Source organism: Janthinobacterium sp. GW460-12-1-14-LB5, assembly GCF_059423585.1.
The window spans coordinates 282,558-340,228 of sequence record NZ_JBWKYD010000001.1 but is presented as its reverse complement, the minus strand read 5'-3'; the positions used below and the strand labels follow the sequence as shown (position 1 = coordinate 340,228).

Here is a 57,671-nt window from a genome sequence, read left to right as displayed (position 1 = left end):
CGATTCAAGCGACAGTATGGGCTGGAGGCAATTGGCCGCCAGCCCATACCGCAAGCCTGCCATGATATCGCGCCTCGGCCGCGACGGGGTGGCGCACCCTCAAGATTTCGGCAATCTTTCCTCCGATGCACTGCCGGCGCGCCGCAGGCACGTTGCCATCCTGATTAGCCAGTCCTATAATTATGTCCACAAAGCAATATTTATCCAACCTGACGCCACCGCCCTCCACCATGTCTTTTCGAAAAATTTCCTGGACCTGCCTCCTGCTGGCCGCCTGCACCATATTAAGCGGCTGCATGAAAAACGCGCCTTCCCAATCCACGTACGAGGAATACTTCCGTACGTCCATCCAGAGCTATGACCTGTACAAGGACTACTTCGACATCGCGAAGCTGGAAAAGCTGAATGGCTGGAAAGAAAACGAACAGTACGAAATCAAGGGCTCGGCCGTCCTGCGCGCCAAGGTCGGCTACCTGGAATTGCTGGCCGACGTGGCCGACAAGCTCGAGGCACAGGCGAAGACGGACAGCTCCGTGGGCATGAGCATGGGCCTGGGCCTGATGGCGCGCGGCATGGGCGGCGAAAACAAGGTTTTTCGCGATTTCTGGGTACAGCAGCAGGAAAAGAAGGCGATCCCCGCGCCGCTGCTGGCCCGCCAGGCGGCGATGACGGCCGAGCGTTTCGAAAACCTGCTGCAATGGTCGGACCAGATCGTGCAAGACAATTACGGCGCCATCATCAGCCGCCAGCTCAAGAAAGGCGATGAGCTGACCCGCATCTACACGCTGAGCTTCCGCCAGACGGAGAAGGGCTGGATGGGTTTTAACGCCCGCTAAGGCCATCTCCCCATCAAAAAACCTCCGCACCATTGCTGGCACGGAGGTTTTTTGAATGGTTTCCTGATTTACTTCACGTTCAAGCTCTTTTTCGCCTGCTCCAGCAAGTCCGTCTTGACCCAGTCCTTGGCCACGGGCGGCTTCGTCATGCGGCCCACGCCCGTTTTCACCATCACATCGGTGGTCACCTGGATGTGCTCGGGCGAGATGTCAAACGAATACGGCGAATTGCTGATCGCGTCGTCGAAGTCATCCTTCGTGATCTGGCCGCGGAACACGACTTCGCGCACATACTTTTCCGCCGTCCCCTTGTTGTCGATAAAGGTTTTCGTCGCTTCGACGAAGCAGCGCATGAATTTTTCCGCCACGGGACGGCGTTCCTTGTAGAACTTTTCCGTCATCACCATGGTCCGCACGGGCTCGCCGATCGGCGTATCGTACGGTTTGATGACTTCGGTGCCGAAGCCCTTGTTGATCGCCTGCGACGATTGCGGCTCCGACTGCATCATGGCATCGATATTCTTGCCCATCAGCGCCTGGTTCAAGTCGGCGTAGGCGAGGAACACCAACTGCACATCCTTGCCCTTGGTTTCGGAATACGTCAGGCCCGCCTGCGACAGTTCGGCCAGCAACAGCACTTCCTGGATGCCGCCGCGCGTCACGCCCACGCGCTTGCCCTTGAGTTCCTTGACGCTGGCGATCTTTTGCCCGGCGCCCGCCACCAGGCGCGCGCCGCCCTTGGCAAAGCCGGCCACCACGTAGATGGGCGCACCGCCGGCGCGGCCGGAAATGGCTGCTTCGGAAGCCGTCGCGCCCACGTCCAGCTCACCCGCGATAATCGCCTGCATCACGTCGAGGCCCTTGGCGAAGACATGCTCCTCGACCTTGATGCCGCACTTGGGCGCGATTTCCTTGATGTACGACACGGCGCCGTAATGGGCGAATTTCAAGTTACCCAGGCGCACGACTTCCTGCGCCTGGGCAGCGCCCATGCCGAAGGCCAGCACGAGGGCGGCGGCGATACCGGTCTTCAAGGTTGATTTTTGCTGCATCGGGTTCTCCTGTGGTGGTTGGTATGTGCCCGCAAGGGCATAAAACACGAAACACTGCTCTTATTATGGGGAGATAGTACCGTGTGTTGAGTCAGGAGCAATCTTTTTTATGGAAAGCCTGCCTTGGCGCTGTTGCAGCAGCGCAAAGACAGGCGAATCCGGGAGCAGCAAGCCCGGCTGCGTGAAGTGTTACTGTCCCGCCAGCGCCACCACCGGATCGAGTCCCGACGCCTTGCGCGCCGGCATGAAGCCAAACACCAGCCCCGTCACCACGGCGCAGGCAAACGCACCGGCGATGGCGCTCAGGGAAAAGATCACCGGCACGTCCCATACCAGCAGCAGGCCGGCCACCGTCACGCCGACCACGATGCCGGCCACGCCGCCCACTACCGACACCAGCACGGCTTCGGTGAGGAACTGGCGCAGGATGTCGCGCCGGCGCGCGCCCGTCGCCATGCGGATGCCGATTTCGCGCGTGCGCTCGCGCACCGTCATCAGCATCACGTTCATGACGCCGATGCCGCCCACCACCAGCGAGACGGCGGCGATCAGGCTGAGCATCATGGTCATGTTGTCCTGCGTCTTGGCTTCGGCGGCGATCGACGCGGCCGCATTGCTGATGCCGTAGTCGCGGATGCGGTGGCGCTCGAACATGGTGGCGTCGACCGCCGCCTCCACCTCGGTCACGCGCTTGACGTCGTCCACCGCCATTACCGTGTACGTCGGCTCGCGCTGGCCAAAGACGCGGATGCCGGCCGTGGAAAACGGCAGCAGCAGCACGTCGTCTTCATCCTTCTCGCCCGTCAGCGCGCCCTTCGCGCTCATCACGCCGATCACCTGGAACGGCACGTTGCCGATCAGGATGCTCTGCCCCACGGGGTTGGCCACGTCGGGCATCAGCTTTTCGGCCAGGTGCGCGCCCAGCACGGCCACGGTGGCCATTTCGCGCTCGTCTTCCTCGGTAAAGAAACCGCCCTTGGCCACGGGCCAGGTCTGGATCTGCGGCAGGGCCGGCCCCGTGCCGCGCACATAGGTCTGCACGTCGAGGTTGCCGTGGCGTATCACCTTGTTGCCCGTGACATTCGGCAGCACGTGGGAAATGCCCGGCACGTCCTTGAGCGCGTCGAGGTCGGCCAGGGTGATGCTGCGCCCGGGGATGCGCGAGCTTTCGCCGCGCGACGCCATGTACAGCAGATTCGAGCCGAACGCGCCTAATTGGGCCATCACTTGCTGGCGCGTGCCCAGGCCGATGGCCAGCATGACGATCACGGAAGCAACGCCGATGACGATGCCCAGCAGGGTCAAGCCCGTGCGGAAGCGGTTGATCCACAGCACGCGCCAGGCGGCGCGCGCCGCGTCGAGCAATTCCGTGCCCAGCGACGCGCCGGTATCGTGGGCGGCGCGCGACATGTCCAGCGGCGGCAGGGACGCCGACGTGGCAGGAATGGCGATGGCGCCCGAGTCTGCGACGATCTCGCCATCGCTGATCTCGATCACGCGGCGCGCCTGGGCCGCCACCTTGCGGTCATGCGTGATGAGGATGATGGTGTGGCCCACGTCGGCCAGTTCGCCCAAGAGGGCCATGACTTCGGCGCCGCTGCTGCTATCTAACGCCCCCGTCGGTTCATCGGCGAGGATGATGCGCCCGCCATTCATCAGGGCGCGCGCGATCGACACGCGCTGCTGCTGCCCGCCGGACAACTGGTTCGGCCGGTGGTCGAGCCGCTCGCCCAGGCCCAGGCGCTTGAGCAGCGCTTCCGAGCGGGCGTGGCGGGCCGCGGCCGGCATGCCCGCGTACAGGGCCGGCACTTCCACGTTTTCGCGCGCCGATTCCGTGGCGATCAGGTGATAGCCCTGGAAGACGAAGCCGAACGCTTCGCGCCGCAGCCACGCCAGTTCATCGGGATTCAGGCTGGCCACGTCCTGCCCGGCGAAGCGGTAGCTGCCGTCGCTGGGCCGGTCAAGACAACCCAGCAGATGCATCAGGGTCGACTTGCCGGAACCGGAGGCGCCCACGATGGCGACGAATTCTCCGGCGCCGATGGACAAGGTCAAACCGCGCAGCACTTCCACGGCCGGCGCGCCGTCATGGCCGCCGTAGCGCTTGCGGATGCCGGCAAGCTCGATCAGGGGCGCCGGCTGGCCGCCTTCTCCGGCTTGTCCCAGAGAAGCGGCCTCGCTCATGGCGCTCACAGCTGGAACCTGCTGCTGCCGCTGCCGGCCGGCTGTTCGCCCGTGACCAGCAATTCGCCTTCGCGCAAGCCTTGCAGCACTTCCGCGCTGAGGCGGTTGCGCACGCCGACGGTGACGGCGCGCGTATCGACCTTGCCGTCCGCATCCATCACGCGGGCCGTGAACTGCCCCGGCTTGGCGCCTTCTTCCATCGAGGGCTTCAACGCCGGCAAGGGCACGGCCAGCACATTGTTCGCCGCCGCCGTGACAAACACCACTTGCGCCGTCATCTGCGGCATCAGTTCGCCATCGGCGTTATCCACGTCGAACAGCACGGTATATAAAATCACCTTGCTGGTCGACGGCGCCAGGGCCGTGCCGGCGGCGGAACCACCGGGCACTGGCGGCGCCGGCAGCACTTGCCGCACCTTGCCGCTCCAGCGCCGCTGGTCGCCGCCCAGGGTGGTGAAGTACACGGGCATGTCCGGGCGCACACGGCGCACGTCCGCTTCCGACACTTCCGTCCATACCGTCATGGCCGACAGGTCGGCGATACGCAGGATGTTCGGCGTCTGGTACGTGGCGTTCAGGGTTTGCCCTTCCTTGGCATCCAGGCCCACCACCTTGCCGGCCATGGGCGCGTAGATGCGCGTATAGCCGAGGCGCGCCTCGTCCGCCTTCAGGCTGGCCTGGGTCTGGTCGATCTGCGCCTTCAGGTGGTCGATCTTGGCGCCGGCCGAGGCCAAGGTGGCTTCGGCCGTCTCCAGGTCGGCCAAGGGAGTCGAGTCAAACTTGGCCATCTGCTTCTGGCGCACGTGCTGCTGGCCCGCCAGGCGGTGCTGCGCCTGCTGGTCGGCCAGCTGCGCGCGCAAGCCCGCCAGCGCGGCACGGCCCGCGTCGACCGTGGCTTGCTGCACGCTGGGGTCGATCTCGGCCAGCAGCTGGCCTTTTTCCACGGCGCTGCCCGGCTGCACGTGCAGGCGCGTGATCTGGCCCGACACCTGCGCACCCACGTCGACATAGGTTTGCGGCTGCAGGGTGCCGATGGCCGTGACGCTGGCCTCGATATTGCCGCGCTTGACGGGGGCCGTATCGAACACGGTCGTCGGGCCGCGCGTAGCCCACAGTGCGCCGGCGCCAAACAGCGCCAGCAAGACCACGCCGCCGAGGATGCGGGCGCGGCGCGAAGGCAGGCGGGCCGCCATCAGGAAACCGCCTTGCGGTTACAGGTACAGTAAAACGGTGTCGCCAAACGTGAAAAATACATCGGTCTATCCTTGAAAATAGCGGTGGACATCACCGCAGGAACGTCACAAGACCTGCCAGCGCGGCGACGGCTGCCAGCAGGGAACTACGCAACAGCAATCGGGGGGCATACGGCAGCAGCAGGGCCACCAGCAGCGCGCCGGCCGATATGAAACCCAGCCAGGCGACCACGCCGACGGTGGCGCTCCAGCCGGCCACGCAGGGCCAGATGGCCAGCGCCAGCAGGATGGCGCCCGCCAGTTGCAGCGCGCGCCGCACGTTCGGCGCCGCGTCCCTGCCCCAGACCTGGCCATGGTGGCGGTCCATCGCCAGCGAGAGGCTGGCCATGCCCGCATACGACAGGCCCAGCGCACACAGGATGGTATTGATCATGACTGTCCCTCCGCATTGACTTGCAGGCTGGCCGAGGGCGCAGCGCTTTCCTTGGCAGCAGCCTTTTTCACCGGCTTTTCCTTGCGCTTGTGGACCTTCCACGCGCCCCAGGCGGCCAGCAGGCCGAAGGCCATGCTGCCCAGTTCCACGCCGGCGCTTTCCCAGTCGCCGCGCGCGACCTGCGCCGCCAGGTTGTCGCCCGTGCTCAGGACATTCAGGATGGGCAGCAGCAGGCACAGGGCCGCCAGCAAGCCCAGTTGCTCGATCCACGCGCGCTTTTCCGCGCGCAGGCAGGCGTGCACCAGCATCAGGAACCACACGCCGAAGAAGGCGCGCACTTCCCAGCCGGCACGGTGCTCGATGCCGACGGGGATCAAACGGTTGGCCCACAGGAAGCCCGCGCAGGCGATGGACAGGCCGGCAATCGCCGCCACGTTCAGGCAGGCGATGACGCGGTACACGCGCTGCGTATAGGCGCCGAACTCGCCGCCGGACTTCTGGCGCCGCTTGACCATGAACAGGATGGCGCCCGTGCCCATCATGGCCGTGCCGGCCAGGCCGCAGAAGAAGTACAGCCAGCGCATGGGCGTGCCGCCGAAACCCACCATGTGCAGGTTCGACATGACGGAGCGCGTCAGGCCCGCGCCGCCCGTGTCGGACGCGCCGGGCAGGCGCAATGCGGTCTGCTCGCCCGTGGCCAGCGCATAGCAAGCCCTGCCCGTATTGGCGCTGAGGCGTTCCATTGTGTCCGTCTCTTCATTCCAGCCGTACATGCAGACACGCATGGAGGCGTCGTTCGGATTGTCCAGCACCACGGCGCGGATTTCCTGGCCGATGGCCTGCTCGGCGCGCAGCGCGAACGATTCCAGCGCGGGAATGGCCAGCGGCTGGCCCGTTTTCACGGGTTTGCCCGCATCGTTCCAGTCGGCCAGGAAGGCCTTCTTGGGATTATCCATGCCGTATTGCGCCGCCACGGGGGCCGGCACATAGTCATCGCTGAAGAATGCCAGGCCCGTGTAGGCGATCATGAACTGGAACGGCAAGGTGAGCACGGCCACCGCGTTGTGCGCGTCAAGCCACGAACGCTGGCCCTTGGCCGGGCGGAAGGTGAAAAAATCCTTGAAGATGCGCTTGTGCGTGATGACGCCGCTCACCAGCGCCACCAGCATGATCATGGTGGTGATGGCGACGATCCATACGCCGATGCGTCCCGCGTGCAGCTCGTAGTGAAAATCGACGAAATGGTGGCCGCCGATGGTTTCGCGCTCCGTTGCCTCGCGCGCATGCTCGATGACGGCGCCCGTCAGCGGATCGAGATCCGCCGAGCCATAGCCGCCGCTGGGCTGGAACCAGTAGGCGGACAGGCCGTGGCCGGGACGCTGCACGGGCCAGATTTCCCACATGTCCGCCTTCGGATGCTCCTTGGCCATGAAGTCGAGCGCCAGTTCCAGGCGGTGGCCACGGTCCGTGACCTTGGGCAGCGGCGGATCGTTCGCATGCGCCGCCTCTTCCAAGGCGTGTTCGGGCGTCATCCAGTGGCCGATCGGATCGTCGAAGACGGCCAGGGTGCCGGTCAGGAAGATGGCGAACAGCAGCCAGGAAATCCACAGGCCGCTCCACGTATGCAGCCAGGCCATGGCCTGGCGCAAGCCGCCCTGCTGCGGCGTCTTGACCACTTTGTCTACCTTGACGGCGTTCATGCCACACCTCGCGACAGCAGCAGGCCGATACCGCCGCAGGCGATGGCCGGCAGCAGCATGCCGAGCCAGGCGCGGCGCAGGTCCTGCACGGCAAAGACCCAGATCACGGCACAAGTGTAGGTGACAAAGGCGCTCAGGGTGGCCGTCAGCACGGCTTCGGGACGCGACAGCGGCAGCACGGCCGCCAGCAGCACGGCCACGCCGGACGTCAGCGCATAGCCGCCAAAAACAGCGGCAAGCACGCGCGAAAACAACATCATGTGGGCCGATTTCATCATCGCGGCGCTCCCTGCAACACCAGCGTGGTCACGCCATCGCGGGCCAGGTTCAACTGCACATCCATAAGCCATACATCCTTCATCAAGATAGATCATTCAAAGTTATTAAGTTATAGCTTGTAGTTCAAGGTCAGCATCAGGTTGCGCGGCGTGCCCACCAGGTTGCCGAGGACATCGGAGTAGATGCTCTGGTAATAGCGTTTGTCGAGCGCATTGTTGACATTCAGGCGCAGCTCGGCGCGGCTGTCGATTTGCCACGCCGCGTTCAAGCCGAGGATCGCGTAGCGGCCCTGGCGCAGGTGGGCATCACCGTCCGTTGATTCCGTCGCGCCCTGCCCGTACACCGAGGCGCCGACGCGCCAGCCCTGCGCCGCGCCGGACAGGCGGTAGCTGGTGGCCAGCTTGAGCTGCTGGCGCGGATAGCGGCTATTGAAATCCTTGCCGATATTGGCCGGATCGCTGTCGCGCGTAAATTGCGCCTTCACATACGTAAAACCGGCCGACAGCTGCCAGTCGGGCGTCAGCGCGCCCGCCACGTCCAGCTCCACGCCTTCGCTGCGCACTTCGCCCGACGCGCGCTGGCAATAGCCCCACGTGCTGCCGGGGCAGGGATCCGGGCCGGTCAGGTCGTCCACGCCGCGGTTTTGCTGGCGGATCTGGAACACGGCCGCGCTGGCATTGAGGGCGCCGCCGAAGTATTCGCCCTTCACGCCCGCTTCATAGTTGGTGCCGCTGACCGGCTTCAAGGGCTGCCCCTTGGCGTCGGTGGACGCTTGCGGCTGGAAGATCTCGGTCCAGCTGGCGTACACGGAATGCTGCTTGTCGAGGTCATACACGACACCGGCGTACGGCGTGAATTCGCGCGCCAGCGAGTAGCCGGCATCGTCCTTGTACCAGCTCACGCGCCCGCCCAGCACCAGCGACAGCGGGTCGGCCAGGCGCAGGCGCGTGCCTGCATACACGCCGCTTTGTTCGGTGATGCTGGCCGTGCCCCACTGCGCGTAGTTGATGACGGGGCGCGCCACGCTGCCCGCATCCCAGTGGAACGGGTCGATCACCGGCGCGCTATCTTGCCGGGTGTACGATGCCCAGCCCCCATAGCTGTTTTTCGACGAACGGCGGTGGCTGGCGCCGACCGTCAGCTCGTGCTCGCGGCCGAACAGGCTGTAGCTGCCGCTGGCATACGCGTCATAGCTGGTGTTGGCCAGTTCGGCGCGGTAGCTTTGCGAATTGAAGCGCAGGGTGCCGCCGCGGCGGTTGATGCCGGAAAACGTCGTGTCGATCTCGGGCGTCTTGCGCGTGGCCGCCAGCCTGGCTTTCCAGCCATTGCCGAAGCGGTGTTCCAGTTCGGCGAAAATGGTTTTATCCGTCTGGCGCCAGCCGTCGAAGTCGGTGCCCAGGTAGGTGGAGCGAGGCAAGTTCAAAAAGGTCCCGTCGGCGGCCGTCACCACGCCCGTCGCGACGCCGTCGTTATCGGTCTTGCGGTAGTGCGCGCCCACGGTCAACGTGGTGTCAGGGCGCAGGTCGGCCTCGATGATGCCGTACAGCTGGTGATTGCGGCCATGCAGCACGTCGACAAAATCCTTCTTGTCCTGCACCGTGACGACCATGCGCCCGCGCAGGGTCTTCGCTTCGTTGAGCGCGTTGGCCGCATCCGCTTCCAGGCGGTAGTTGCTCCAGCTGCCGATGCTGGCCGAGAATGACGCCTGCGGCGTGGCCGTCGGGCGCTTGCGCACCATGTTGATGGCCGCGCTGGGCGTGCCGCTGCCCGTCATCAAGCCCGTGGCGCCGCGCACCACTTCGATGCGGTCATAGATGGCCAGGTCGTCATTGTCGCCATTGAAAGTGCCGTTCGCGCCCAGGCTGGTAGGCAAACCGTCGAACAGGATGTTTTCGATTGGAAAGCCCCGCGCGCTGAAACTGCCCGAATCGCCCGTAAAGTTGCCTTTTTGCATGACCAGCCCCGTGATCGACTGCACGGCGTCGTCCAGGGTGGTGATGCCCAGGTCGTCGATCTGCTGGCGCGTCAGCACGCTGACCGACTGCGGCGTCTCGCGCAGCGACAGGTTCAGCTTGGTTGCCGTATTGCTCACGCCCGTCGTATAGGAACCGCTGCCTTCGGTCGTCGCATCGCGCCCCGCCGTGACGGACACGCCAAGCATGGTTTGCTCGGCCGCGGGACTGGCTGGCGCCTGCTGCGCCAGCGCCGGCAGGCTGGCGGCCAGGCACAGGGCCGCGGCCGCTTGCGCCAGCGGACGCAGTGAAGAGTGAGATGATGGCAAACTGACAAAAGGCAAAGCGTGCGACATGAAAGTTCCTGATGGTGGTGTCATGAGACGGTGAAAAACAGGCGTCCTACCTTGTAGGTGCCGCAAGACTGCAAAACGGGCAGCCGGATGGAAAAATATTTTTATCGAACGCTACGGCGCCGGTTCGACGCTGACCCAGTACCGCGTGCGGCTGCGTACCTGCACCGGCAGCGAGTTGGGCAGCATGTTCAAAATGCGCTGCGTGTCGGCCAGCGGGAACACGCCCGACAGGCGCAGCTGGGCCACTGCCGGCGCACAGTCGATCACGCCGGGGCGGTAGCGGGCCAGGTCGGCCAGGAAATCGCCCAGGGTCACGTCGTCGACGATCAGCTGCCCGCGCGACCAGGCGTGCGCATACGCATCGATGACGTGCGGCGCGTCCGCCGCATGGCGGGAAAAGGCTACGCCGCGCCCGGCCGCCAGCAGCATTGGCGCGCCAGCACCGTCGCGGGGGCGGATTTCAACGGCGCTTTCCAACACGTCCACGGTGCTATAGTCATCTTGCTGGCGCACGGCAAAGCGCGTGCCCAGCGCGCGCACCAGGCCTTCGCGCGTGGCCACCACCAAAGGCACGGCGCTGCCGGCACCGTGGCCGCTGGCCACGAGGATCTCGCCGGCCAGCAGTTCGATCAGGCGGCGGCTGGCGTCGAAACGCACGTTCACGGCCGATCCCGTATTCAGGCTGAGCACGCTGCCATCGTCCAGCACCACGTCGCGCCGCTCGCCTGTGGCCGTGCGGTAGTCGGCACGCAGGGCGCGCATGCCATCCCAGGCATCCGTCTGCGCGGCCAGCATGCCGCCGCCGGCCGCCACGCCCAGCCACGCCAGCAACTGGCGCCGCTTGCCGTTGACGGCTTGTTGCTGCGTGCCGGCCAGCGCCTGCGCGGCCGCACCGCGATGCAAGCCGTTGAAGCGCCGCGACACCGCGTCGATATGCTGCCAGGCCCGTTCATGTTCCGGGTCGGCTGCGCGCCAGCGCTGCCAGGCGGCGCGTTCCGCTTCGCTGGCCTCGCTCGACATCAGCACGGTCAGCCACTCGGCAGCCTGCTGCTGCACGTCCTCGCGGATGGCTGGCGGTGCCGCCGGCTCTGCCAGCTTGCTCATGCCGGCAGGGAGAAAAACACCTGGCGGTTGGCGCGCGTCAGGTATTGCTTGACCGAGCTGGCCGATACGTTCAGGCGCGCGGCGATCTCGGCATAGCTGAGACCTTCGAGCTGCGCCAGCAAGAACGCCGTGCGCACGGGAACCGGCAAGCCGTCGAGGGCCTGGTCGATTTCCCGCAGGGCTTCCAGCGCCAGCAGCCGTTCCTCGGGCGCGGGCGCCGTCTCGGGCGGCAGGCAAGCGAGCGCTTCCAGGTAGGCGTCTTCCAGCACTTGGCGGCGGTAGCGGTGCGCCACCAGGCGGCGCGCGACGGTGGCGAGAAAAGGCCGCGCCTCGCGGATCTGCGGCGCGGAAGCGGCCGTCAACACGCTGATGAAGGTGTCTTGCGCCAGATCCGCCGCGTCGCCCGCATTGCCCAGCTTATGCCGCAGCCAGCCCTGCAGCCAGCCATGATGGCTGCTGTAGAGCGCGTGCAGGTCCTGTTGCTGGGCAAAATCGGCGGCCGACATGGCATCCCTTTCCGGTCTGGCGCGGCGCGCCCACGAATGTAAATAAGAATTATTCTCATTTTAACCGTGTTTTTGACTTTCATGCAATCGTGGCGTTGGCAGAAATACCAACTAATTCAAAAGCCGGCCAACCGCCAGGCGCTACAGCGCGGGACCGCCAGCCACCCGCGATAAGGTAAAATGACGGCCATCGTCCGGCTTTCGCCGCCCACTCCCAAGCTTTTCATTGCAGGTTCATCATGCTAGATAATCTCACCCAACGGCTTGCCAAAGTCGTCAAGACCATGCGCGGCGAGGCGCGCCTGACCGAAGCGAACACCGCCGACATGCTGCGCGAAGTGCGCCTGGCGCTGCTCGAAGCCGACGTCGCCCTGCCCGCCGTGCGCGAATTCATCGCCAAAGTCAAAGAAAAAGCCATGGGCGAGGATGTCATTTCCTCGCTGACGCCAGGACAGGCCCTGGTGGGCGTGGTGCAGCGCGAGCTGGCCGCCCTGATGGGCGCCGACCTGGGACCGGAAGCGTCGCAGATCAGCTTTGCGCAGCAGCCGCCCGCCATCATCCTGATGGCCGGTCTGCAGGGTGTGGGTAAAACCACCACCGTCGGCAAGCTGGCGAAGTACCTGAAGGAAGAAAAGAAGAAGAAAGTGCTGACCGTCTCGGCCGACGTGTACCGCCCTGCCGCGATCGCCCAGCTGCAATCGGTCACCGCGCAGGTAGGCGCCGACTTCTTCCCGTCCACCAGCACGGACAAGCCGGTCGATATCGCCCTGGCCGCGCTGGACTGGGCGAAAAAGCATTACCACGACGTGCTGATCATCGATACGGCGGGCCGTCTCGGTATCGACGAAGAGATGATGCGCGAAATTGCCGCCGTCCACGGCGCCGTGAAGCCGATCGAAACCCTGTTCGTCGTCGACGCCATGCTGGGCCAGGACGCCATCAACACGGCCAAGGCCTTCAACGATGCGCTGCCGCTGACCGGTATCGTGCTGACCAAGCTCGATGGCGACGCGCGCGGCGGTGCGGCCCTGTCCGTGCGCCACATCACGGGCAAGCCGATCAAGTTTGCCGGCGTGTCGGAAAAACTCGACGGCCTGGAAGCGTTCGACCCGACCCGCATGGCCAACCGCATCCTCGGCATGGGCGACATCCTCGCCCTGGTGGAGGAGGCGCGCAAGGGCGTCGACAGCAAGGCGGCAGCCGACCTGGCGCAAAAGATCAAGGTGGGCGGCAAGTTCGACATGAACGACTTCAAGGCGCAACTGGGGCAAATGAAGAAAATGGGCGGCATGGCCAACCTGATGGACAAGCTGCCAGCCCAGTTCCAGCAGGCGGCAGGCGGCAAGAACATGGATCAAGCCGATAAACAGGTGCGCCGCATGTGCGGCATCATCGACTCGATGACGCCGCAGGAACGCGCCAAACCTGAACTGATCAAGGCCACGCGCAAGCGCCGCATCGCCGCCGGCGCCGGCGTGCAGGTGCAGGAAGTGAACCGCATGCTGACGCAATTCGAGCAAATGCAGACGATGATGAAGAAATTGTCGGGCGGCGGCATGATGAAGATGATGCGTTCCATGAAGGGCATGATGCCCGGGATGAGGTAGTGGAAGGCTTCAAAATCCGCTGCGCGGGGCGCCTTGCGGCCGGCGATGCTCAGCGCACCAGAGTGCGCTTGCGCTTCTCGGCCACAAATCATCCCCGCTCGCTGTGATTTTGAAGGCCTTTTTTACGCCGCGTGAGGCGTAGTTCAAGTCAAGAAACACCGTTATAAAATAATGCCGGATTGCATTTTCATGTGTCCGGCATCCTTTCTTTCCTCCCCCGCAGCGCCCCTCCCCGCATAGCCAGCAACCATGCCATTTACGGGCAAAAACGCCGTTCTGCGCTCCCAAGCGGTGCGCCCGGGCGACAGCATTGCCATTTCCCTGCTTTTTCCTCGTGAAAACGTGAAAAACACTTGCATACAAGGTAAATCCACACCAATATTAGCCGTGCGATTAATTGCGCAATTTCCCATGTGTTTGTTAAGGAGGCTCGAAGATGGCAACAGCCAAAAAAACCCCAGTAGCAGCGCCAGCCAAAGCAGCAGCAGCCAAGCCTGCAGCCGCCAAGAAAGCAGCACCCGCAGCCAAAGCAGCAGCTAAACCAGCAGCGGCGAAGAAAGCGGCAGCACCGGCAACACCACGCAAGCCAAACGCAGCATTCATGAAAGCAATGACGCCATCGAAAGATCTGGCCGCCGTTGTTGGCGTAGCACCACTGCCGCGCACGGAAGTGACCAAAAAGGTATGGGATTACATCAAAAAACTCGATCTGCAAGATCCGGCCAACCGCCGCATGATCAATGCGGACGACAAGCTGAAAGCAGTTTTCGGCGGCAAAGCCCAAGTCTCCATGTTTGAAATGACGAAACTGATCTCCGATCATTTGAAATAATCAGATACGCACAGGGCGTTTTACGCCGTGTGAGTGCCCCGCCGCATGACTGCGAGCGGGGCATTTTTTTGGGGTCAGTCCCTGCGGGATCGGAATTCGCCCCACTGGAGCGCACTCCCCCTTCGGGTCTGACCCCAGCCTTCATCTGAACTCCCACTGCTTCCAAGCCGCCCTTACCGCGTTCGGATACTCGGCCTTGCCCCGGCTGCCGTTGTACCGCCCCAGCGCCAGGTACAAATCGCCCTTCTCCATATCCAGGTACATGCGCAAAATCGCGCAACCGTAGCGCAGATTCGTCTGCATGTGGAACAGCTTGCTGCGGTCGCTGTCGCCGATGACGCCCGTCCAGAACGGCATCACCTGCATGTAGCCGCGCGCGCCGGCCAGAGAAACGGCATATTTGCGGTAGGCCGACTCCACCTGGATCAGGCCCAGCACCAGGGCCGGTTCCAGGCCCGCGCGGCGCGCTTCATACCAGACGGTTTCCAGGAATTCCGTGCGCAACTGGGCGTCCGGCAGCTTGCGCTGCAGGCGCTGCGACATCTGCGCCAGCCATTGCTGGTAGCGCTGCAAGTCGGTGGGAGTGGCAAATTTGGGTTGAGGCGGGCGTTCGTCGCGGATCGCGTGCGACAGCGCCAGACGGACAGAGTCGGCCAGCGCCTCCTCCTTCTGGTTGCCGGCCTGCGCCGGAGAGACGCAGGCCAGGCAGGCGGCCAGCGCGAGCGCGCCAGCCGTTTTACTTACCGATAGGCGCTTCACTGCGCCATTTTGCCCTGGATGAAGGCGACGATCTCGTCCGGCGCCACGCCGGTGGCTTCCGCATCGCGGCGGCCCTGGTATTCCAGCTTGCCTTCTTTCAGGCCGCGCTCGCCGATGACGATGCGGTGCGGCACGCCAATCAGTTCCCAGTCAGCAAACATCGCGCCAGGGCGCAAGCCGCGGTCATCGACGATGACGTCCACGCCAGCGCCTTGCAGGGCCGCGTACAGCTTCTCCGTCTCTTCCTTGACCAGTTCGCTGCGGTCCATGCCCATCGGGCACAGCACGACTTCGAACGGCGCGATCGACGCGGGCCAGATGATGCCCTTGTCGTCGAAGTTCTGTTCGATGGCGGCGCCCAGGATACGCGTCACGCCGATACCGTAGCAACCCATCTGCAACGGCGCAGGCTTGCCGTTTTCGTCGAGGAAGGTGGCTTTCATGCTTTCCGAGTACGCCGTACCCAGCTGGAACACGTGGCCCACTTCGATGCCGCGCTCGATGGCCAGTGCGCCCTGGCCGTCCGGCGACGCGTCGCCGGCGACGACATTGCGCAAGTCGGCCACGATGGCAGGCTCGGCCACGTCACGGCCCCAGTTGGCGCCCGTGTAGTGGAAACCGGCGTCATTCGCGCCGCAAACGAAGTCGCTCATGTGGGCGACCGTGCGGTCCGCCACCACGGTGACGGGCGCCTTCGTGCCGATCGGGCCCAGGTAGCCGGGAATCGTGCCGTAGACTTCCAGGATTTCCGCTTCCGTCGAGAAACGGTGACCGGCCAGGCCGGCAACCTTGCCCACCTTGATCTCGTTCAATTCATGGTCGCCGCGCAGCAGCAGCATGAAATGCTGTTTCGTGATTTTTTCGTCCTTGCCCGTCGTTTCCACCGTCAGGGCGATGGTTTTCACGGTGCGCGACAGCTCGATGCCCAGCAAGGCTGCCACGGTTTCGCACTTGACGGTGTCCGGCGTGGCCGTTTTCGTCAGTGCCTGGGTGGCGGCCGGGCGCTCGCCGGCTGGCGGCAGCGCTTCGGCCGCTTCCATGTTGGCGGCGTAGTCGGAGGTCGGGCAGTACACGAGCGCGTCTTCACCCGTGTGGGCGATGACGTGGAATTCATGCGAACCGGAACCGCCGATGGCGCCGTTGTCGGCAGCCACGGCACGGAATTTCAGGCCGAAACGCGTGAAGATACGCGTGTAGGCGTCAAACATGACCTTGTACGACGCCTGCATGCCGGCCAGGTCGCGGTCGAACGAATACGCGTCCTTCATGGTGAATTCGCGGCCGCGCATCAAGCCGAAGCGGGGGCGGCGCTCGTCGCGGAACTTGGTCTGGATATGATAAAAGTTCAACGGCAGTTGGCGGTAGGACTTGATTTCCGTGCGCACGACGTCCGTGATGACTTCTTCCGACGTGGGCTGGATCGCGTATTCGCGGCCGTGGCGGTCTTTCACGCGCATCAGTTCGTCGCCCATCTTGGTCCAGCGGCCCGTTTCCTGCCACAGCTCGGCCGGCTGCACGAGCGGCATCAGCAATTCGATGGCGGCGGCTTTGTTCATCTCGTCACGGATGATGGCTTCCACCTTGCGGATCACGCGCAAGCCCATCGGCATGTAGGTATAGATGCCGGAACCGAGGCGTTTGATCATGCCTGCACGCATCATCAATTGGTGGCTGACGATTTCCGCGTCAGAAGGTGCATCTTTAAGTGTGGAAATAAAAAAACGGGAGGCGCGCATAACGGTGAATTCTTTTTAAAAAGAGAGGGTTATAATCAACCTAATTTTAAAGGATTAGCTGGCTGATGCGTCCATACTTTACACAAATGCGCTCAATTGGTGCGATTCCGGCGCTTTTCGCACCCCGAAAAGGTCACCGGCTTGCGAAGTTGTGGGTAATTATGTAAAAAAAGGACGCACTGTCGCAGAAAGTTTGAGGTGCATTATGCTCGACCGTGAAGGGTTTCGGCCCAACGTCGGCATCATCCTGCTAAACGCCCAGAACGAGGTGTGGTGGGGCAAGCGGGTGCGCGAGCACTCATGGCAGTTTCCGCAAGGCGGTATCAAATATGGCGAAACACCGGAACAAGCCATGTTTCGCGAACTTGAAGAGGAAATCGGACTCAGACAGGAACACGTCAAAATTGTCGGCCGCACCCGCGACTGGCTGCGCTATGAAGTGCCAGACCACTTCATCAAGCGCGAGATTCGCGGCCATTACCGTGGCCAGAAGCAGATTTGGTTTCTGCTGAGAATGTGCGCGCGCGACAACGACGTCAATCTGCGCCTGACCGACCATCCCGAGTTCGACGCCTGGCGCTGGCATGAATACTGGGTCCCGCTCGATGTCGTCATTGAATTTAAACGCGATGTGTACCAGCGCGCCTTGCAGGAGCTGTCCCGCTTCCTGACCTGGCCCGTGCATGGCAACGCGCAGCAAGCGCACCGCCACACGTCGCGCTACCTGCGCCAGCCCCATGCGCCACGGGCACAGGACGGTGCGGCACTGGCCAAGCCCTGCGACGGCATCGCCGCCGAAGGGTGTACGCCGGAGCTGATCTTGCCGGGCAAGGGGTAGTCCGCCGCAATGAACACACGCTCCCACGCAAAAGGGGCAGCCTGAACAGGCTGCCCCTTTTTTCATGCCGGCAAGAAACTTTCCTGCCGGTCAGGCTGACTTAGTTTGCTGCCGGCGCTGGCGCAGCGCTTGGCACGTCGAGCGTAATCGCCTTCAAGCCCAGGATATTGCTGCTGTAGTGGCGGATCTTGTTGGCCAGGGCCGGGTCGTTGTTCAGCTTTTGGCCGTACGACGGCACCATTTCCACCATCTTCGCTTGCCATTCCGGCGTGGCCAGACGGCCCTTGAATGCCGTTTGCAGCACCTTGATCATGATCGGCGGCGCGGTCGAGGCGCCTGGCGAGGCACCCAGCAAGGCAACGATGCTGCCATCGGCGGCGCCGACGACTTCCGTGCCGAACTGCAGCAAACCGCCTTTGACGGGGTCATCCTTGACGATCTGCACGCGCTGGCCGGCATTTTGCAAGGTCCAGTCTTCCATCTTGGCGTTCGGCAAGTATTCGCGCAGGGTCTTCAAGCGGTCTTCCGGCGTGTTCATGACCTGTTCCACCAGGTATTTCGTCAGTGGAATATTGTCGTAACCAGCTTGCAACATCGGTTTCACATTGCCCGTGCCGATCGAGGCAGGCAAGTCGATCCACGAGCCGTTTTTCAGGAATTTGGTCGAGAAGGTGGCAAACGGACCAAACAGCAGGGCTTTCTTGCCATCGATGATGCGCGTGTCCAGATGCGGCACGGACATCGGCGGCGAACCGACGGACGCCTTGCCATAGACCTTGGCCGCATGCGCCGCCACCAGTTCCGGATTGGTGGTCACCAGCCATTGGCCGCCCACCGGCACGCCGCCGTAGCCCTTGGCTTCAGGAATGCCCGATTTTTCCAGCAGCGGCAGCGAACCGCCGCCGGCGCCGATGAAGACGAACTTGGCGCGCATGGTTTTTTCCTTGCCGGCAGCCAGGTCTTTCACCGTCACGTTCCATACGCCGTCGGCGCCGCGCTGGATGTCTTCCACCTGGTGGCGCAGGTGCAGGACCATGCCGTGGCTGTCCGTCAGGTATTTCACGAGGCCGCGCGTGAGGTTGCCGAAATTGACGTCGGTACCGATTTCCATGCGCGTCGCGGCCACTTTCTGGCCCTTGTCGCGGCCTTGCATGACCAGCGGCGCCCATTGCTCGATCTGCGCCTGGTCTTCCGAGAACAGCATGCCTTTGAACAAGTTTTCCTTTTGCAGCGCAGCATAGCGCTTCTTCAAAAAGGCAATATTGTCGTCACCCCACACAAAGGCCATGTGCGGCACGTTGTTGATGAAGGTCTGCGGCGCGCCCAGGTGCTTGTTGGCTACCTGATAAGCCCAGAATTGCTTGGAAATTTCGAATTGCTCGTTGATGGCAACGGCTTTCTTGGTCTCGATGCTGCCATCGGCCGCTTCCGGTGTGTAGTTCAGTTCGGCAAACGCCGAGTGGCCCGTGCCTGCATTGTTCATCGCGTCCGAGCTTTCGGCCGCCACGGAATCGAGGCGCTCGACCATTTCCATCGTCAGCGAGGGATCGAGTTCCTTGAGCATGCTGCCCAGGGTGGCGCTCATGGTGCCGGCGCCGATCAGCAGCACGTCGACCGGTTTTTCGGACGAGGCCGGAGGGGTCTTGTTACATGCCGCCAGGATCAGGCACGACATCAAAAGTAATAGCGATTTACGCATTCGTAACTCCATTTTTGGATACTGAAGGATGATTCTTGCGCGCCACCGTGGCGGCACCATCGCTGTGTTGAATGAAAAACAGCCAGCCAGCCGGAACGCCAGGGCGGCCGGACAGGTCAAGGTCGATGGTGATAGGCATGCTGCCGCGCTCCGGGATAAGCCAGGAGCGAGATCTGGTGGCAAAGGTGCGGGCAATGGAAGCACGCAATGGCAACAAAATCGCCATCGTGTCCAGAGCAAATATCAAGAGCGGCGATTTTATCACCGTTATTTGGCGCCGCCGGGCCGTGGCGGTAGTGGATAATACTTACTGCAGGGTATTAAATTGCGGTGACTATCGGGTCACGAAAGCGGACGCCGGACGGCAAAAAGGGCATCCCCGATGCCTTGAATTGATGTACGCGGTACAATGCCGGCTGCCCCTTAGCCATAGTCCTACAGCCATGTTCAACCCCTCTTCCGACGACGTGCGCCGCTTCTTTTGCGACACCTTGCGCAAGCACCGCGCCCACGAAATCCTCACGCCGATGGAAGCCATCGCGCTCGACTGGATCCTCGAACACCCCGAGTATGAAAACGAGCTCTCCGACGTCGAAGCGGCACTGGCGCGCGACTATTCCGTCGAAGGGGGCCAGGCCAATCCTTTCCTGCACCTGTCCATGCATCTGTCGATCACGGAGCAGGTACAGGTGGACCAGCCGCGCGGCATCCGCCCGGCCGTTCAGCAACTGACCCAGCGCCTCGATTCGGCCCATGCGGCCCAGCACGAAGTGATGGAATGCCTGGGCCAGATGATCTGGGCTTCACAGCGCTCGGGCTTGCCGCCCGATACGGACGCCTATATCGACTGCGTCCGCAGGCGTTAACCCGGCTACACCGCTGAAGGCTGCAGTACTGCTGCCTTCGGCGCCTTGCCCATCAATCCCAGCACCACTTGCAATGCCATGGCGACGGCGCCGACGATGAAGACCACGTCGCCGAAGGTGCGTATCCAGCGCAGGTTCTGCAACAAAGGCTGCTGCATGAAGCCTTCGCTGCGCGCATACCACAGGCCTTCCGTCACGCTGGCGTGGAACTGGATGATGCCAATCGGCAACAGGCTGGTAAAGATCATCAGCGCCAGCCCCCCGTTCAAGCCCCAGAACGCCGTCTTCATCAAGGCAGGGCTGAAGCCGTAGTCGGGCCGCAGATAGCGCAGCACCAGCAAGGTAAAGCCCAGCGCCAGGAAGCCGTACACGCCGAACAGCGCCGCATGCGCATGCACGGGAGTCGTGTTCAGGCCCTGGATGTAGTACAAGGCCACGGGCGGATTGATCATGAAGCCCAGCACGCCCGCGCCCAGCATGTTCCAGAAGGCGACGGCGACAAAGCACATCAGGGGCCAGCGCAGGTTTTCCATCCACGGCGCGCGTTCCTTCAGGCGCCAGTTTTCCCACGCTTCATGCCCCAGCACGATCAGCGGCACCACTTCCAGCGCGCTGAAGCTCGCGCCAATGGCCATCACGGGCGTGGTGGTGCCGGCAAAGTACAGGTGGTGAAACGTGCCGGGAATCCCGCCCAGCATGAACAGCGAGGCCGACGCCAGGCTGGCCGTCGTGGCCATGCGCACCGATACCAGACCCAGGGTCGAGAAGATGAAGGCCAGCGCCGTGGTGGCGAAGACTTCAAAGAAGCCCTCCACCCACAGGTGCACCACCCACCAGCGCCAGTACTCCATCACCGATAAATGCGTGCGTTCGCCGTAGAACAGGCCGGCGCCATAGAACAGCCCGATGGCCCCCACGGACGCGGTCAGCAGCGCCAGCAGGTTCTTGTCGCCGCCCTTCTGGCGCAGGGCGGGCACAACGCCGCGCAGCATCAGCACGAGCCACAGCAGGATGCCGATGAATTTGCCGATTTGCCACAAACGTCCCAGGTCCACATATTCATAACCCTGATGACCGAGCCAGAAATTCCATTCGGGCGGCATGACTTGTGCAATCGCAAGGTAATTGCCGATAAATGAGCCGACGACGACCGCGACCAGCGCCCAGAACAGCACGTCGACGCCGAGGCGCTGCCACTTCGGGTCCTTGCCGCCATTGATCAGCGGGGCGAGGAACAGGCCGGCGGCCAGGAAGCCCGTGGCGATCCAGAACAGCGCCGCCTGGATATGCCAGGTGCGCGTGAGCGCATACGGGAACCAGCGCGACACGTCGATGCCGTAGAACTGCTGTCCTTCCACCGTGTAGTGCGCCGTGAAGCCGCCGATGAAGACCTGGAAGATGAACAGCGCCACCACCAGGAACAGGTATTTGCCCAGTCCCCGCTGCGAAGGCGTCAGCGCGAAAGTGGTGAGCGGGTCGCGCGGACCGGCGGCCGGCAGCGCTTCGTCATGGTCGCGCAAGAAGGCCCAGCCCCAGACGAGGAAGCCCACGCCGGCCAGCAGCACCACCACGCTGGCGACCGACCAGACCAGGTTTTCGCCGCTGGGCTGGTTGCCGATCAGCGGTTCGTGCGGCCAGTTGTTCGTATAGGTCACTTTCTGGCCAGGGCGCTCGGTGGCGGCGGCCCACGCCGTCCAGAAGAAGAACTGCGTCATCTGCGCACGCCGCTCGGCGCTGGGCAAGGTGTTTTCCTTCATGGCGAAATGCTCGCGGCTGGCGAGCAGCGCAGGCGCGTCGGAGAACAGCTGGTCGTAATAGTGCGCCGTGTTGGCGATGGCTTGCACGCGGCGCGGCGACAGGCGCAGCACTTGCGCCTCATCGACCCGATTGCCGCGGTATTCCTGCTTGAGCGCTTCGCGCAGCGCCGCCTGCGCGGGGCCGTCGAGCGCCGCGTACGCCTTGCCATGCTGCTCTTGCGCTGCCAGTTCCAGCCAGGCCGTCAATTCGCGATGCAGCCAGTCGGCCGTCCAGTCGGGCGCCTGGTAGGCGCCGTGGCCCCAGATGGAGCCCAGCTGCATGCCGCCCACGGATTGCCAGGCCGTCTGGCCGTCGAGGATGCCCTCGCGGTCGAACAGTTGCCTGCCATCCTGCGCCAGCACTTGCGCGGGAATCGGCGGCGCCTGGCGATACACTTCCGTGCCGTAATAGCCGAGCAGCGAAAACGTCACGATCAGCACACCGATCAGGGTGAACCAGAGTTTTTTGTAGGGACCCATGGGTCTTTCCTTTGTCAGTGCACCACGGCCGGCGCGAAGCGCTCGAACAGGATATTGTTTTCAGTATGGATGTGCGCCATCAGGTCTTCGCGGAAGGTGCGCAAGCCCGTGTACAGCGCGCGCCAGGTGGTGCAGGCGCCGCCAGGTGCGGTGATATCGTTCGTCATCGCCTCCATCGCGCGCAAGGCCACACCATGGTCGTCGTGCTCCATGCGCATCACGTTGATGGGCGCGCCGGCGCGTGGACCCTGGCCGCGCACGATCATGGGGAACAGCACGTCTTCCTCCTTGCGCATATGGCTTTCCAGTTCCTGCGCCATGGCCGACAGGTGTTCCGCCAGCCCGTGCGGACAGTCGGCGCGGTCGCCATGCACCTGCTCGACCTTGCGCGCCAGGCGTATCAGCTCTGGCAGCTGCTCGCGGTGCACGGCGTGGTAGCGCGCCAGGATGTGTTCCACCAGCTCGGTGGCCGGGGCGTCCTGCCAGTCACGCGCGCCGCTGGCGTCAATCCGTCCGGCCAGCACTTCCAGTTCCTTGACGATGGGCGCCGTATCCACGCCGGCCGCTTCGGCGGCGGCGCGCAGGGTCTTGTTGCCGCCGCAGCAGAAATCCAGGCGGTGCGCATCGAACAGGCGCGTGGCGCCGGGGATGCGGCGGGCCAACTGGCCCAGGGATTGTTCGATCATTTCCATAGCAGTTCCTTGATGATGAATGGGGGGGTGTTTTATTGGACGGCGCCCGCGTGGTAGACGCCGGGCACGGCTTCGCCAGTCACTTCCAGCACGCCCACGGCGCCCTTGCCGGCGCGCGACAGCGCATGGTCGACCAGCAGATAGCTGCCAGGGTGCTGTACCTTGAGTTCGACGATGGTCGCGCCGCCCGGCGCCACCAGCGTGGTTTGCACGTCGTTTTTCGGGCTGCTGATCGAGCCTTCGCTGTACACCTTGTCGAAGATCTCGCCGATGATGTGGAACGACGAAATCTTGTTCGGGCCGCCCACGCCGAAATAGATGCGTACGGTCTCGCCGACTTTCGCCTGCAATTTGTGCGTCTTGCTCAGGGCGCCCACTTCGCCGTTGAAGACGTAGTAGTCGGGCAGTTCATTGGCCATTTTTTCCAGGTTCGGTTCCTGATGCACGGGGGCGCCGTGCGGACGGCCCGTATACATCTCGCCCTGCATCACGTAATACTCGCGGTCCACTTTCGACAGGCCGCCTTCCGGTTCGACCAGGATCATGCCGTACATGCCGGCCGCGATATGCTGCGGCACCAGCGGCGTGGCGCAGTGGTAAACGAACAGGCCCGGATTGAGCGCCTTGAAGGTGATCGTCTTTTCCTGCCCCGGCGCCACCTGCGTGTGCTGTCCGCCGCCATGGCCGCCCGTCACCGCGTGCAGGTCGATCGAGTGGATCATCTTGCTGTCCCTGGCGTTGAACAGGGTCAGTTCCACCGTGTCGCCCACCTTCGCGCGCAACATCGGGCCGGGCACTTGCCGGTTGAAGGTCCAGTAGGTAAAGCTGGTGCCGTCATCGAGCTTGCCCGGCAGTTCCACCGTCTCCATGCGGTATTTCAGGGTTTGCGGCGCGCGCGCGCCGATGGCGGAAGGCACCTGCGCCGGATTGGCGGCCACGCTGACGGCCGATGGATCGGGGCCGCGCATCGGCGACGGCGCGGGCGTGTACAGGGCCAGCGCGGCGGCCTGGCTCGATTCGCCCGCTGCGCTGCCGGCGCCGGCGGCCTTCGGTGCCCCGGCTTCAGCCAGCGAAGTGCCGGCGACTTCCAGCTTGCCTTCCATGCCGATCTGGCGGTGGCCGGGAATCGAGCAGTAATAGGTGAACGTGCCGGCGCGCGTGACCTTGAAGCGCACGGTGGTGCTGCCGCTGTTGGCGCTGAATTTGGCGGAGGCCACGTTGAGTTCCGGGATCAGCAGGTCGTGCTCGGCGCCTTCGCCGCTTTTCAGCACCAGTTCGACCGTGTCGCCCACCTTGGCCGCCAGCACGGGGTTGACCTGGCCCTTGGCGTCGATGAAGACCATCTTGCCGTCGACGATATTGGTTTGCAGCTCATAGCGCTTGAGCGTCACAGGCGCGGCTTTGGCCGCAGTGGCGGCGGCGCTGGCCGGCAGGCTCGCCTGGGCTTGCACGGACAGGGGCATGGCCAGGACACAGACGGCGGCGGCAATGGCGCGGAGGGAGGGAGTCGTTTTCATCAGGCTTTCCTTGGTCTTGTATGCCGGTTTGGCACCCTTACCTAGGCAAACCGTGTGCCAGGAAAAACTTGTTTTAAATCAACGATTTGAAAAATGCAGGGTCGATATGACCCTTTTCAAGCGTGGTCCGTTGTACCCTGCATGGTACTTATGACCACCACCGCCATCCACCTGCTCTTGCTCACCGACCTGGTCGCCGACCTGCCCGTGGCCGTGCGCCTGCAGCGCCTCGTGGGCAGCCTGCGCGCGCACTTCGGCTGCGAGGCCGTGGCCTTGCTCAAGCTCGATGGCGAGCACCTGCGCCCCGTGGCGATGGCCGGCCTGGCCAGCGACGCGCTGGGACGCCGCTTCGCCGTCGCCGGCCATCCGCGCCTGGCCGCCATCCTGCAGCGGCGCGGCGTGCTGTGCTTCCATCACGACAGTTCCCTGCCCGATCCCTACGACGGCCTGATCGCCGAGCGGGCCGGCGAACCGCTGCCCGTGCACGACTGCATGGGCATGGCGCTGGACCTGGAAGGCGAACGCTGGGGCGTGATCACGCTCGACGCGCTGCGGGTGGGCACCTTCGATACGCAGGCGCAGCGCGACCTGGGCGAGCTGGCCTGCGCCATCGAGGCGGCCGTGCGCGTCACGCGTCTGGAGACGGAAATCCGCGCCCTGCGCCTGTCGGGCGGCGCCATGCTGGCCGATGCGCAAGCGCCGCGCGAAGAACACGATTTCGTCGGCCAGAGCAGCGCCATCACGCATTTGCTGCACGAATTGCAGGTGGTCGCCGATTCCGAGCTGCCCGTGCTGCTGCTGGGAGAGACGGGCGTGGGCAAGGAATTGTGCGCGCACCGCCTGCATCGGCTATCGCGTCGCGCTGGCAAACCGCTGATCCACGTCAATTGCGCGGCCTTGCCGGAATCGCTGGCCGAGAGCGAATTGTTCGGCCATGTGCGCGGCGCGTTTTCCGGCGCCGTCAGCGACCGGCCCGGGCGCTTCGAGGCGGCCGAAGGGGGCACCCTGTTTCTCGATGAAGTGGGGGAGTTGCCGCTGTCGATACAGGCCAAGCTGCTGCGCACCTTGCAAAATGGCGAAATCCAGCGCCTGGGCGCGGACCGGCCGCGCCGGGTCAACGTGCGCGTGATCGCCGCCACCAACCGCAGCCTGCGCGAACATGTGCGCGACGGCTCGTTCCGTGCCGATCTGTACCACCGTTTATCCGTGTATCCCGTGCCGATTCCGCCGCTGCGCGAGCGGGGTAACGACGTGCTGCTGCTGGCCGGTGGTTTCCTGGAACTGAACCGCGCGCGCCTGGGCTTGCGCAGCCTGCGCCTGTCCGCCGCGGCGGAAAACGCCTTGTGCCACTACCGCTGGCCGGGCAATGTGCGCGAACTGGAACATGTGATCAGCCGGGCCGCGCTGAAAGCCGTGATCCGCGGCGCGGACCGCAAGGACATCGTGACCCTGGAAACGGATATGCTCGACCTCGATGCGCTGGAAGCGCCGGCCGGCACGGACGCGCTGCTGCCAGCGCCGGCCGCGTGCGGCACGTCGGCGGCGCCGCTGCTATCCATGCATCAGATCGTGGAAGCGAGCCAGCGCCAGGCCATCCGGCAAGCGCTGGCGTTGCATCAGGATAACTGGGCCGCTGCGGCGCGGCAACTGGGGCTCGACGCCAGCAATTTGCACAAGCTGGCGCGCCGGGTCGGACTGAAAGCCTGAACCGAACTCAAACGTAAATTCAAACTCAGCGGTGGGTCACCAGGGTGGTCGGCAGGCTGTGCAGGTAAGCGGCCAGGTCCTTGATATCCTGGTTGCTCAGCGGTTTCACCTGGCCCGTCATGATGGCGTTGTTGCGGCCGTTGGCCTTGTCGCCCCGTTTATACGCCGTCAAGGCGTGTTCCAGGTAATCCCTGTGCTGGCCTGCCAGTTTCGGGTAGGACGGGTCGATGGGCGAACCGTAATCCTTGCCGTGGCAGGTGGCGCAGCTGTATTTTTCGGCCAGGGCCTTGCCCGTGTTGATATTGCCGGCGGCGCTGGCGGAAAACGAGACGGTGGCGCAAACGAGGGCGGCGAGTAATTTTGTCATCTGGCTGGTCCTCAGTTCGGCTTGGCTTGTTGCGCATAATACGCGGCGACATCGGCGATATCCTGGTCGGACAGGCTGCTGGCGATGCCCTTCATGCTGGGGTGCTTGCGGTCGCCCTTCTTGTAGGCTTGCAGCGCATTCTCGATATATTTTGCCGGCTGGCCGCCGATCATCGGCACCTGGAACACTTCGGGGAAGGTCGCCTTGTAACCGGGGATGCCGTGGCAGCCGATACACATTTCCACCTTGGCAGGGGCTGCCTTGGCGTTTCCTACAATGTCAGCCGCTGTGACGGCATTTGCTATGCCGGCAAGCACGAGAAGTGCAAATATTTTTTTCATAGTGGCAATGTGAACAAAGGTAATCGGAGAAACGCCAGAGCTGGTTTTTATTGATTTTATGTGTTGACAATTAAGGTTGACAATTAATCTGCTGCTTGCCGATTCTAGCCAAGATATTCTTGCAAGTCCACCTATAAAACCCGCATTGTAGGCAGGCAGGCACAGGCCGTCCGCGTGACGCTGCGCCACAGTTCTGTTTATACTCACCATTTCCCTACTTTGGCAGACCGCTCATGCAAGCACAGCACCCCCAGCAAGGCCAACGCTTCGAAGGTTCCGACAGCTATGTCGCCACCGCCGACCTGAAACTGGCCGTGAATGCGGCGCTGACCCTGCAACGCCCGCTGCTGATTAAGGGTGAGCCGGGCACGGGCAAGACCATGCTGGCCGAGGAAGTGGCCGCCGCGCTGAATATGCCGCTGATGCAATGGCATATCAAATCGACCACCAAGGCGCAGCAGGGCCTGTACGAATACGACGCCGTGTCGCGCCTGCGCGATTCGCAGCTGGGCGACGAGCGCGTGCGCGACATCCAGAACTACATCGTCAAGGGCGTGCTGTGGCAGGCATTCACGGCGCCCGAGCCGGTGGTGCTGCTGATCGACGAGATCGACAAGGCCGACATCGAATTCCCGAACGACCTGCTGCGCGAACTGGACCGCATGGAATTCTATGTCTACGAAACGCGTGAAATGGTCACGGCGCGCCACCGCCCGCTCGTCATCATCACCTCGAACAACGAGAAGGAATTGCCGGACGCCTTTTTGCGCCGCTGCTTCTTCCATTACATCAAATTCCCGGACAAGGACACGATGGAGCAGATCGTCGCCGTCCACTACCCGCACCTGAAACAGGAATTGCTGGCGCAGGCGCTGCAAACCTTCTATGAGGTGCGCGACGTGCCGGGCCTGAAGAAAAAGCCGTCGACCTCGGAATTCCTCGACTGGCTCAAGCTCCTGCTGGCCGAAGACATCCCTGCCGAGGCGCTGCGCAGCAAGGATAATAAAGCCGTGGTGCCGCCGCTGCACGGCGCGCTGCTGAAAAACGAGCAGGACGTGCACCTGTTCGAGCGCCTGATGTTCATGTCGCGCACCAACCGCTAAGGAGCGCCGGTGAACGACATCAGCCCGGACAAGGTCTTCGTCCCCCTGGAACTGCACGGCATCCGCCTCGAGGCGCTGGCGCCGCATCACGCGCCCGGCCTGCGTGCGGCGGCCATGGATGGCGAACTGTGGAATCTGCGCGTCACCTCCGTGCCCGAGCCGGACCAGGTGGACCAGTACATTTTCAAGGGCATCGAGATGCGCCCCACGCGCTTCGCCTTTGCCGTCATCGACGCGGCCAGCGGCGAGGTGCTCGGCACCACCAGCTACCACGACGTGGTGCCAGCCATCGGACGCCTGGAAATCGGCTACACCTGGTACGCGAAGCGCTGCCAGCGCAGCCACGTCAACACCACCTGCAAATTGCTGCTGCTGGCGCACGCCTTCGATAACCTCGGCTGCGCGCTGGTGGGCCTGCGCACCGACAATTTCAACCACGCCTCGCAAACAGCCATCGAGCGCCTGGGCGCGAAAAAGGATGGCGTGCTGCGCCACCATGCGCTGCGCCGCGACGGCACCGTGCGCGACACGGTCATGTACAGCATCACGCGCGGAGAGTGGCCGGAAATTGCCGCCCACCTGCGCTACAAGCTGGCACAGCGCCCCATCGCCGCACTGCCCCGCGCGGGAGAGCGGGCGCCATGCTGATCGATTTCTTCTTCACGCTCAAGGATGCGAAAATTCCCGTCTCGATCAAGGAATTTCTGACCCTTCTTGAAGCGCTGCAAAAGAACGTCATCGACGCCTCGATGGACGATTTCTACTATCTGGCGCGCCTGACTCTGGTCAAGGATGAAGCCCATTTCGACAAGTTCGACCGCGCCTTTGCCCAGTACTTCAAGGGCATCAACGCGGCTTTCGACACGAACGCGGCGATTCCCCTCGACTGGCTGCTCAAACGCATGCAGCGCGAGCTGTCCGAAGAGCAGAAGGCGCAGCTGGAAAAATTCGGCTACGACAAGCTGATGGACCGCCTGAACGAGCTGCTGAAGGAACAGAAGGAGCGCCACGAGGGCGGCAGCAAGTGGATCGGCACGGGCGGCACCTCGCCGTTCGGCAATGGCGGCACGAATCCGGAAGGCATCCGCATCGGCGGCAAGGGCGGCAACCGCACGGCCGTGAAGGTGTGGGAAGCGCGCAGCTACAAGGATTACGACGGCGAGCGTGAACTCGGTACGCGCAACATCAAGGTGGCCTTGCGCCGCCTGCGCAAGTTCGCGCGCGAAGGCGCGGAAGATGAGCTGGCGCTCGACGCCACCATCGCCGCCACGGCGAATAACGCGGGCTACCTCGACATCAGGATGCGGCCCGAGCGCAAGAACCGCATCAAGGTGCTGATGCTGTTTGATGTGGGCGGCAGCATGGACGACCATATCGAACGCACCGAGGAACTGTTCTCGGCGGCGAAGACGGAATTCAAGAACATGGAATTCTTTTACTTCCATAACTGCGTCTACGACTACCTGTGGAAGAACAACCGGCGCCGCAACGCCGAGCGTTTTCCCACCTGGGACGTGCTGCGCAAATACCCGCCCGACACCAAGCTGATTTTCGTCGGCGACGCCACCATGAGCCCCTACGAAATCCTGCAGCCGGGCGGCAGCGTCGAATACAACAACGAGGAAGCGGGATCGGCGTGGCTGGCGCGCTTTACCCAGGCGTTCCCGAAATTCATCTGGCTCAATCCCGAAGCGGAAGGCTTATGGCAGTACCGCCAGTCGATCGGCGTGATGCGGCAGTTGATGAACAACCGCATGTTCCCCCTGTCGATCGACGGGCTGGAACGGGGCATGCGTCTGCTCAGTAAATAAAAGCACGCAACAAAAAGTCCATGGCGGCAGGGGGCCGCCATGCCGTACACTGCGACACGGCACTACCGTGCGGAGCATCTCCGCCGCGGGCGGGTAACATACGCCGATATCAGCCCTGCCCTACCCTGCTGCATCCCGTGCGCGGCCGCCATGACCGCGACACTGTTCGATTGCGCACATCGTGCGCGCCTTCTGCTCCGGTAGAATCGGCGCATCGCTCTGCGCAAACCATGCACCACCGCTGCACCACGACATTGCCGCGCCAGCCCCCGTGCTGCCGGCCGGTGCCAGCGCCATTTTCAAAGGAATGAGCATGCAAAGTCTGATCTCGATCGCCGCCGACCTGTCCTGGCCGTTCGCCATTACCCTGGCCTGGGTAGTGGGCGAATTTGGCCACCGCTGGACTGGCCTGCCGCGCATCAGTTTTTACGGCGTGATCGGTTTCGTCCTCGCGCAGACGCAGGTAGGCATCCTGCCGCAGACGGACGCCGGCCCCATGCTGGTGCTGGCCGACGTGGCCTTCGGCCTGATCCTGTTCGAGGTGGGCTACCGCATCAACCTGCGCTGGCTGAAGAACAATCCGTGGATCGCCGTCACGGGCCTGGTCGAATCCCTGCTGACCTTTGCCGTCGTCTACTTCATCGGCATCGAATTCGGCAGCACCTCGATGACGGCGCTGCTGCTGGCGTCCCTGGCCATGTCCACCTCGCCGGCCACCATCATGCGCGTCATCAACGAGGAACGCAGCTCGGGCCAGGTCACGGAACGCATCGTCCACCTCACCGCCCTGAACTGCGTGCTGGCCGTCTTCACGTTCAACATCATCGTCGGCTTCTGGATGTTCCAGAGCTCCACCGACCTGATCGAGGCGAGCAGCAGCAGCGCCGCCGTGCTGGCCGCCTCCGTGGCCGCCGGCACCGTCTTCGGCATCGTCGTGCCGGCCATGCTGCGCCGCCTGGGCAACATGGCGCAGGACGCCACCGTGGCGTTCGCCCTGTCGGTGATGCTGCTCGTCGCCCTGACCTACACCACCAGCCTGTCGCCGCTGCTGGCCACCCTCACCTTCGGCCTGGTGGCGCGCCACCGCAGGGTCGCCTTCAGCCAGGCGCAGCGCAATTTCGGCGCCATGGGCGAGCTGCTGACGGTGCTGCTGTTCGTGTATGCCGCCTCCACCCTGGAATGGGCCAGCGTGACGGCCGGCGCGGGACTGGCCCTGGCCGTCGTCGGCGGACGCTTGCTGACGAAGGTCGCCGGCGTGGCCGCGTTCTCGCATGTGAGCGGCATTTCCTGGCGCAAGGGCGTGCTGACGGGCGTGGCCCTGACGCCCGTCTCCGTCTTCATCATCCTGCTGCTCGAGCACGCGCGCCAGCACGGCGTGAACTTCGGCGACGAATTGAACGCCCTGGCCGCCATCACCCTGGGCCTGGAACTGATCGGCCCCGTGCTGGTGCAGCGCGTGCTGATGCTGGCCAAAGAAACCCACGAAATCAAGGAGCGCTAAATGCCGCTGGAACCCTTTGGCCAATCGGCCGCGCTGACCTTCGGCGTCGAACTCGAACTGCAACTGGTAAACCTGTCGGACTATGACTTGACGGCCGCCAGCCCCGACTTGCTGCATCTGCTGAACAAAAAACCGTTTCCCGGCAACGTCACGCCGGAAATCACCGAGAGCATGATCGAGATCAACTCGAGCGTGCACACGCACCACGGTCCCCTGCTGGAGCAGCTGCAGGAAATCCGCGACACCTTGATCACGGCCGGCGACAAGCTCAATATCGGCATCGCGGGCGGCGGCACGCACCCGTTCCAGCAATGGTCGTCGCAAAAGATCTTTTCCAAGCCCCGCTTCCAGGAGATTTCGGAACTGTACGGCTACCTGGCCAAGCAGTTCACCATCTTCGGCCAGCACGTGCACATCGGCTGCGCCTCGGGCGACGACGCCATGTTCCTGCTGCATTCGCTGAACCGCTACATCCCCCATTTCATCGCCCTGTCGGCGTCCTCGCCCTACGTGCAGGGCCGCGACACCCTGTTCGATTCGGCCCGTTTGAATTCCGTGTTCGCGTTTCCCATGAGCGGACGCGCGCCGTTTACGCTGAGCTGGGAGCAGTTCTCCAACGAGTATTTCGCCAAGATGGAGAACACGGGCATCATCAAGAGCATGAAGGATTTTTACTGGGACATCCGCCCCAAGCCGGAATTCGGCACCATCGAACTGCGCGTGTGCGACACGCCGCTGACGGTGGAGCGGGCCGCCGCGCTGGCCGCCTACCTGCAGGCCCTGTGCCGCTACCTGCTCGAACGCCGCGAAACCCCGCCGGTGGAAGACGATTACCTCGTATATAACTACAACCGCTTCCAGGCTTGCCGCTTCGGCCTCGATGGCGCCATCACGCATCCGAAAACCTACGAAACGATGTCGCTGCGCGAAGACATCATGACCACCCTGCGCAAAATGGAACCGCACGCCGAGGCGCTGGGCAGCACGCCGGCCCTGAAACACCTGTCGGACGTGGCCAAGCAGTGGAGCGACGCGCAATACCTGCGCAAGCAGCACAGCCTGCAGGGCAGCGCCGAGGGCATGGTCGATTCGGCCATCCGATGTTTTCGCGGTGAACCGATGAATTACTGAGGATGCCTGGCCAAACCTGCTGCGCGTCGGTATAGGCGGCCTGCGATGCTCACCGTACCTTCGTACGGTTGCGCTTCTTAGCCACCTCTCCCTTCCGCTCGCGACGGTTTTGCCAGTCATCGTGATTTTTACCCCAACAACGCAACCCAAAAAACCACACCCCGCCTGCCCGTCATTTACAGCCACCTCCCCCGCTTGTTACAATAAGTGAGAATGATTCTTATTATTGTTTAAAAACACCAGTCCAGCCGGACCGGTCTTGCAAGGGGAACGCGATGCCGCTGGCAGAGCCGCTACAACGCCAGGACATCGCGACACTGTATGCCGACCACCACGGCTGGCTGCAGGGCTGGCTGCGCAAGAAGCTGGGCAGCACGGCCTGCGCGGCCGATGTGGCGCAGGACACCTTCATGCGCCTGCTCGACCGCGAAGACGCCGTCGCCGCGCGCGAGCCGCGCGCCTTTCTCGCTACCGTGGCGCAGCGCGTGCTGTTCAACCATTACCGTCGCCAGAAGCTGGAACAGGCTTATCTGGACGTGCTGACACAGCTGCCGCCCCTGCACACACCATCGCCCGAGGAGCGCGCGCTGCTGTTGGCCACCGTGTTTGAACTCGACCGCATGCTCGACGGCTTACCGCCTCCCGTGAAACGGGCTTTTTTACTACGCCAGCTCGACGAACTGCCGCAGGAAGACATCGCGCGCCAGCTCGGCATCTCGCTGGCGACAGTCAAACGCCATCTGCAGCGCGCCGGCAGCGCCACGCAGGCGTGGCAGCAGCTGCAAATGCAGCACGAGCATCTGCCGCCCGCGGCGCACGCGAGCCTGCTGCGCGCCTGCGTGCAAGCCAACGCCCCGCGCCGCCATGCCGTCAAGACGCTGGCCCTGCTGCTGGCCTGCGGCGTCTCGCTGTATGCGTTCGAACGCCGCAGCCCATGGCGCGGCTGGACGGCCGACTACCGCACGGGTGTCAACCAGCGCCGCGTCGTGACCCTCGATGACGGCACGCAGCTCACGCTCAACACCAGCAGCGCCGTGAATATCGCTTACGACGGCGCGCAGCGCCGCATCGACCTGCTGGCCGGTGAAATCTTCATCGCCACCGGCAAGGATGCGGCACGGCGGCCCTTCTTCGTCGGCACGCCGCATGGCAGCCTGCAGGCGCTGGGCACGCGCTTCACCGTGCGCCTGCACCAGCAATACGCCAGCGCCGGCGTGCTCGAAGGCGCCGTCGCCGTGCTGGCCGGCGATGGAGCACAGCGCCTGGTGCTGCATCCCGGCGAAGGCGCGCATTTCGACGGCACGAGCTGCCACCGCCAGGCGCTGGCGCCGTATGGCGGCGCCTGGCTCGATGGCATGCTGGTGGCGCGCGACATGCGCCTGGCCGATTTCCTCGCCGAGCTGTCGCGCTACAGCGAGCAGCCGCTGGCCTGCACGCCCGCCGTCGCTGGCTTGCGCGTGTCAGGTTCCTACCCGCTGGCCGACGTCGATGCCATCCTCGACGCCGTCGGCGCCAGCCTGCAACTGCGGCGCAATACCATCACACGCTTCTGGGGCCGGCAAATCGTCAGGATCGAACTGGCGGCGCACTGAAAAATATTTTCTGCAAAGTGAGCTGTTTCGCCGTGCTCGCGTGACTTGGTAGACAGGTAGTCTCCATCTTGCGCATCCACGAAAGGTTTTATTCCATGCACCACGCTTCGCGTTCCCTCCTTACCCGCACCGTCCTGGCCTGTGCCCTGTCGCAGATCGGCATGGCGCTGGCCCTGCCGGCGCCAGCCCTGGCACAAAGCCAGCAAGTGCGCGTCTATGGCATCCCGGCCGGCGCGCTGGGCGACGTGCTGACGCGCTTCGGCAGCGACAGCGCCATTTTATTGTCGTTCTCCAGCGACGCCACGCAAGGCTTGCGCAGTGCCGGCCTGCAAGGCAGCTATGGCGTGCACGATGGTTTCCGCGTGCTGCTGGCCGGAAGCGGCCTGCAAGCCGTGCCGCAAGCAAATGGCGGCTACCTGCTGCAAAAGATCCCCGCCGGCGCAACTACTCCCACTGCGGACAGCCGCGGCGTGGCCGTCATGAGCGGCGTCACCGTGGTGGCGGCGGCCGAGCGCAGCGCCGTCACCAGCGGCACGGGCAGCTACACTGGCGGGCCAGCCAGCGGCGCCACTGGCCTGGCCCTGAGCCAGCGCGAAACGCCGCAGTCGCTGACCATCGTTACGCGCCAGCAGATGGATGACCAGAACAGCAACGCCGTCTCCGACGTCATGAAAAACGTCAATGGCGTGAGCGTGCAAAACTATGACAGCGACCGCTGGAGCTTCCAGGCGCGCGGCTTTGACGTCACCAATTTCCAGTACGACGGCGTGTCGGCCATCTATGACGGCGTCTACGACTGGGGCACGACCAACAGCGACATGGCCATCTACGACCGCATCGAAGTGCTGAAAGGCGCGACTGGCCTGATGAGCGGTTCGGGCGACCCGTCGGCCACCGTCAACATGGTGCGCAAGCGCCCCACCGCCGAATTCGAGGGTTCGGCGACCCTGGGCGCGGGATCGTGGGACAACTACCGCGGCGAAGCTGATGTCTCCGGCCCCCTGAACGACAGCCGCACGGTGCGCGGCCGCCTGGTGGGCGCCTATCAGGACAAGCACTCCTACCTGGAGCGCTACACGCAGCAGAAATCCGTCGCCTACGGCATCATCGAGGCGGACCTGACACCCCTCACCCTGCTGACGGCCGGCTTCACGCACCAGGATTACAAGCCGCGCGGCTCCACCTGGACGGGCTTTCCCCTGTTGTTTTCCGACGGCACGCGCACGAACTTTCCCACTTCGTGGAATCCTGCCACGGACTGGAGCCGCCGCGACATGCGGAACACCACCTTGTTCACGTCGCTGGAACACAGCTTCGCCAACGCGTGGAAAGTGAAATTGAGCGCCAACCAGTTGCGCAGCAAGCATGACAGCGTGCTCGGCTCGGCCAGCAGCGGCAATCCCGACCCCGTCACGGGCGAAGGCGCCTATTTCTTCATGGGAAAATACAAGGGCGACCGCCGCCAGACCACCGTCAACGTCGACGCCAGCGGCCCGTTTACCCTGTTCGGCCGCCAGCATGAAGCCATGCTGGGCTATTCTTCGTCGACGGCCAAGCAGGACGCCCCCGTCTACAAATCGGTCTATCCGCCCCTGGACGGCAGCTACTTCGACTGGCGCGGCCAGTATGCGGAGCCGGCGTTCGAACACCAGGGCAACGATGATGACAGCACGCGCCAGAGCGGCCTGTATGGCGCCGTGCGCCTGCGCCCGAGCGATGCGCTATCGGTGATCGTCGGCACGCGGATCAGCAACTACAAGATGGATCAGAAGCGCAGCTTATTCGACAATGCCACGCCCAGCCATACGCGCATGGACGAAAGCGGCGTCATCACGCCGTATGCGGGCGTCGTGTATGACCTCGACAAGACCTATTCCGTGTTCGGCAGCTACACGACCATCTTTGCGCCGCAAAGCAACCGCGACGTGAAGCGCAACTTCCTCGCACCCGTGCGCGGCAAGGGTGTGGAAGCGGGTGTGAAGGCGGAGTATCTCGACGGCAAGGTCAATGCCAGCGCGTCCCTGTTCCAGATCCGCCAGAGCAATGTGGCCAGCTCTGTGGGTGAAGTCAACGGCGAAGAAGCGTATAAAGCCATCGATGGCGTCACCAGCCGCGGCGTGGAAATGGAGGTGACAGGCGAGGTGCTGAAAGATGTGAAACTGAGCGCCGGCTACACGTATGCACATGTGCGCGACAAGGATGGCAAGGACGTGTTTTCCACCATGCTGCAAACCACGCAGCCGGCCCACCTGGCAAGAGTGCAAGGCAGCTGGCGCCTGCCAGCCAGCCTGGACAAAGTGACGGTGGGCGGCGGCCTGACCTGGCAAAGCAGTTTCCACGGCGAGGTCAGGAACCCTGCCGCCAACGACAATGCGCGCCTGCAGCAAGGCAGCTATGCACTGGTCAACCTGCTGGCCCGCTACGAGATCAGCAAGAACGTCACGGCCAGCCTGAACGTGAACAATCTGCTGGACAAGAAGTACTTGACGGGTCTGGGCCTGTTCGGAACAGGCTTCTACGGTGAACCGCGCAATGTGATGTTCACCGTGCGCACGAAGTTCTGACTAACTGCCATACAGCGCCAGCGCCCAGGCTGGCGGGTGCAATTCCAGCGCCAGCGACAGGTAAGCAGGGTCGAAGCGCGCCGCCAGCAGGTACACATTGGCGGCGCCCCTGGGCTCCCAATTCCCCGTAAAACCCTTTTCGCCGGCCGCCACGCGCTTGCGGTCGAAGGGCACGGCGCTTTTCGCGAATTCCTCGTGCGTTTTCCTGCCCTGCGCATACGGCGCCAGCCAGGCCAGCGCCTCGGCCAGGCGCCGCGCTTCCGGCGCGCCATACCAGTCGTCGCCATGCGCCTGCGCCATCAGGGCCGTCGTCAGCAGCGGCTCCAGGCTGTAGGTGGTGTAATGCAGGGCATCGCGCTGCTCGAAGTCGAAGGGCACGCCGCCGGCGCCGATATTGCGCGGCACGTGCGCCAGGAAGCGCTCCTTCGCGCGCGCGATCAGCAAGGCTTCGCCCGTGACATACGCGGCGGCCGTGCCGATCTTGATGCGGTGGCTGTGCCAGTTGTTGCGCGCCGTGGACGGGCCGCCCACCTTGACGGGATCACTCAAGTACCCGTGTGCCAGGGTGCGGCAAAACGCCTGCACCTGCTCGCGCTCGACGCCGCTCAAGCGTTCCTGTACCAGATCAAAGCCCATCAGCAGGCTGGCCAGCTCCGTCTCGTCGACGGGACTGAACGAGGGTGCATAGCCGCCGCTCCAGGCCAGCAACAGCTGGCGCGCCGCCTCGAAATGCGCCATCTCACCCGATAATCTCCAGGCCAGCGCCTGCAAGCGCGCCTGGCGCCAGTCCTCCTGCGCCTGCTGGCTGGTCTCGCGCCCGCCCTCGCCCTTCAGCAAGCCGCCCGTGCGCACTTCGGCCATCAGGTGCACGGGCCGCGCCGCATCCTTGTGCGCCGCCTTGAGCACCTGCTCGGCAATGGCCGGCGCCACCCGCGCCTTGAGCGTGCGTGCGCGCGCGGCGGACGTCAGCGCAAACGGCAGCGCACCCTCATGCGGGCGCGGCGCCGCGCGCAAGCCGGCCAGGGGCAGCGCCAGCAAGCCGGCCAGCACGCTGCGCCGGCGGATCAGGTGCGCATTCAAAACCGCGTCTCGCGCGCCGCGCGCAAAAAGTTATCGAGGATGGGCGTGCAATCGAGCAGTTCGACGCCGCCCGCCGAATGGAATTCAGGGTGCCATTGCAAGCCCATGACGAAGCGGGCACGCTGGTAGCGGATGGCCTCGACGATGTTGTCGCCCTGCGAATACGCTTCCACGGTGACGTCGCGCCCCAGGTCCTTGACCGACTGGTGGTGGATGGAATTGACGAGCGCCTCGCCCGTCTTCGGGAACATGCCCGCCAGCGACGAGCCTTTCGGAAAGACGATGGTGTGGCGGTGGCGGTCATACAGGTCGTTGACGTGCGAGGTGGCGCCTGCCACGTCCGAGGCGATGTCCTGGTACAGGGTGCCGCCAAAGCCCACGTTGATCAGTTGACAGCCCCGGCATATGCCCAGCACGGGTTTGCCCGCGTCGACGAATTCGTGCAGCAGTTCCAGCTCGTACAGGTCGCGCGCGCGGTCGCCGTTCCATTCGGGGCGCGTGGCCGCCTCGGAATACGTCTGCGGCGAAACGTCGGCGCCGCCCTGCAGCACCAGGCCGTCCAAGTGGCGCGCATAGTGGCGCAGGGTGATGTTACTCGGGTGTAGCTGGCCGCTGGTATTGACGGTCGGGATCATGAACACCAGCACGTCGCGCGACATGACCCACTGGGCGATCGACTCTTCCAGGTATTGCAGGTTCTTGCTGCGCAGGCCAGTAGCGCCCGGCTCGGGGTGGAAAATGCGCGCCGAGATGCCGATGCGCAGGGTGCGCCGCATGAAATCGCGGCTGGCCTTGTCGCGCATGGAGCGGTAGCGCGACGAGATCACCCGCCAGGCCAGCGCCAGCGGCGTGTCGTTATCCTTCAGGTAGCGGGGGGCCGCGTCGCGCGCGCGGTGCTCCTCATCGGGCGCCCGGCGGCCCACCCGGTCTGGCCGCGACGGCGCCGGCGCTGCGGGATCGGTGGATGGGGGCTGCTGGGGATCTTTTTCGTCTGACATGGCAAGGCTGACTGAAAGCGGAGACGTTTTCAATATAAACCCCTGCCTCGGAAAGCACGATTCAATTTTGTAACAAAAGGCCACGCCCGGGGCATCCGCGCAACACGCGAGCGCCCGCCGCATACAGCCCGTTTACGCTGGCGGCCCCGCTTTTTAGAGAATCTTTACGCCCCCGCTGCTAATCTTGAACTTACCTCAACCACCGCTGCAAAGCCACCATGGAACCCCATTCACGCCTGCAAACGCATCAAGCGCATCAAGCACTGCCCCACCGTCATCCCCGCCTGCCCACCTTCCTCATGCATATCACGGTAGACAAGTCTTGCCTGGCCGAGCTGCGCCAGCTGGTCGTCAAGACCTGCGGTGGCATGCTGTCGTTCATGCGCGTCGAGGCGGTCGACCATGCCGAACGCATGAAAGTCTGGCTGTGCGTGACGGAACCGGCCCTGCGCCTGACCATGGATGCCGTCATGCGCCTGCTGCCGGCGGCGGAATTTGGCCGCATCAGCCAGGGGAAATCGCTATGAACCAGTACTCCTGCGAGCAGGCGATGTCTTCAGCGCGCATCACCGCGCACTTCCAGGGCATCTGGGTGCCGATGGTCACGCCCTTCCTTGATGGCGATGGCGACATCGACTTCGACGCGGCCCAGCAGCTGGCGTGCGAACTGGCCGCCAGCGGCGTCGACGGCCTGGTGGTATGCGGCACCACGGGCGAAGCGGCCATGCTGAGCGCCGCGGAACAGAGCATGCTGCTCGACAGCGTGCTCGAAGCCGTCGGCCCCCGCTTCCCCGTCGTCATGGGGATAGGCGGCAGCGATACGCGCAGCGTCGTCGCCACGGTGCAGCGCTACAACGACCATCCGCTGGCAGGCTTGCTGGTCTCGGCGCCAGCGTATGTGCGCCCTTCGCAGGATGGCATCGTGCGCCACTTCCAGGCCATCGCCGCCGCCACCGACCAGTCCATCGTGCTGTACAACGTGCCGGCCCGCACGGGCGTCAATATCGAACCGCAGACGGCCGCGCTGCTGGCGCGCGACTCGCACTTCGTCGCCATCAAGGAAGCGGGCGGCAAGCTGCAGCAGCTGGGCGAACTGCTGCTCGACACGCGCCTGGACGTGCTGTGCGGCGACGACGCGCTGCTGCTGGCCAGCCTGTCCATGGGCGGCCACGGCGCCATGTCGACCGCCGCCCAGATACGCCCCGACCTGTATGCGCAGCTATACCACCTGGTCAAGCAGGGCCGCCACGGCGCCGCCGGCGCCCTGTTCAAGGTCATGCTGCCCGTCATCCGCCTGCTGTTTGCCGAACCCAATCCTGGCCCCGTGAAAGCCGCGCTGGCCATGCAGGGCAAGGTACGCGACGAGCTGCGCCTGCCGATGACGCCGATGTCCTCCGCCGGCCAGCACAAGCTGGCCGAAGCACTCGAACCCCTGCTGGAACTGCCCGTATGGACAGCCGGCGACAGGGACACCCCGCGCGAAGGCTGTCTGCTGCAGCTGGTCTCCGCCGCCAACATCATGCCAGCCGTGCGCCAAGATGATCATCGCCATCACGGATGAACGCGGAGGGATGGAGAAATCCATCCTGGCCGGACGGCTGGCCGCCTCGCGCGCGCTGGCCGGACGCAAGGTATTGCTGCTCGATGCCGATCCGCGTCAGGGAGCCATGGAGCAGGCCAGGAATATGCACGATGGGGCCAGGCATGGCAGCCTGACGCGGCCGCGCCTGATGGCGCGCGCCATCAGCGCCAAGGGCTTGCAGCCGGAGCTGGAGCACCTGGTGCACTGCTACCACGACATCGTCATCGACAGCGAAGGCCGCGACTCCATGGGCAGCCGTTCGGCCCTGATCGCCGCGCGCGTACTGGTGGTGCCGCCCGACGGCGTCGTGGACGCCGGCGCGCAGGCGGGCCTGGCGCGCCGCATCGCGCACGCGCGCAGCGTCAATCCGGACCTGCGCGTCCTGCTGGCAACGGACACGCAGGCGGCGCCGGCCCATGCTCTGGCGGCACAGATTCCGGCCGCCCGCGTGGTCAGCCTGGGACAGCTGTATTGCGCCGTCTTTAATCTACCTGCCTAGCCTGGCTGGGCACGCGAAAAAGGCGGCGCATGCACCGCCTCTCCTCTCATCTGCGTCAATTAAAACGTCTTGCTGACCGTCAGCTGCAGCGCCGTCTTGCCCATGAATTTGCCATTCACTGGCGACGCATAGGCCGACTTGCCCGCGTTCGTGCCGATCACGGCCAGCGCACCCGTCACGATGCCGAAATCGCGCGTGACGCCCACTTTCCAGTCCGTGTAGCTAGCCGCATCATTGTTTTTGACTTTCTGGTGGCCCGCATGCAGGTTGCCGGTCCAGCCGTTCGTCAGGTCGATGGTCGCGCCGATGTCCAGGTAGCCGCTGTTCTTGCTGTTGACGATGCCGAACAGGTTGGAGACGGAGTGCGAATACTTGACGTAGGCGGGGCCATACGACAGCTGGCCGTAGACTTCCTGCGTGTCCGCGTTGGCCAGACCGATATTCTTCAAGCCGTTGTCCGCATACACGTAAGCGAGCACGCCCACGTCATAGCCGATATCACCGCCCAACTGGCCGCGCTTGCCCGCATACAGATCGACTTCCACGTCGCCGCTGCCGCCCGCATCCTTGGTCCACTTGATGGTCGAGGCCCAGGCGCCCGCATACAGGCCCGTCGGGTTGTTGACGTAATCGACGCCGCCCTGCAGCGCGGGTTTCAAACGCGTCTGCGAGATGCCGCGATAGCGGTAGTCGGACACGCCGGCCACGTTGAAACTGACTTCGTTGTCGGGCTTGGCCTCATCCGCGTGGGCCAGGCTGCCCGTCAAGGCGGTCGCAACGGCAAGTGCAAGTAGCATTTTATTCATGGTTTTTTCTTCTTCATGGGTGGTATGGGCCTTTGCCAACATGGCGCAGCTGGCCCGCCGCTGCAAAAATTCGCTGCAAAAATTTAAAGTAAAGCGTCCCCCCGGCGCGCGCGGCGCCTGTTTTCAAACAGGGGAAATAACAGGTATTAGAGCGGCAGCAGCAGCCGGTAGCCGACGGCCGTTTCCGTCAGCAGGTACTGCGGCTGGGCCGGATCGGCTTCCAGCTTCTGGCGCAGATGGCCCATGTAGATGCGCAGGTAGTGGCCGTTTTCGCTGTTCGACGGCCCCCACACTTCGCGCAGCAGCTGCGGATTGGTGACCACCCTGCCCGCATTCTTCACGAGCACCGACAGCAGGCGAAATTCCGTCGGCGTCATGTGCACCAGCTGCTTGTTGCGCGTCACCAGGCGGTCCTTCAGGTCGACGCGCACGTCGCCGAACTGCACCACGCCATCGTCGCTGGCCGCGGGCTGGCGCTGGCGGCGCAGGGTGGCGCGCACGCGGGCCAGCAACTCGCCCACGCCGAACGGCTTGGTCAGATAATCGTCGGCGCCCGCGTCGAGCGCGCGGATCTTGTCCTGCTCGTCGACCCGCGCCGACAGCACGATGATGGGCACGGCCGACCATTTTCGGATGTCGGCGATGAAGTCGATGCCGTCGCCGTCGGGCAGGCCCAGGTCCAGCACGATCAGGTCGGGCCGCCGCGTGCCGGCATCGATCAAGCCCCGCTGCATGGTGGCGGACTCGAAAATCTGCCAGCCCTCGTCTTCCAGCGCGGCGCGCACGAAGCGGCGGATTTGCGGTTCATCCTCGACCAGCAAGGCGGTGGCGGAAGGTTCGTTCATGATGGTTTTCCTGTTTCATTTACGTTGGCGTCGTCCAGCTCCGCTTCCGGCAAGGCCGGCGGCGTACCCAGGGGCAGGCTGAAGACGATGGCGGCGCCCTGTCCCGGCGCGTGCGGCTGCGCGTGGATGGTGCCGCCGTGGGCTTCGACGATGGCGCGGCAAATGGCCAGCCCCAGGCCGACGCCCGGCTTGTTCGATTCGCGCTCGCCGCGCGTGAATTTTTCAAAGATAGCTTCTTCGCGGCCGGGCGGCAGGCCCGGGCCATCGTCAAGCACCGTCACCTGCAGGAACTGGCCGTGCACGCCGGCCGCGACCGTGATGGTGCTGCCCGGCGGCGTGTACTTGGCGGCGTTTTCCAGCAGGTTGCACAGCACGCGCTCGATCAGCACGGCATCGTAGCGCACCAGCGGCAAGTCCGGCGCCAGCTGCGTCTGCACGGCGTGCTGCTGCAATTGCGGGCCGCTGGCGCGCAGCGCGCTGCCCACCACCTCTTCCAGCGCCTGCCATTGCAAATTCAGGCGCACCTGGCCACTCTCGATGCGCGCCATGTCCAGCAAGTTCGCCACCAGGGCGCTCATGCGCACGGTTTCGGACTGCAGCGAGCGCGCCATGTCCAGCTGCGCGGGCGACAGCGCAGGCCGGGACAGGGCCAGCGATTCGGCAAGGCCCACCAGCGACGTCAATGGCGTGCGCAAATCGTGCGACAGGGCCGCCAGCAGCGAATTGCGCAGCCGCTCGGACTCCATCTGCAGCAGCGCGCCTTGCGCCACGTCGATGTAGTGCACGCGTTCGAGGGCGATGGCCGCCAGGGCGGCAAAGGTATCGAGGTGCTGGCGCTGTTCCGGCACCAGCAGCCAGCGCCCGTGCGTTGGCGCCTCCAGCGGCAACAGCGCCAGCACGCCCCGCGTGCGCATCGGCGCGATCAGCGGCAGGTAGAAAATGGGCGAAGCCGGCAAGGTATCGGTGCCCGTCCCCGCCGCCTGCGCATGGTCGAAGGCCCACTGCGCGATGCCGATATCGAGCGGCTCGCCGCCGTTCGGGGTCTGCAAGCTGCCCTCGTCATCAGGCAAAAGCAAGGTAGCGCGCGCGCGGAAAGCGCGTTCGATGGCGCTTTTCGTGATGTCGAAAATCTGCTCCGTCTGCAGCACACCGGACAATTCGCGCGAGAATTCATACAGTGCGCGGGCACGCGCTTCGCGGTGAGATGCCACGCGCGCCTGGAAGCGCAGGCCGGCCGTCAGGTGGCCCGTGATCAGGCCCACGGCCAGCATCACGCCAAAGGTGATCACATACTGGAAATCGCCGACGGCAAACGAGAACCGCGGCGGCACGAAGATGAAATCGAAGCTGGCCACGCCCACCAGGCTGGCCAATGCCGCCGGCCCGCGTCCCAGGCGCACGGCCAGCAGCACCACCGTCAGCAAGGACAGCATGGCGATGTTGGCCAGGTCAAGATAAGGCTGCAGCGGCACCGAGGCGAGGGCCGTGCCCAGGCTGGCGCCGGCGGCCAGGATATAGCGCCAATGACGCGATGGCCGGCGCGGCGCCTCCTCGTCTTCGCCCGCCGCGCGCCGGGGCGCCGCACCGGCAGGCGGCAAGCCCACCTCGATCAAATCGATATCGGGCGCCAGGCTGGCCATGCGCGCGGCCGGCGGCGCCTGCCACAGGCGCGCCAGCGCACCGCAGTTGGCACGGCCGCGGCCACGGCCCACGATGACTTTCGAGATATTCGCGCCGCGCGCATACTCGACCACTGCGCCGGCGATGTCGGCGGACGGCACGATGGCCGTGCGCGCGCCCAGGTCCTGCGCCAGTTTCAGGGTTTTCAGGATGCGTTCGCGCTGGCCCGCCGGCAAGCGCTGCAAACGCGGCGTTTCCACGTACAGCGCGTGCCATTCCGCGTTCAGCTGGCTAGCCAGGCGCGCCGTGCTGCGGATCACGTGCTCGCCCCCCGCGTGCGGTCCCACGCAGGCCAGCAGCGCGGCGCCCGTCTTCCACACGGGATTGATCGATTTTTCGACGCGGTAGGCCTGCACGTCATCCTGGATCCGGTCCGCCGTGCGGCGCAAGGCCAGTTCACGCAGGGCGATCAGGTTACCCTTGCGAAAAAAATGCTGCGATGCCCGTTCGGCCTGCTGCGGCTGATACACCTTGCCCTGCTTCAGGCGGTGCAGCAGTTCATCGGCGGGGATATCGACCAGCACCACTTCATCGGCACGGTCGAACACCGTGTCGGGCAGGGTCTCGGCCACACGCACGCCGGTGATCCCGCCCACCACGTCGTTCAGGCTTTCCAGGTGCTGCACGTTCACGGTCGACAGCACGTCGATGCCTGCCGCCAGCAATTCCTCGACGTCCTGCCAGCGCTTCGGATGGCGCGAACCGGCCACGTTCGAATGGGCCAGTTCATCCATCAGTATCAGCGGCGGCGCGCGGCGCAGGGCCTCGTCCAGGTCGAACTCGTACAGGGTCTTGCCCCGGTACTCGATGGCCTTCAGGGGCAGCACGGGCAAGCCGTCCAGCTGGGCTGCCGTATCCTGGCGCCCATGCGTCTCCACCACGCCCACCAGCAAGTCCTGGCCATCGGCCAGCAATTTGCGCGCGGCCGCCAGCATCGCATACGTCTTGCCGACGCCAGCCGAGGCGCCAAAATAAATGCGCAGCCGGCCGCGCGCGGCTTTCTGTTCCTGCGCCTGCACTTGCGCCAGCAGGGCATCAGGGTCGGGGCGTTGGCTGTCGTTGGGGAGCATGGGTATCTTTTAAGGTCAAAACCAGGGGCAAAACCGGCGGCTCTGCCCCTGCATCATCTTACTTCGCGGCCGCATCGAGCGCCAGATTCAGTTCCAGCACATTCACGCGCGGCTCGCCGAAAAAGCCGATATACGCGGTTTTCTGCACCTTGGCGATGGCGTTTTCCACCTGCGCCAGCGGCACGGCGCGCACGCGGGCCACGCGCGGCGCCTGGTACAGGGCGCCCGCCAGGCTAATTTCCGGGTCCAGGCCGCTGCTCGACGCCGTCACCAGGTCGACGGGGATCGGGTTGCGGTTGCCTGGATCAACTTCCTTCAGGGCGGCGATGCGCGCCTTGACGGCGTCCACCAGGGCCGGATTGCTCGGCCCCTGGTTCGAGCCGCCCGAACCGGCACCGTTATTGGCCATCGGCGCGGTGGCCGATGGACGGCCCCAGAAATACTTGGGCGAGGTGAAGGACTGGCCGATCAGGGTCGAGCCGACGGGCTTGCCCCCACGCTCGACGATGCTGCCGTTGACTTCATCGCTGAAGGCCAGCTGGCCGATGCCGGCCGTGGCAAACGGATAGACGACGCCGCAAATCACGGTCAATGCGGCAAACAGGACCAGGGCGGGACGTACGATAGTGCTCATGATGGTTCCTTTAGACTAAATTGAGGACGGACAGCAGCATGTCGATCAGCTTGATCCCGATGAAGGGCAAAATAATCCCGCCCAGGCCGTAGATCAGCAGATTGCGGCGCAACAGGCTGGCCGCGCCGATGGCCCGGTACTGCACGCCTTTCAGCGCCAGCGGAATCAGCACAACGATGATCAAGGCATTGAAGATCACGGCCGACATGATGGCCGAGGCGGGGCTGGCCAGGTGCATGATGTCGAGCGCCTTCAACTGCGGATAAGTGCCCACGAAGGCGGCCGGGATGATGGCGAAGTACTTGGCGATGTCGTTCGAAATCGAGAACGTCGTCAGCGAGCCGCGCGTCATCAGCATCTGCTTGCCGATTTCAACGATTTCCAGCAGCTTGGTCGGGTTCGAATCCAGGTCGACCATATTGCCCGCCTCCTTCGCCGCCTGCGTGCCCGAATTCATGGCCACGGCCACGTCGGCCTGGGCCAGCGCCGGTGCATCGTTGGTGCCGTCGCCCGTCATCGCCACCAGACGGCCTTCGGACTGGTAGCTGCGGATGAGTTTCAGCTTGTCTTCCGGCGTCGCTTCGGCAAGAAAATCGTCCACGCCCGCTTCGGCGGCAATCGCGGCCGCCGTCAGCTTGTTGTCGCCCGTGATCATGACGGTCTTGATGCCCATGCGGCGCAATTCCGCGAAGCGTTCCTTGATGCCGCCCTTGACGATATCCTTCAGTTCCACGGCGCCCATGACGCGGCCATCATCGACCACCACCAGCGGCGTACTGCCGCGGCGGGCGATGTCGTCGACGGCGCGTGCCACCTCGGCCGGATACGGCTGGCCCAGCGCTTCCACATACTTTTTCATGGAGTCGGCCGCGCCCTTGCGCAGCTGGCGCACCTGCTGCTCGCCAGGGATATCCACGCCGCTCATGCGCGTTTGCGCCGTGAAGGGTACGAAGGTGGCGTGCAGGCTGGCCATTTCGCGTTCGCGGATATTGAACTTCTGCTTGGCCAGCACGACGATGCTGCGCCCTTCCGGCGTTTCATCGGCCAGCGAGGCCAGTTGCGCCGCGTCGGCCAGCTGCTGTTCCGTCACGCCGGGCGCCGACACGAAGCTCGACGCCTGGCGGTTGCCCAGGGTGATGGTACCCGTCTTATCGAGCAGCAGCACGTCCACGTCGCCGGCCGCTTCCACGGCGCGCCCCGACGTGGCGATCACATTGGCCTGCATCATGCGGCTCATGCCGGCCACGCCGATGGCGGACAGCAAACCGCCGATGGTGGTCGGGATCAGGCACACGAGCAGCGCGATCAATACCGTGATGCTGACGGGAGTGCCGCTGCCGGCCGCCGCCACGGAAAACAACGAGTACGGCAGCAGGGTCACAGTGACGATCAGGAACACGATCGACAGGGCCACCAATAAAATCGTCAGGGCGATCTCGTTCGGCGTCTTCTGGCGCTTGGCGCCTTCGACCATGGCGATCATGCGGTCGATGAACGCTTCGCCCGGGTTGACGGAAACGCGCACCAGCAGCCAGTCGGACAGCACGCGGGTACCGCCCGTGACGGCGGAAAAGTCGCCGCCCGATTCGCGGATCACGGGTGCCGATTCGCCCGTGATGGCGCTTTCGTCGACGGAAGCCACGCCGGCCGTCACTTCACCGTCGGCGGGAATCACGTCGCCCGCCTCGACCAGCACCGTCATGCCCTTGCGCAGGTCGGTGGCCGGCGTAGGCAGCCAGGACGTGCCGTATTTCGGCGTCTGCATTTTCTTTGCCATCACCGTCTGCTTGAGGGCGCGCAGCGAGGCCGCCTGGGCCTTGCTGCGGCCTTCGGCCAGCGCCTCGGCGAAGTTCGCGAACAGCACGGTAAACCACAGCCACACGGCGACGGCGACGATGAAGCCGAACGGCGCTTCACCCTGGCCATTCAGGGCCTGGATGGCCAGCAGGGTCGTGATGATGCTGCCCACATAGACGACGAACATCACGGGGCTGCGCCACTGCGTGCGGGGGTCGAGTTTTTTGAACGCATCGACGATGGCGGGGCCAATCAGTGCGGAATCGAACAAAGTCAGGCTTGTGCGTGACATGGTAGCCTCTTATTTGATGAAAAGTTGCAGGTGTTCGACGATCGGGCCCAGGGCCAGCGCGGGAACGTAATTCAATACACCAACCAGCACGACGACGCCGATCAGCAGGCCGATGAACATGGGGCCGTGCGTGGGCATGGTGCCGGCATTGGCCGACAGGCGCTGCTTGGCCGCCAGCGAACCGGCCACCGCCAGCACGGGCACGATCACGCCGAAGCGGCCGAACCACATGGCAATCGCCAGCATCACGTTGTAGAACGGCGTGTTGGCGGACAGGCCGGCAAACGCGCTGCCGTTGTTGTTGGCCGCCGACGTGAAGGCATACAGGATCTCGGAGAAGCCGTGCGCGCCCGGATTGGCCACGCCGATCTTGCCCGGTTCGACCATCACGGCGATCGCCGTGCCCGTCAATACCAGGGCTGGCGTAATCAGGATGGCCAGCGACACCATCTTCATTTCATAGGCCTGGATTTTCTTGCCCAGGTATTCAGGCGTGCGGCCGATCATCAGGCCGGCGATGAAGACGGCCAGGATGGCGAACATCAGCATGCCGTACAGGCCCGTGCCCACGCCGCCGAACACCACTTCGCCGAATTGCATCAGCAGCAGCGGCACCATGCCGCCCAGGGGCATGTAGGAATCGTGCATGGAGTTGACGGCGCCGCACGATGCGGCCGTCGTCACCGCCGCGAACAGGGTCGAGGAGCTGATGCCGAAGCGCGTTTCCTTGCCTTCCATATTGCCGCCCGATTGCAGACTGCTGGCCTGCTGGTCCACGCCCAGGCCTTGCAAGGCGGGATTGGCTTGCTGCTCGGCGCTCATCACGCCGGCCGTCATGACGACGAAGATCAGGCTCATCGCGGCCAGCACGGCCCAGCCCTGGCGCAGGTCGCCCACCATGCGTCCAAAGGTGAAGCACAGACCGGCGGGAATGATGAAGATGGCCAGCATCTGCAGGAAGTTCGACAGCACGGTGGGGTTTTCATACGGATGCGAGGAATTGGCATTGAAAAAGCCGCCGCCATTCGTGCCCAGCAGCTTGATCGATTCCTGCGACGCGACGGGGCCCATGGCGATCGTCTGCGTCGTCGCCACTTGCGCTTCCATCACGGGTTGACCGGCGGCGTCCAGCACGGGTTGGCCGTCAGCCGTCGTTTTCGGCGTTTCATACGCCACGTGGTCGAGCAGGGTCACTTCCTTGTAGGCGGAAAAATTCTGGATCATGCCTTCGCCCATGAAGACGACGGACAGGGCCAGGGACAGCGGCAGCAGGATGTACAGGGTCGAACGCACCAGGTCGACCCAGAAATTGCCGATCGATTTGCCCGAACGCGACGCGAAACCGCGCACCAGTGCGAAGATCACGGCGATGCCGGTGGCCGCCGAAAAGAAGTTCTGGCATGCCATGCCCAGCATCTGGGTCAGGTAGCTCATGGTCTGTTCGCCGCCGTAGCCCTGCCAGTTGGTATTGGCGACGAAGCTGACGGTGGTATTGAACGAGGAATCGGGGCTGACGGCGCCCAGGCCCTGCGGATTGAGTGGCAGGAAGCCCTGCAGGCGCTGCAGGCCGTACACGAAGACGGCGCCCACGGTATTGAAGACGATCAGGGCGATGGCATAGCTTTTCCAGCCCATGGCCTTGTCGGCGGGCAGGCCCGACCAGCGGTACAGCAGGTTTTCCAGCTTTTGCAGCCAGCCCAGGCCGCGCACGGGGCCGTCGCCGGCCACTTTGGCCATGTACAGGCCCAGCGGATAGCCGGCGGCCAGCAGCACGGCCAGGAAGGCCACCAATAACAGTATCGATTGCGTCGTCATCACAGTTCCTCCGCCTTCAGCAGCGCCACCAGCAAATACACGAGCAGGCCGGCCGAGACGACGGCGCCCAGCACATAAAACGCGTTCATTTGACGCTCCCTAATTTGTCGCAGGCGACGGCAAAGCCGGCCGCCACGACGAAAAACACGGCAATCAAGCCGAGATACACGAGATCCATTCCCACCCTCATTCAGGTTTGTTTTGATAGTGAGCAGATTAGCCAAAAGGGTCTAAAAAATTCGTAAAGACTGGGAAGGCAGCTGTAAACAAGATGTAAAAATGGCGGCTTTACCGCATAAAATCCATCACAATTGGCGCAAAACCACGCGCGCGGCGCACTGTTGTTGCCTTGGAGTAGCGCTATTGCTCGCCGGACAAGATAGAATGCGCGAGCGTCCGCACAAGGACGCCAAGCCTGCCGCACTGCCCTCCCCCAGTGACGCTGGACGGAATATACTGTATATTCATACAGTTATCGCCGCCGCTGTCATTGCGCCCCGCAGTGCCCTGGCCTGGCGTTCCAACCACTGTCTTTACTTAGCTTGAACACGTATGGCCACTAAAAAACCAGCATCCGACTACAGCGAATCATCCATCCGTGTCCTGAAAGGACTGGAACCCGTCAAGCAGCGCCCGGGGATGTACACCCGCACTGAAAATCCGCTGCACATCATTCAGGAAGTGATCGACAATGCCTCCGACGAGGCGCTGGGTGGTCATTGCACGCATATCGCCGTGACGCAAAACACGGATGGCAGCATCACCGTCGAAGACAATGGCCGCGGCATTCCCGTCGGCCTGCACCCGGAAGAAGGCGTGCCGACGGTGGAAATCGTGTTTACACGGCTGCACGCGGGCGGCAAGTTCGACAAGGGTTCGGGCGGCGCCTACGCGTTCTCGGGCGGCTTGCACGGCGTCGGCGTATCCGTCACGAATGCGCTGTCGACGCGCCTGGAAATCACCGTCTGGCGCAAGGAAAGCGACGGCAACGGCTTGCACCACATGGTGTTTGCCAACGGCGACGTGATCGAGCCCCTGAGTTCCCGCCCCGCCCCGCGCGACGGGAAAAAATCCGGCACGCGCGTCACGGCCTGGCCCGATGCAAAATACTTTGATTCTCCCAACATCTCGCAAACGGAGCTGCAACGCCTGCTGCGCTCGAAAGCCGTGCTGCTGCCGGGCGTCACCGTCACGCTCACCAACGCGAAGACGGGCGATACGCAGACCTGGCAGTACGCCGAGGGCTTGCGCGGCTACCTGACCGAAACGCTGGCGCAGGTATCGAATGGCGAAACCCTGATTCCCCTGTTCGAAGGCGCGCAATACGCTGGCCCGGACTCGGAAGGCTTTGCCGAAGGCGAAGGCGCGGCCTGGGTCGTGGCGTGGACGGAAGAAGGCGCCATCGTGCGCGAATCGTACGTCAACCTGATTCCCACCTCGAATGGCGGCACGCACGAATCGGGCTTGCGCGACGGTCTGTTCGGCGCCGTGAAAAACTTCGTCGAAATGCACTCGCTGCTGCCCAAAGGCGTGAAACTTCTGCCGGAAGACGTGTTCGCGCGCGCCTCGTTCGTGCTGTCGGCCAAGGTGCTGGACCCGCAATTCCAGGGCCAGATCAAGGAACGCCTCAATTCGCGCGATGCCGTGCGCCTCGTCTCGACCTTCACCAAGCCGCCGCTGGAACTGTGGCTGAACCAGCACGTCGATTATGGCAAGAAGCTGGCCGAGCTCGTGATCAAGCAGGCGCAGTCGCGCCAGCGTTCGCTGCAAAAAGTGGAAAAGAAAAAATCCTCGGGCGTGGCCGTGTTGCCGGGCAAGTTGACCGACTGCGAATCGTCGGACATCACGCGCAATGAACTGTTCCTCGTCGAGGGCGACTCGGCGGGCGGTTCGGCCAAGATGGGCCGCGACAAGGAATTCCAGGCGATCCTGCCCCTGCGCGGCAAGGTGTTGAACTCGTGGGAAACGGACCGCGACCGCCTGTTCGCCAATAACGAGATCCACGACATCGCGGTGGCCATCGGCGTCGATCCGCACAGCGTGGGCGACTCACCCGACCTGTCGGGCCTGCGCTACGGCAAGATCTGCATCCTGTCCGATGCGGACGTGGACGGCTCGCACATCCAGGTACTGCTGCTGACGCTCTTTTTCAAGCATTTCCCCGTCCTGATCAACAAGGGCCATATCTGCATCGCCCGTCCGCCTTTGTACCGCGTGGATGCACCGGCGCGCGGCAAAAAGCCGATGCAGAAGATCTATGCGCTCGACGACGGCGAACTGCTGGCCATCGAGGACAAGCTGCGCAAGGAAGGCGTGAAACAGGGCGCCTGGTCGATCTCCCGCTTCAAGGGCCTGGGCGAGATGAACGCCGAGCAGCTGTGGGAAACGACGATGAACCCAGACACGCGCCGCCTGCTGCCCGTCACCCTCGGCGAAGTCGACCACATGGCCTCGGCTTCCCGCTTCAATATGTTGATGGGCAAGGGCGAAGCGGCCGGACGCCGCGCCTGGATCGAGGAACACGGCAATGAGGCGGAGGCGGATATCTGATGATCATCGGCATCGACCTGGGCACCACCAACAGCCTGGTCGCCATCTGGCGCGACGGCAAGGCTTCCATCATCCCGAATGCGCTCGGTGAACACCTGACGCCGTCGTGCGTGAGCATCGACGACGACGGCACCGTGCTGGTGGGCCGCGCCGCGCGCGAGCGCCTGCAGACGCACCCGCAGCTGACGGCGGCCGTCTTCAAGCGCTACATGGGCAGCGAAAAGAAGATCACCCTCGGCACGCAGCAATTCCGCCCGGAAGAACTGTCGTCGATGGTGCTGCGCGCGCTGAAGGAAGATGCCGAAGCTTTCCTCGGCCACCAGGTCGAGGAAGCCATCATCACCGTGCCCGCGTATTTCAGCGATGCGCAGCGCAAGGCCACGCGCATCGCCGGCCAGCTGGCGGGCCTGCGCGTGGAGCGCCTGCTCAACGAACCGACGGCCGCCGCGCTGGCCTACGGCATCCGCGACAAGGAACAGGAAAGCAAATTCCTCGTCTTCGACCTGGGCGGCGGCACGTTCGACGTGTCGATCCTGGAACTGTTCGAAGGCGTGATGGAAGTGCGCGCCTCGGCCGGCGACAATTTCCTGGGCGGCGAAGACTTCGTCACCGTGCTGGTCGACGCTTTCATGGAAGGCAGCGGCTTGCGCGGCGCCGTCGGCAGCCGCCTGCTCGACCCGCGCCAGCAGCAGCTGCTGCGCGATGAAGCCGAACGCGTCAAGCGATTGCTGTCGGAGCAGCCGTCCGTGCGCATGGCCACGCGCTACCAGGACCAGGAATACAGCTGGGAGATCGGCGAAGACAAGCTGGCGCAGCTGTGCGAACCGCTGCTGGCACGCCTGCGCCTGCCCGTGGAACGCGCGCTGCGCGACGCCACCATCCGCGCGGCCGAATTGAATGAAGTGGTACTGGCCGGCGGTGCCACGCGCATGCCGCTGGTGCGTAAACTCGTCTCGCGCATGTTCGGCCGCTTCCCCGCCGTCCACCTGGACCCGGACGAAGCCGTGGCGCTGGGCGCCGCCGTGCAGGCTGGCCTGAAGATGCGCGACGCAGCCCTCGACGAAGTGGTCATGACGGACGTGGCGCCGTACTCGCTGGGCATTTCGATTTCGCGCCAGGTCGGCGCGAACCAGTATGAGGGCGGGCATTACCTGCCCATCATCGAGCGCAATTCCGTGGTGCCCGTCTCGCGCACGGAAAACATCACCACCATCCACGACAACCAGAAGGAAATCAACGTGGCGATCTTCCAGGGCGAGTCGCGCCTGGTGGCCGACAACGTCTTCCTGGGCAAGATCAGCTTCCCGATACCCGCGAAAAAGGCGGGCGAGATCGGCATCGACGTGCGCTTCACCTACGACGTCAGCGGCGTGCTGGAAGCGGAAGTGACGGTGCTGGCAACGCAGGAACGCCACAAGATGATCATCAGCGACAATGCGGGCGTGATGACGCCGGAACAGATCGAGCAGCGCTTTGCGGAACTGGCCGACCTGAAGATCCACCCGCGCGAGCAGATGGAAAACCGCACCCTCGTCACGCGCGCCGACCGCCTGTACGAACAGTCGCTGGGCGACGTGCGCCAGTACCTGGCGGCGCACACGGCCAATTTCCAGGCCGCGCTGGAAACGCAGGACCCGAACACCATCCGCAAGGCGCGCCAGGCGCTCGATGAGGTGTTGCGCCAGGTCGAGAGCGAGAGCTTCCTGTAAATGGACGGCGGCATGCACAACGGACAGCGCAGCCTGTGGGATATCCTGGGTACGGAGCCGACCGGCGACGAGCGCGCCCTCAAGCGCGCGTACGCGAAGCGCCTGAAGGTGACGCGTCCCGAGGACGATCCGGCCGCCTTCCAGGAGCTGCGCGAAGCGTATGAATACGCGCTGCGCCATGCGCACCTGTTTGCCGAGGAATGTCCGGAACCGCCAGCGGCCGAAGCGGCAGCGGCGGAATCGCCAGAAGCGCCGCGTGCGGAACCGGCCGACTTGTGGGGCGTCATCGACGAGGCGGCGCAGGAAGCGCCTGCGGAACTGTGGGGCATCATTGCCCAGGAACAGGCTCCGCCCCCGGAACAATGGGGCGTGGTCGCCATCGACCCGGCGCAGGAAGCGGCCAGCCTTTGGCAAGGCTGCCAGGCGCTGGCGCGGCACGCGGATGCCGGCGAGGTGCTGACCCGCGTGCTGCAAGACGACACCATGCTCAACCTCGACGTGCGCGAGGAATTCGAGCTGTGCGCGCTGCACTATTGCGCCAGCGCCGGCTACGACCTGTCGCTGCGCCAGGCCCTGTTCGAGCTGCTGGGCTGGGACCACGATTTTTCCTACCTGGCGCGCAGCCATGCGGACCTGGTGCGCAGCGCCGTGCAGCGCTACCGGGCGGACCGCTCGTTCGCCCATTTCAGCGACAACCGCGACAGCTATCCCGGCCTGGACTGCATCATGTCGCAGCAGGCGCCAAGCGCCTACGCGCGCCAGCTGTTCGACCGAAAATTCACGCTGCAGCTGCGCGAGCTGCTGCACACGATACGCTGGCAGCACGGCGAGATGCTGGCCTACAAGCTCGATACGGACCTGTTCGAGCGGTGGGAACACGCCGTGCATGCAAAGCGCTACTTCAAGCAGACGGCGCTCGCTTCGTGCGGCCTGGGCTTCGTGCTGCACTTCATGCTCGCGGGCGTGCTCGACGCGGCTGGCTTCAAACTCGGCGACGCGGCCGCCCATGCCAGCCTGCTCGGCTTCCAGGCGCTGGCCTTTTCCCTGCTGGCCATGCATGCCTTGCGCTGGCCGGCCCCCCTGTTCGCGCGGCTCGACTCGCTGCAGGAAGCGCTGCAGGACCGCCTGCCCGTGCTGTGGCAGCGGCCCGGCTTGCGGCAGCTGGGCTGGATCGTGCCCTATCTGCTGCTGGCGCTGATGCTGTTCCTGCCAGAACGCAGCGACACCATGCGCCTCGTCACCGCGGGCGGCTTGTGCGCGTCGGCCCTGCTCGCGTATGCGATGAACCGCCAGCTGCTGCATGGCATGCTGCTGCTCCTGGTCCTGGGCTTGTCGCTGTTCGCCGCCATGTTCATGAGCGGCAAGGGCCAGTCGGCGCTGGCCATCGGCGAAGCCATGCCATTGATGTTTTGCCTGGCGGCGCTGGCCCTGCGCAGCGCCACCGGCCTGTATGGCGATTGCGGCTGGCCGGAGGCGCTCTTGCCCCGCCTGCGCGCGGCATGGCTGATCGGCTGCGCGGGCCTGCTGTCCTTGCTGTACGTGCAGCAGTTGCCGGCCGTCCTCGTGGGCGCCGCGCTGTATGCCTGGTCGTGTGCCGGCCTGCTGTTTTCCCCCACCGATTTCAAATGGAAGACGATCTGGCCAGTGGTGCTGGTGCCGTCCCTCGCCAGCGTCGTGCTGGCCGGCCACGCCCCGGCCATCCGCGCCATGCAAATGATGCACAACAGCGTGGAGCTGACCCTGGCCGTGCTGTATTTCACCATGTGCTACATCTACAAGACCTATGGCAAATCCTTCTCCAAATCCGGGCTGTCATAATCGCCCCCATGAATTCAACCGCAACCACTTAACACCGAAACAAGCGCCATGTCCACACAAACCAATTTATTTGACGATGCCCAGCCTGAGCCGATCGAGCCGGATGAACCGGTATTCGACGGCGAAGCGCTGACCCTGTCCACCTTTGCCGAGCGCGCCTATCTCGATTACGCCATCTCCGTCGTCAAGGGCCGCGCCCTGCCCGACGTATGCGACGGCCAGAAGCCCGTGCAGCGCCGCATCCTGTATGCGATGAATGAGCTGGGACTCAATTCCACGGCGAAGCCGCGCAAATCGGCGGCCGTGGTCGGCGACGTGCTGGGTAAACTGCATCCGCATGGCGACCAGTCCGTGTACGACGCGCTGGTGCGCATGGCGCAGGACTTTTCCTTGCGCTACCCGCTGATCGATGGCCAGGGCAACTTCGGCTCGCGCGATGGCGATGGCGCCGCGGCCATGCGTTACACGGAAGCGCGCCTGACGCCGATCGCCAAGCTGCTGATGGATGAAATCGGCATGGGCACCGTGGACTTCCAGCCCAACTACGACGGCTCGACGGAAGAGCCGAAGCTGCTGCCGGCCCGCCTGCCGATGGTGCTGCTCAATGGCGCTTCCGGCATCGCCGTGGGCCTGGCGACGGAAATCCCGTCGCACAACCTGGCCGAAGTGGCGAAAGCGGCCGTCGCCATGATCCGCGATCCGAAGATGACGCACGCCGAGCTGATGGCCATCATGCCCGGCCCCGATTTCCCCGGCGGCGGCCAGATCATCACGCCGCCCTCGCAGATCCAGGACATGTATGCGAGCGGCCGCGGCAGCATGAAGGTGCGCGCACGCTGGAAGATCGAAGAGCTGGCGCGCGGCCAGTGGCAAGCCGTGGTGACGGAACTGCCGCCGGGCACCTCCTCGCAAAAGGTGCTGGAAGAAATCGAGGAACTGACGAATCCAAAGATCAAGCTGGGCAAGAAGGCGCTGTCGCCGGACCAGGTGGCCCTGAAGGCGCTGATCCTCAATTCGCTCGACACCATCCGCGACGAATCGGGCCGCGCCGCGCCCGTGCGCCTCGTGTTCGAACCGAAGTCGAAGAACCAGGACCAGACGGAATTCATGCTGATGCTGCTGGCGCACACCTCGCTGGAATCGTCGACGTCGATCAATCTGGTGATGATCGGCGGCGACGGCCGCCCGCGCCAGAAAGGGCTGGGCGACATCCTGCGCGAGTGGATCGATTTCCGCTTCAAAACTGTCACGCGCCGCACCGGCTACAAACTGGGCAAGGTCAAGGACCGTATCCATATCCTGGAAGGACGCGAGGCGATCCTGCTCAATATCGACAAGGTGATCCAGATCATCCGCAATTCGGATGAACCGAAGGCGGCCCTGATCGAGGCGTTCAAGCTGTCCGAACGCCAGGCCGACGATATCCTGGAAATCCGCTTGCGCCAGCTGGCGCGCCTGGAAACGATCAAGATCCAGCAGGAACTGGCCGAACTGCGCAAGGAAGAAAAGTCGCTGCAAGACCTGCTCGACAACCCGGGTTCGATGAAGCGCGCCATCATCCGCGAAATCGAAGCGGACGCCAAGCAGTTTGGCGATGCGCGCCGGACCCTGATCGAGGAAGCGCAAAAAGCCGTGGCGGAACAAAAAGTGGTCGATGAACCGGTCACCGTCATCATTTCGGAAAAAGGCTGGGTGCGCGCACGCACCGGCATCGGCCACGATGCGGCGCAATTCACCTTCAAGGCGGGCGACAGCCTGCATGGCGCCTTCGAGTGCCGCACGGTCGACACCCTGCTGGGCTTTGGCAACAACGGCAAGATCTACTCGGTGCCCGTCTCGGCGCTGCCCAACGCACGCGGCGACGGCGTGCCAATCACGACCTTGTGCGACCTGAGCGGCGGTACGCCGGGCAACGCCGTGCGCATCCTGCACTACTTCGCGGGCAATGGCGCCACCAATTTG

General features: G+C 64.2%; 49 protein-coding genes and 1 pseudogene (1 of these 50 only partly in view). 21 read left to right on the top strand and 29 right to left on the bottom strand.

Translation table 11 applies throughout. The annotated features are described in order from the left end of the window. Positions 1–4: 4 nt before the first annotated feature. Positions 5–298, bottom strand: coding sequence for a hypothetical protein (locus AC07X6_RS01580; protein WP_494789856.1), 294 nt, complete (start codon positions 296–298; stop codon positions 5–7). Here AC07X6_RS01580 and AC07X6_RS01575 point away from each other — a divergent pair. Beyond that, on the top strand, positions 297–836 hold the full coding sequence (locus AC07X6_RS01575; protein ID WP_494789855.1) for a hypothetical protein: 540 nt from the start codon (positions 297–299) through the stop codon (positions 834–836). The genes AC07X6_RS01580 and AC07X6_RS01575 overlap by 2 nt on opposite strands. A gap of 68 nt (positions 837–904) precedes the next feature. Here AC07X6_RS01575 and AC07X6_RS01570 read toward each other — a convergent pair whose 3' ends face one another. The 9 genes from AC07X6_RS01570 to AC07X6_RS01530 form a co-directional block, all read right to left on the bottom strand. Beyond that, on the bottom strand, positions 905–1,828 hold the full coding sequence (locus AC07X6_RS01570) for an ABC transporter substrate-binding protein (protein ID WP_474295520.1): 924 nt from the start codon (positions 1,826–1,828) through the stop codon (positions 905–907). A 249-nt stretch (positions 1,829–2,077) separates the two neighbouring features. Then, a complete protein-coding gene (locus tag AC07X6_RS01565; RefSeq protein ID WP_494789854.1) occupies positions 2,078–4,072 on the bottom strand; it encodes a MacB family efflux pump subunit in 1,995 nt (664 codons plus the stop codon). Positions 4,073–4,077: 5 nt separating this feature from the next. Next, on the bottom strand, positions 4,078–5,265 hold the full coding sequence (locus tag AC07X6_RS01560; RefSeq protein ID WP_494789853.1) for an efflux RND transporter periplasmic adaptor subunit: 1,188 nt from the start codon (positions 5,263–5,265) through the stop codon (positions 4,078–4,080). 91 nt (positions 5,266–5,356) lie between these two features. Further along, entirely contained in the window at positions 5,357–5,698 is a 342-nt protein-coding gene (locus AC07X6_RS01555) for a DUF3325 domain-containing protein (RefSeq protein WP_494789852.1), read from the bottom strand. Continuing rightward, positions 5,695–7,398 (bottom strand): PepSY-associated TM helix domain-containing protein, encoded by a 1,704-nt coding sequence (locus AC07X6_RS01550; protein WP_494789851.1) that lies wholly within the window; start codon positions 7,396–7,398, stop codon positions 5,695–5,697. Before AC07X6_RS01550 ends, AC07X6_RS01555 begins: the two co-directional genes overlap by 4 nt. After that, entirely contained in the window at positions 7,395–7,676 is a 282-nt protein-coding gene (locus AC07X6_RS01545; protein ID WP_474292839.1) for a hypothetical protein, read from the bottom strand. The genes AC07X6_RS01550 and AC07X6_RS01545 overlap by 4 nt, the downstream gene beginning before the upstream one ends. A gap of 110 nt (positions 7,677–7,786) precedes the next feature. Continuing rightward, the gene (locus tag AC07X6_RS01540) at positions 7,787–9,985 is read right to left on the bottom strand and encodes a TonB-dependent siderophore receptor (protein ID WP_494789850.1); all 2,199 of its coding nucleotides are present in this window, start codon (positions 9,983–9,985) and stop codon (positions 7,787–7,789) included. 111 nt (positions 9,986–10,096) lie between these two features. Then, a complete protein-coding gene (locus AC07X6_RS01535) occupies positions 10,097–11,089 on the bottom strand; it encodes a FecR domain-containing protein (RefSeq protein WP_494789849.1) in 993 nt (330 codons plus the stop codon). Continuing rightward, on the bottom strand, positions 11,086–11,595 hold the full coding sequence (locus AC07X6_RS01530; protein WP_494789848.1) for a sigma-70 family RNA polymerase sigma factor: 510 nt from the start codon (positions 11,593–11,595) through the stop codon (positions 11,086–11,088). Before AC07X6_RS01530 ends, AC07X6_RS01535 begins: the two co-directional genes overlap by 4 nt. A 239-nt stretch (positions 11,596–11,834) precedes the next feature. On the opposite strand from AC07X6_RS01530, the gene ffh reads away from it, so the two are divergent. Next, positions 11,835–13,202, top strand: coding sequence for a signal recognition particle protein (gene ffh / locus AC07X6_RS01525; protein WP_034746567.1), 1,368 nt, complete (start codon positions 11,835–11,837; stop codon positions 13,200–13,202). Positions 13,203–13,363: 161 nt separating this feature from the next. Here ffh and AC07X6_RS01520 read toward each other — a convergent pair whose 3' ends face one another. Next, positions 13,364–13,561 carry a hypothetical protein gene (locus AC07X6_RS01520; RefSeq protein WP_474292845.1) on the bottom strand — a complete coding sequence of 66 codons (198 nt, stop codon included), beginning with the start codon at positions 13,559–13,561 and terminating at the stop codon, positions 13,364–13,366. Positions 13,562–13,638: 77 nt separating this feature from the next. Here AC07X6_RS01520 and AC07X6_RS01515 point away from each other — a divergent pair, with 77 nt between their 5' ends. Beyond that, positions 13,639–14,034 (top strand): SWIB/MDM2 domain-containing protein, encoded by a 396-nt coding sequence (locus AC07X6_RS01515; protein ID WP_230538905.1) that lies wholly within the window; start codon positions 13,639–13,641, stop codon positions 14,032–14,034. A gap of 141 nt (positions 14,035–14,175) precedes the next feature. Here AC07X6_RS01515 and AC07X6_RS01510 read toward each other — a convergent pair whose 3' ends face one another. Beyond that, positions 14,176–14,793 (bottom strand): lytic transglycosylase domain-containing protein, encoded by a 618-nt coding sequence (locus AC07X6_RS01510; RefSeq protein ID WP_494789847.1) that lies wholly within the window; start codon positions 14,791–14,793, stop codon positions 14,176–14,178. Beyond that, positions 14,790–16,529: a proline--tRNA ligase gene (locus AC07X6_RS01505; protein ID WP_494789846.1), complete on the bottom strand. Its 1,740-nt coding sequence runs from the start codon at positions 16,527–16,529 to the stop codon at positions 14,790–14,792. Before AC07X6_RS01505 ends, AC07X6_RS01510 begins: the two co-directional genes overlap by 4 nt. A 205-nt stretch (positions 16,530–16,734) precedes the next feature. On the opposite strand from AC07X6_RS01505, the gene AC07X6_RS01500 reads away from it, so the two are divergent. Further along, positions 16,735–17,367 carry an RNA pyrophosphohydrolase gene (locus tag AC07X6_RS01500; protein WP_076566319.1) on the top strand — a complete coding sequence of 211 codons (633 nt, stop codon included), beginning with the start codon at positions 16,735–16,737 and terminating at the stop codon, positions 17,365–17,367. Between the two features lie 100 nt (positions 17,368–17,467). Here the strand turns inward: AC07X6_RS01500 and mqo are convergent, their stop codons facing one another. Further along, positions 17,468–19,066 (bottom strand): malate dehydrogenase (quinone), encoded by a 1,599-nt coding sequence (gene mqo / locus AC07X6_RS01495; RefSeq protein ID WP_494789845.1) that lies wholly within the window; start codon positions 19,064–19,066, stop codon positions 17,468–17,470. After that, on the bottom strand, positions 19,059–19,292 hold the full coding sequence (locus tag AC07X6_RS01490; protein WP_494789844.1) for a hypothetical protein: 234 nt from the start codon (positions 19,290–19,292) through the stop codon (positions 19,059–19,061). The genes mqo and AC07X6_RS01490 overlap by 8 nt, the downstream gene beginning before the upstream one ends. Positions 19,293–19,509: 217 nt before the next feature. Here AC07X6_RS01490 and AC07X6_RS01485 point away from each other — a divergent pair, with 217 nt between their 5' ends. Then, positions 19,510–19,932: a DUF1841 family protein gene (locus AC07X6_RS01485; RefSeq protein WP_070218599.1), complete on the top strand. Its 423-nt coding sequence runs from the start codon at positions 19,510–19,512 to the stop codon at positions 19,930–19,932. A gap of 5 nt (positions 19,933–19,937) precedes the next feature. Here AC07X6_RS01485 and AC07X6_RS01480 read toward each other — a convergent pair whose 3' ends face one another. The 3 genes from AC07X6_RS01480 to nirK are packed head-to-tail and all read right to left on the bottom strand — an operon-like array spanning position 19,938 to position 24,417. Beyond that, positions 19,938–22,208 carry a nitric-oxide reductase large subunit gene (locus AC07X6_RS01480; RefSeq protein WP_494789843.1) on the bottom strand — a complete coding sequence of 757 codons (2,271 nt, stop codon included), beginning with the start codon at positions 22,206–22,208 and terminating at the stop codon, positions 19,938–19,940. 14 nt (positions 22,209–22,222) lie between these two features. Beyond that, positions 22,223–22,900 (bottom strand): iron-sulfur cluster repair protein YtfE, encoded by a 678-nt coding sequence (gene ytfE / locus AC07X6_RS01475; protein ID WP_230538911.1) that lies wholly within the window; start codon positions 22,898–22,900, stop codon positions 22,223–22,225. A 32-nt stretch (positions 22,901–22,932) separates the two neighbouring features. Further along, positions 22,933–24,417: a copper-containing nitrite reductase gene (gene nirK / locus AC07X6_RS01470; RefSeq protein WP_494789842.1), complete on the bottom strand. Its 1,485-nt coding sequence runs from the start codon at positions 24,415–24,417 to the stop codon at positions 22,933–22,935. Between the two features lie 150 nt (positions 24,418–24,567). On the opposite strand from nirK, the gene norR reads away from it, so the two are divergent. Beyond that, positions 24,568–26,124, top strand: a complete 1,557-nt coding sequence (norR, locus tag AC07X6_RS01465; RefSeq protein WP_494789841.1) for a nitric oxide reductase transcriptional regulator NorR — start codon at positions 24,568–24,570, stop codon at positions 26,122–26,124. A gap of 25 nt (positions 26,125–26,149) precedes the next feature. On the opposite strand, the gene AC07X6_RS01460 is transcribed toward norR, so the two are convergent. Continuing rightward, entirely contained in the window at positions 26,150–26,491 is a 342-nt protein-coding gene (locus AC07X6_RS01460) for a c-type cytochrome (protein WP_230538914.1), read from the bottom strand. Between the two features lie 11 nt (positions 26,492–26,502). Beyond that, positions 26,503–26,832: a c-type cytochrome gene (locus AC07X6_RS01455; protein WP_046684254.1), complete on the bottom strand. Its 330-nt coding sequence runs from the start codon at positions 26,830–26,832 to the stop codon at positions 26,503–26,505. A 233-nt stretch (positions 26,833–27,065) separates the two neighbouring features. Between AC07X6_RS01455 and AC07X6_RS01450 the strand changes: the two genes are divergently transcribed. The 8 genes and pseudogenes from AC07X6_RS01450 (at position 27,066) to AC07X6_RS01415 (ending at position 36,534) form a co-directional block, all read left to right on the top strand. After that, positions 27,066–27,935, top strand: a complete 870-nt coding sequence (locus tag AC07X6_RS01450; protein ID WP_219888207.1) for an AAA family ATPase — start codon at positions 27,066–27,068, stop codon at positions 27,933–27,935. A gap of 9 nt (positions 27,936–27,944) precedes the next feature. Beyond that, complete coding sequence (locus AC07X6_RS01445; RefSeq protein WP_494789840.1) at positions 27,945–28,583, top strand: GNAT family N-acetyltransferase; 639 nt, start codon at positions 27,945–27,947, stop codon at positions 28,581–28,583. Continuing rightward, a complete protein-coding gene (locus AC07X6_RS01440) occupies positions 28,577–29,746 on the top strand; it encodes a vWA domain-containing protein (protein WP_494789839.1) in 1,170 nt (389 codons plus the stop codon). Before AC07X6_RS01445 ends, AC07X6_RS01440 begins: the two co-directional genes overlap by 7 nt. Before the next feature lie 313 nt (positions 29,747–30,059). After that, the gene (locus tag AC07X6_RS01435) at positions 30,060–31,247 is read left to right on the top strand and encodes a cation:proton antiporter (protein WP_070218615.1); all 1,188 of its coding nucleotides are present in this window, start codon (positions 30,060–30,062) and stop codon (positions 31,245–31,247) included. Further along, positions 31,248–32,378: a YbdK family carboxylate-amine ligase gene (locus AC07X6_RS01430; protein ID WP_426053587.1), complete on the top strand. Its 1,131-nt coding sequence runs from the start codon at positions 31,248–31,250 to the stop codon at positions 32,376–32,378. A gap of 275 nt (positions 32,379–32,653) precedes the next feature. Beyond that, positions 32,654–33,136, top strand: a pseudogene (locus tag AC07X6_RS01425) (sigma-70 family RNA polymerase sigma factor); the annotation flags it as partial. 27 nt (positions 33,137–33,163) lie between these two features. Further along, complete coding sequence (locus tag AC07X6_RS01420; RefSeq protein WP_494789888.1) at positions 33,164–33,970, top strand: FecR family protein; 807 nt, start codon at positions 33,164–33,166, stop codon at positions 33,968–33,970. 95 nt (positions 33,971–34,065) lie between these two features. Then, a complete protein-coding gene (locus tag AC07X6_RS01415) occupies positions 34,066–36,534 on the top strand; it encodes a TonB-dependent siderophore receptor (RefSeq protein ID WP_494789838.1) in 2,469 nt (822 codons plus the stop codon). Here the strand turns inward: AC07X6_RS01415 and AC07X6_RS01410 are convergent, their stop codons facing one another. Then, positions 36,535–37,614 carry an alginate lyase family protein gene (locus tag AC07X6_RS01410; RefSeq protein ID WP_494789837.1) on the bottom strand — a complete coding sequence of 360 codons (1,080 nt, stop codon included), beginning with the start codon at positions 37,612–37,614 and terminating at the stop codon, positions 36,535–36,537. It lies immediately after the preceding gene. Then, a complete protein-coding gene (locus AC07X6_RS01405) occupies positions 37,611–38,612 on the bottom strand; it encodes a gamma-glutamyl-gamma-aminobutyrate hydrolase family protein (protein ID WP_230538920.1) in 1,002 nt (333 codons plus the stop codon). The genes AC07X6_RS01410 and AC07X6_RS01405 overlap by 4 nt, the downstream gene beginning before the upstream one ends. 218 nt (positions 38,613–38,830) lie before the next feature. Here AC07X6_RS01405 and AC07X6_RS01400 point away from each other — a divergent pair, with 218 nt between their 5' ends. Genes AC07X6_RS01400 through AC07X6_RS01390 form a run of 3 tightly spaced genes read left to right on the top strand, consistent with a single transcriptional unit; the run spans position 38,831 to position 40,693 of the window. After that, positions 38,831–39,139, top strand: coding sequence for a hypothetical protein (locus AC07X6_RS01400; RefSeq protein ID WP_289946063.1), 309 nt, complete (start codon positions 38,831–38,833; stop codon positions 39,137–39,139). Then, positions 39,136–40,173: a 4-hydroxy-tetrahydrodipicolinate synthase gene (gene dapA / locus AC07X6_RS01395; RefSeq protein ID WP_494789836.1), complete on the top strand. Its 1,038-nt coding sequence runs from the start codon at positions 39,136–39,138 to the stop codon at positions 40,171–40,173. The genes AC07X6_RS01400 and dapA overlap by 4 nt, the downstream gene beginning before the upstream one ends. Positions 40,174–40,183: 10 nt before the next feature. Next, positions 40,184–40,693 (top strand): P-loop NTPase family protein, encoded by a 510-nt coding sequence (locus tag AC07X6_RS01390; protein WP_494789835.1) that lies wholly within the window; start codon positions 40,184–40,186, stop codon positions 40,691–40,693. 59 nt (positions 40,694–40,752) lie between these two features. On the opposite strand, the gene AC07X6_RS01385 is transcribed toward AC07X6_RS01390, so the two are convergent. The 7 genes from AC07X6_RS01385 to kdpF all read right to left on the bottom strand — a co-directional run bounded on the left by AC07X6_RS01385 (position 40,753) and on the right by kdpF (position 49,721). Further along, positions 40,753–41,499 carry a TorF family putative porin gene (locus tag AC07X6_RS01385; RefSeq protein ID WP_494789834.1) on the bottom strand — a complete coding sequence of 249 codons (747 nt, stop codon included), beginning with the start codon at positions 41,497–41,499 and terminating at the stop codon, positions 40,753–40,755. 146 nt (positions 41,500–41,645) lie between these two features. After that, entirely contained in the window at positions 41,646–42,344 is a 699-nt protein-coding gene (gene kdpE, locus AC07X6_RS01380; RefSeq protein WP_034746496.1) for a two-component system response regulator KdpE, read from the bottom strand. Further along, a complete protein-coding gene (locus AC07X6_RS01375) occupies positions 42,341–45,094 on the bottom strand; it encodes a DUF4118 domain-containing protein (protein ID WP_494789833.1) in 2,754 nt (917 codons plus the stop codon). Before AC07X6_RS01375 ends, kdpE begins: the two co-directional genes overlap by 4 nt. 58 nt (positions 45,095–45,152) lie before the next feature. Further along, positions 45,153–45,728 (bottom strand): potassium-transporting ATPase subunit KdpC, encoded by a 576-nt coding sequence (kdpC, locus tag AC07X6_RS01370; RefSeq protein WP_494789832.1) that lies wholly within the window; start codon positions 45,726–45,728, stop codon positions 45,153–45,155. A gap of 10 nt (positions 45,729–45,738) precedes the next feature. After that, a complete protein-coding gene (kdpB, locus tag AC07X6_RS01365; RefSeq protein WP_494789831.1) occupies positions 45,739–47,817 on the bottom strand; it encodes a potassium-transporting ATPase subunit KdpB in 2,079 nt (692 codons plus the stop codon). A 9-nt stretch (positions 47,818–47,826) separates the two neighbouring features. Further along, positions 47,827–49,632 carry a potassium-transporting ATPase subunit KdpA gene (gene kdpA, locus AC07X6_RS01360; protein ID WP_494789830.1) on the bottom strand — a complete coding sequence of 602 codons (1,806 nt, stop codon included), beginning with the start codon at positions 49,630–49,632 and terminating at the stop codon, positions 47,827–47,829. After that, positions 49,632–49,721 (bottom strand): K(+)-transporting ATPase subunit F, encoded by a 90-nt coding sequence (gene kdpF / locus AC07X6_RS01355; RefSeq protein WP_034746483.1) that lies wholly within the window; start codon positions 49,719–49,721, stop codon positions 49,632–49,634. Before kdpF ends, kdpA begins: the two co-directional genes overlap by 1 nt. A gap of 463 nt (positions 49,722–50,184) precedes the next feature. Between kdpF and AC07X6_RS01350 the strand changes: the two genes are divergently transcribed. The 4 genes in view from AC07X6_RS01350 to parC are tightly spaced (at most 48 nt apart) and all read left to right on the top strand, a layout consistent with a single transcriptional unit that may run on beyond the window. Beyond that, the gene (locus tag AC07X6_RS01350; RefSeq protein ID WP_494789829.1) at positions 50,185–52,182 is read left to right on the top strand and encodes a DNA topoisomerase IV subunit B; all 1,998 of its coding nucleotides are present in this window, start codon (positions 50,185–50,187) and stop codon (positions 52,180–52,182) included. Beyond that, on the top strand, positions 52,182–53,891 hold the full coding sequence (locus AC07X6_RS01345) for a molecular chaperone HscC (protein ID WP_494789828.1): 1,710 nt from the start codon (positions 52,182–52,184) through the stop codon (positions 53,889–53,891). The genes AC07X6_RS01350 and AC07X6_RS01345 overlap by 1 nt, the downstream gene beginning before the upstream one ends. A 12-nt stretch (positions 53,892–53,903) precedes the next feature. Further along, on the top strand, positions 53,904–55,709 hold the full coding sequence (locus AC07X6_RS01340; protein ID WP_494789827.1) for a hypothetical protein: 1,806 nt from the start codon (positions 53,904–53,906) through the stop codon (positions 55,707–55,709). Positions 55,710–55,757: 48 nt separating this feature from the next. After that, positions 55,758–57,671: the 5' portion of a DNA topoisomerase IV subunit A gene (gene parC / locus AC07X6_RS01335; protein ID WP_494789826.1), read on the top strand. Its footprint extends 441 nt past the window's final position; 1,914 of the gene's 2,355 nt are visible here — the first part of the coding sequence; it begins with the start codon at positions 55,758–55,760; its stop codon lies beyond the right edge, outside the window.

Coding starts and splice junctions, on each gene's coding strand:
- AC07X6_RS01575 (WP_494789855.1), top strand. CDS start 297: ATGAAAAACGCGCCTTCCCAATCCACGTACGAGGAATACTTCCGTACG.
- AC07X6_RS01580 (WP_494789856.1), bottom strand. CDS start 298: ATGCAGCCGCTTAATATGGTGCAGGCGGCCAGCAGGAGGCAGGTCCAG.
- AC07X6_RS01570 (WP_474295520.1), bottom strand. CDS start 1,828: ATGGGCGCTGCCCAGGCGCAGGAAGTCGTGCGCCTGGGTAACTTGAAA.
- AC07X6_RS01565 (WP_494789854.1), bottom strand. CDS start 4,072: ATGAGCGAGGCCGCTTCTCTGGGACAAGCCGGAGAAGGCGGCCAGCCG.
- AC07X6_RS01560 (WP_494789853.1), bottom strand. CDS start 5,265: ATGGCGGCCCGCCTGCCTTCGCGCCGCGCCCGCATCCTCGGCGGCGTG.
- AC07X6_RS01555 (WP_494789852.1), bottom strand. CDS start 5,698: ATGATCAATACCATCCTGTGTGCGCTGGGCCTGTCGTATGCGGGCATG.
- AC07X6_RS01550 (WP_494789851.1), bottom strand. CDS start 7,398: ATGAACGCCGTCAAGGTAGACAAAGTGGTCAAGACGCCGCAGCAGGGC.
- AC07X6_RS01545 (WP_474292839.1), bottom strand. CDS start 7,676: ATGATGAAATCGGCCCACATGATGTTGTTTTCGCGCGTGCTTGCCGCT.
- AC07X6_RS01540 (WP_494789850.1), bottom strand. CDS start 9,985: ATGTCGCACGCTTTGCCTTTTGTCAGTTTGCCATCATCTCACTCTTCA.
- AC07X6_RS01535 (WP_494789849.1), bottom strand. CDS start 11,089: ATGAGCAAGCTGGCAGAGCCGGCGGCACCGCCAGCCATCCGCGAGGAC.
- AC07X6_RS01530 (WP_494789848.1), bottom strand. CDS start 11,595: ATGTCGGCCGCCGATTTTGCCCAGCAACAGGACCTGCACGCGCTCTAC.
- ffh (WP_034746567.1), top strand. CDS start 11,835: ATGCTAGATAATCTCACCCAACGGCTTGCCAAAGTCGTCAAGACCATG.
- AC07X6_RS01520 (WP_474292845.1), bottom strand. CDS start 13,561: ATGCAAGTGTTTTTCACGTTTTCACGAGGAAAAAGCAGGGAAATGGCA.
- AC07X6_RS01515 (WP_230538905.1), top strand. CDS start 13,639: ATGGCAACAGCCAAAAAAACCCCAGTAGCAGCGCCAGCCAAAGCAGCA.
- AC07X6_RS01505 (WP_494789846.1), bottom strand. CDS start 16,529: ATGCGCGCCTCCCGTTTTTTTATTTCCACACTTAAAGATGCACCTTCT.
- AC07X6_RS01500 (WP_076566319.1), top strand. CDS start 16,735: ATGCTCGACCGTGAAGGGTTTCGGCCCAACGTCGGCATCATCCTGCTA.
- mqo (WP_494789845.1), bottom strand. CDS start 19,066: ATGCGTAAATCGCTATTACTTTTGATGTCGTGCCTGATCCTGGCGGCA.
- AC07X6_RS01490 (WP_494789844.1), bottom strand. CDS start 19,292: ATGGCGATTTTGTTGCCATTGCGTGCTTCCATTGCCCGCACCTTTGCC.
- AC07X6_RS01485 (WP_070218599.1), top strand. CDS start 19,510: ATGTTCAACCCCTCTTCCGACGACGTGCGCCGCTTCTTTTGCGACACC.
- AC07X6_RS01480 (WP_494789843.1), bottom strand. CDS start 22,208: ATGGGTCCCTACAAAAAACTCTGGTTCACCCTGATCGGTGTGCTGATC.
- ytfE (WP_230538911.1), bottom strand. CDS start 22,900: ATGGAAATGATCGAACAATCCCTGGGCCAGTTGGCCCGCCGCATCCCC.
- nirK (WP_494789842.1), bottom strand. CDS start 24,417: ATGAAAACGACTCCCTCCCTCCGCGCCATTGCCGCCGCCGTCTGTGTC.
- norR (WP_494789841.1), top strand. CDS start 24,568: ATGACCACCACCGCCATCCACCTGCTCTTGCTCACCGACCTGGTCGCC.
- AC07X6_RS01460 (WP_230538914.1), bottom strand. CDS start 26,491: ATGACAAAATTACTCGCCGCCCTCGTTTGCGCCACCGTCTCGTTTTCC.
- AC07X6_RS01455 (WP_046684254.1), bottom strand. CDS start 26,832: ATGAAAAAAATATTTGCACTTCTCGTGCTTGCCGGCATAGCAAATGCC.
- AC07X6_RS01450 (WP_219888207.1), top strand. CDS start 27,066: ATGCAAGCACAGCACCCCCAGCAAGGCCAACGCTTCGAAGGTTCCGAC.
- AC07X6_RS01440 (WP_494789839.1), top strand. CDS start 28,577: ATGCTGATCGATTTCTTCTTCACGCTCAAGGATGCGAAAATTCCCGTC.
- AC07X6_RS01435 (WP_070218615.1), top strand. CDS start 30,060: ATGCAAAGTCTGATCTCGATCGCCGCCGACCTGTCCTGGCCGTTCGCC.
- AC07X6_RS01430 (WP_426053587.1), top strand. CDS start 31,248: ATGCCGCTGGAACCCTTTGGCCAATCGGCCGCGCTGACCTTCGGCGTC.
- AC07X6_RS01420 (WP_494789888.1), top strand. CDS start 33,164: ATGCAGCACGAGCATCTGCCGCCCGCGGCGCACGCGAGCCTGCTGCGC.
- AC07X6_RS01415 (WP_494789838.1), top strand. CDS start 34,066: ATGCACCACGCTTCGCGTTCCCTCCTTACCCGCACCGTCCTGGCCTGT.
- AC07X6_RS01405 (WP_230538920.1), bottom strand. CDS start 38,612: ATGTCAGACGAAAAAGATCCCCAGCAGCCCCCATCCACCGATCCCGCA.
- AC07X6_RS01400 (WP_289946063.1), top strand. CDS start 38,831: ATGGAACCCCATTCACGCCTGCAAACGCATCAAGCGCATCAAGCACTG.
- dapA (WP_494789836.1), top strand. CDS start 39,136: ATGAACCAGTACTCCTGCGAGCAGGCGATGTCTTCAGCGCGCATCACC.
- AC07X6_RS01390 (WP_494789835.1), top strand. CDS start 40,184: ATGGAGAAATCCATCCTGGCCGGACGGCTGGCCGCCTCGCGCGCGCTG.
- AC07X6_RS01385 (WP_494789834.1), bottom strand. CDS start 41,499: ATGAATAAAATGCTACTTGCACTTGCCGTTGCGACCGCCTTGACGGGC.
- kdpE (WP_034746496.1), bottom strand. CDS start 42,344: ATGAACGAACCTTCCGCCACCGCCTTGCTGGTCGAGGATGAACCGCAA.
- AC07X6_RS01375 (WP_494789833.1), bottom strand. CDS start 45,094: ATGCTCCCCAACGACAGCCAACGCCCCGACCCTGATGCCCTGCTGGCG.
- kdpC (WP_494789832.1), bottom strand. CDS start 45,728: ATGAGCACTATCGTACGTCCCGCCCTGGTCCTGTTTGCCGCATTGACC.
- kdpB (WP_494789831.1), bottom strand. CDS start 47,817: ATGTCACGCACAAGCCTGACTTTGTTCGATTCCGCACTGATTGGCCCC.
- kdpA (WP_494789830.1), bottom strand. CDS start 49,632: ATGACGACGCAATCGATACTGTTATTGGTGGCCTTCCTGGCCGTGCTG.
- kdpF (WP_034746483.1), bottom strand. CDS start 49,721: ATGAACGCGTTTTATGTGCTGGGCGCCGTCGTCTCGGCCGGCCTGCTC.
- AC07X6_RS01350 (WP_494789829.1), top strand. CDS start 50,185: ATGGCCACTAAAAAACCAGCATCCGACTACAGCGAATCATCCATCCGT.
- AC07X6_RS01345 (WP_494789828.1), top strand. CDS start 52,182: ATGATCATCGGCATCGACCTGGGCACCACCAACAGCCTGGTCGCCATC.
- AC07X6_RS01340 (WP_494789827.1), top strand. CDS start 53,904: ATGCACAACGGACAGCGCAGCCTGTGGGATATCCTGGGTACGGAGCCG.